Below are 57,671 nucleotides of genomic sequence, written 5' to 3'. Positions count from 1 at the left end.
GGGCGTAGACCGGGGTACCAAGGAAGAGCAGGGGGCTGGAGACCAGGGTATGATGTTTGGTTATGCCACAAAGGAGACGGAGAACTATATGCCCCTGGCACTGGATATCTCCCATAAGATCCTACAGGAACTGGCTTCCCTGAGAAGGGAGGATGATGATATCACCTATTTGCGGCCCGATGCCAAGGCGCAGGTGACCATAGAATATTCCGATGACAATGTGCCCCTGCGCATAGATACCATCGTGATTTCTACCCAGCACGATCCCTTTGACGAGGACGACCTGAAGATGCTGAAAACCATCAAAAGCCATCTTCTGGCCATCCTTATTCCCAGGGTGAAAAAGAGATTACCGGAGAGCATCCAGGCGCTTTTTACGGATGACATCAAGTACTACATCAATCCTACGGGGAAATTTGTGATCGGAGGCCCCCACGGGGATACCGGGCTCACCGGGAGGAAGATCGTCGTGGATACCTATGGTGGGAAAGGAGCCCACGGAGGAGGCGCGTTCAGCGGAAAGGACCCCAGTAAGGTGGACCGAAGCGCGGCCTATGCCGCCCGCCATGCCGCCAAGAACCTGGTCGCGGCAGGGGTTGCCGATGAGATCCTTGTTCAGATCAGCTATGCGATAGGGGTCGTCCAACCCACGTCGGTTTTTGTGGATACCTATGGAACGGCCAAGGTAGAGATGACGGATGGGGAGATTGCAAAGATCGTTTCCAACCTGTTCGATTTCAGGCCCTTTGCCATTGAGGAACGCCTGAAGTTGAGGAATCCTATCTATCTGGAAACCGCGGCTTACGGGCATATGGGGAAAGAACCCCGGATAGTGACCAAGGTCTTCGAATCCCCCTATAACGGGCGGATCAAACGGGAAGTGGAGTTGTTTACCTGGGAGAAACTCGACATGGTCGACCTCGTACAGGAAGCATTTAACATATAAAATTTATAGGATAATTAGGAAATTATTAAAATCCCTTCCTATATTTGACAGTTCAAAGTTCAAACTCTTATTGATTAGTTATCGAGAAAGGTGGAGGGACTAGACCCTTTGAAGCCTTAGCAACCCTTTGTGTCCAATGCAAAGAAGGTGCTACATTCTATCCCGTGTATTCGGGGCAGATAACACAGATCCATTACCTCGGGTAATATCTCTTTCTTTATAACTTTTTTGATTTGTACGCCAGCCGTAAGATGCTGACGTGTGGTTTGGCTTTTTTATTTCATGTTTAACAAATAAAAAAACTAAAATCATGAGCGATCAGAAATTTTCGACCCGCGCTTTGCACGCCGGTCACGACACCAAAGCGCACGGGGGCACCCGGGCTATTCCGATTTACCAGAGCACTGCCTATGTGTTCAACAACTCCGACCATGCGGCCAATCTGTTCTCCCTGGCGGAATTTGGGAACATCTATACCCGCATCAACAACCCTACCAACGATATCCTCGAGCAGCGCCTGGCCTCCCTGGAAGGAGGTATTGCTTCTGTGGTGACCGCTTCGGGGACTGCGGCCATCAACACGGCCCTCCTGGTCCTGCTAAAGGCCGGAGATCACATCGTGGCCTCCAACAGCTTGTACGGGGGAACGTATAACCTCCTTAGTGTGACCCTGCCCAGACTGGGGATCACCACCACCTTTGTCGATCCCTCGGATCCCGGGAATTTCGGAGAGGCGGTGCAACAGAACACACGTGCCATCTTTGTGGAATCCCTCGGGAACCCCAAGCTGGACGTTTTGGACCTGAAGGCTATTGCTTCCCAGGCCAGGAAAGCTCGTATCCCCTTTATAGTGGACAATACGGTAGCGACCCCCGCATTGTTGAACCCCATTGAACATGGAGCGAATATCGTGATCCATTCCCTTACGAAATATATCAATGGGAACGGTACAGCCCTGGGCGGTGCCATCATCGATGCAGGCACGTTCGACTGGGCTAATGGTAAATTCCCGGAATTCACCGAACCCTCTGCGGGATATCACGGCCTGGTCTACCACGAAGCCCTGGGCCCGGCAGCCTTTATCGCCAAGGTGCGTATAGAGGGCCTCAGGGATCATGGGGCGTGCCTGAGCCCTTTTAACGCCTTCCAGATCCTGCAGGGGTTGGAGACCCTGGAGGTCAGGATCAAAAAGCACAGTGAAAATGCCCTGGCCCTGGCCCAGTGGCTGGAATCCCGTAAAGAAGTAACCTGGGTGAATTACCCCGGACTCAAAAGCAGTCCGCATTATCCACTGGCTGAGGCTTATCTGCCTGCAGGTCAGAGCGGAATTCTTACATTTGGGGTGAAGGGAGGCTATGAGTCGGCCAAGAAGATCGCAGATGAGACCAAGGTATTTTCTCTTTTGGCAAATATCGGAGATACCAAGTCCCTGATCATCCACCCGGCGAGTACAACCCACCAGCAACTGGATGACGAGGCACAACTCACTACCGGCGTGACTAAGGACCTCATCAGGTTATCCGTGGGACTGGAGGATCTGAAGGACCTGACGGCCGATCTCGAACAGGCCTTTGCCAAAATAGATAAATCGGTTCTGGCCTAATCAACATACCAATTCTATGACCGGAGAGAAAGAAGAGGATAAGGTGATTCAACCGGGCACAAAACCTAAGTCCGTACCCGGACTTGAGCGGTTGAGTATCCCGGGATTTACCACCCTGAGTGGTATTTCCCAGGATATTCTCTTGTCCTATCAGGTCTTTGGAAAGCCTTTGCATTCGGCCCCGGTGGTCCTGGTCAATCACGCCCTTACGGGTAATTCGAATGTAGTAGGATCCCATGGATGGTGGAAGGATCTGGTAGGAGAAGGGAAGTGTATTGATACCCTCAGGTATACCGTACTTTCGTTCAATATTCCCGGGAACGGTTATGACGGATTCCTCATTGAGAACTACCGGGACTTTGTCGCTTCAGATATGGCCAGGATCTTCCTTCAGGGACTTGACTTACTGGGGGTACAAAAGCTCTTTGCCATCATCGGAGGTTCCCTGGGTGGGGGGATCGCATGGGAAATGGCTGCCCTGAACCCCGAGATCACGACCCACCTAATCCCGGTGGCATCCGACTGGAAATCAACAGACTGGCTCATTGCCAATTGCCAGATCCAGGAGCAGTTCCTGGTCAATTCAAAGAACCCTGTCCACGATGCCCGCATGCATGCCATGCTCTGTTATCGAACCCCTCAATCCTTCAAGGAACGCTTTCAGAGGAGTACGAATGAGGAATTGAAATTGTTCAACGTGGAAAGCTGGCTGATCCACCACGGCCGAAAGCTCCAGGAGAGGTTTCAGCTATCGGCCTACAAGCTCACCAACCAGCTCCTCAGGACCATTGATATCACCAGGAGAGGGGAAGAGGCTTTCAGAAAACTACAGCAAAGTGATACCAACATCCACATCATAGGGGTGGATTCCGACCTTTTCTTTTCAGCAACAGAGAACAAAGATACCTATAAACAGATCGCCCAGGCGAGGAGCAACGTCACTTATGGGGAGATCAAGTCCCTGCACGGGCACGACGCCTTTCTCATCGAATACGAACAAATGGCCCAGCTACTGGAACCGATCTTCGACCGCGACAGTGCCCAGCGGCGGTATAAGGTCCTAAAATTCGGAGGCAAATCCCTGGCCAACGGCGAGGGGATCGAAAGGGTCCTGGAGACGGTTGTCTCAAAGGTCAATGCAGGGGAAAAGATTGCAGTGGTGGTCTCCGCAAGGGAAGCCGCGACGGATCAGTTACTGGCCATCCTGGAACTCGCCGCCGCAAGGAGGGATTACAAAAAGGAGTTTGAGGCCTTTGAGTCTTACCAGAGGCATAGCTTTAAGAACGTAGACCTTTCTGAACAGTTCAGGGAACTGGTTCAACTGCTTGAAGGGGTCTCCCTCCTGGGGGATTACAGCCCGAAGATCCGCGACCAGGTCCTGGCTATCGGGGAACTCATTTCCACCAAACTGATGACGAAATTGCTCATCGGGAAAGGGATTAATGCCGTATGGGTCGACTCTCGGAAAGTATTCGTGACCAATGACCACTTCGGGGATGCCACGGTCCTGGAAGAGGTGTCTAAAGACAAATTACTCGATCTTTTCTCTACCCTTGAGCGGGACGTGACCCCGGTTATCCCGGGATTTATCGGGGCTACCCGGGACGGGGCAACGACCACCCTGGGAAGGAACGGCAGCAACTATACGGCAGCCCTGCTGGCCAACTTCCTGGATGCGGAGGAATTGCAGAATTACACCCATGTGGATGGGATCTACACAGCAGATCCCAGGTGGGTCCCTGAAGCGAAACGCATAGACAGGCTTTCCTACGAAGAGGCCAATGAACTGGCCAATTTCGGAGCCACCATCCTCCACGCAAAGACGATCATTCCCTTGCTGGAGAAAAACATCCCCTTGCGTATCCTCAACACGTTCAACCCGGAAAATGAAGGGACGCTCATCAGTGCTAAGTCGAACGGAGAAGGAATACGTTCCCTTTCTGTACTTGAAAATGAAGCCCTCGTCAACTTGGAAGGCAGGGGACTCTTGGGGAAAGTAGGGGTGGATGCCCGGATTTTCAGGGCCCTGAGCAGGCGCAACGTCAGTGTAAGCATCATCTCTCAGGGATCTTCTGAAAGGGGCATAGGCCTTCTTGTGGGGGCGGAAAAAGCCGAGGTCGCCCGCAGGGCCCTGGAGGAGGAGTTCGAATCCGACTTTGAGTCGAGGGACATCAACACCATCACCATCGTTAAGGACGTTTCCGTGATCTCCATCGTGGGCCAGGACCTGAGCACTTTCCACAAGCCGTTCAATGCCCTGATCAAGAATCAGGTCATTCCCCTCCTCTTCAACAATACGGTCACCGGAAAGAACATCAGCCTCGTGGTCCGGAAGCAGGATCTTCACAAAGCACTCAACGTGATGCATGGTCAGATCTTCGGGATCAAGAAGCACATCAACCTGGCCGTGTTCGGCCATGGTAACGTAGGTGGTACCCTCCTCGACCAGGTGATCGGTGCCCGTGCTTCCATAGCAAAACGGAAGGGAATACAGCTCCGGGTCTTCGCTCTGGGGAATTCAAAGACCCTTTTATTGAGCAAGGAAGGGATCGGCCGCGATTGGAAGAAGGCAATGGAAGAAAAGGGGAAGCCCTATTCGCTTCGGGAGGTCTTTGATTTTGCCAGGGAACACCACCTGGAGAACCTGATCGCCGTAGACAATACGGCAAGCCAGGATTTTGTGGCCCATTATTTTGATTTTGTAGAGAATGGATTCGACCTTGTCTCTTCCAACAAGATCGCCAATACCCTGGGATATGATTACTATCAGCTGCTCAGGGAGGAACTGCACCGGTTCCAGAAGCAGTACTTGTACGAGACCAATGTGGGGGCCGGACTTCCCCTGATCGATACGATCAAGCTCCTCCATCTCAGCGGGGAGAACATCACCCGGATCAAGGGGATCTTTTCGGGTTCCCTGAGCTATATTTTCAATACCTATTCGGAGCGGGATGTCCCCTTCTCGGAGGTCGTGCGGGATGCAGTTGAGCGCGGCTATACCGAGCCTGATCCACGGGAAGATCTTTCCGGGATGGACGTGGGAAGGAAGTTGCTGATCCTCGCCAGGGAACTCGAATTGCAGAATGAGATCACGGATGTACAGGTTGAAAATCTGATTCCGGAGGAGATGAGAAACCTCTCTCTCGAGGCATTTATGGGTCGGCTAGACGAGCTCGACCCTCTGATGGAAGAGCGGAAAAGGTCCCTGGCCCCTGGACAAGCCCTGAGGTATATAGGGGATCTGTTCGGAGATCTCCAAAGAGACAAAGGAAAGCTGGAGGTAAAACTGGTAGCCGTGGAGAGGGAGAGCAGCCTGGGGCAGGTACGCGGTTCAGACTCCATCATAGAGATCTACACGGATTCTTACGGGCAACACCCTATCGTAATTCAGGGTGCCGGTGCCGGTGCCGCGGTGACCGCGCGTGGGGTGTTTGGAGATATCCTCCGGATTGCGGAAAGAATCTGAGCTTTTCCTAAATTGGGAATATGAAAAAAAGGAAGAAGAAATTCGAGACGGATGCCGTAAGGACACAGATAGAAAGGTCCCAGTACCTGGAGCATTCCAGCCCGGTCTACCTGACCTCCAGTTTTGTGTTTGAGGATGCCGAGGATATGAGGGCTTCCTTTGCGGAGGAAAAGGACAGGAACATCTATTCCCGTTATGCCAATCCTAACAGCACTGAATTCATAGAGAAGGTATGCAGGATGGAGGGCGCAGAGGCCGGTTTTGCCTTTGCTTCCGGGATGGCGGCCGTGTTCTCGACCTTCGCCTCCTTGCTCAATAGCGGGGACCACATCCTGGCCGCTCGTAACATTTTTGGATCCACCCACAGCCTCTTTACCCAGTTCTTTCCCAAATGGCAGATCACTCACAGCTATTTCAGGATAGATGATCTGGAAGGGATAGAAGAAATGATCACCCCAAAGACCAGGATCCTTTATGCAGAGTCGCCCACCAATCCAGGGGTAGACCTGGTGGATCTGGAGCAACTGGGCAGGATCGCTAAAAAGCACGACCTCATTTTTATCGTGGACAATTGCTTTGCCACCCCGTATTTGCAGCAGCCGATCCGATTTGGAGCCGATCTGGTCATACATTCCGGCACCAAGCTGATGGACGGGCAGGGGAGGGTGCTGGCAGGGATCACCGTTGGAAGGGCCGATCTGGTGGACAGGATCTACCGTTTCTCTCGAATAACAGGTCCCACATTATCCCCATTCAATGCATGGATACTTTCCAAGAGCCTTGAAACACTGGCCCTCAGGGTAGACCGGCATTGCAGCAACGCATTGGAAGTGGCCCGGTATCTGGAAGGGCATGAGAAGATCAACTGGGTAAAATATCCGTTTCTGCCCTCACATCCCCAATACGACCTGGCCAGGAAACAGATGAAAGCAGGGGGATGTGTGGTAGCCTTTGAAGTGAAAGGCGGACTTGAGGCCGGGCGTGCCTTTTTTGATGGGATAGAACTCCTTTCCCTGTCTGCGAATCTCGGGGATTCCAGGAGTATCGTCACCCACCCGGCATCCACCACTCACAGCAAGCTGACCGATGAAGAAAGGCTGGAAAGCGGGATAACCCCGGGAATGGTCCGGATCTCGGTGGGACTGGAGCACGTGGAGGATATCGTCGCCGATATTGCCCAATCCCTGGAGAGGATTTCCTGAGGGCCCGTATCCTGCTTTTCCCTATCTTAGCTGTATGCTTTCCAGGAAGACCAAGTATGGCTTGAAGGCCCTGACCTATCTCGCCGGACAAAAGACCAAGGAACCGATCGCGATCGCAGAGATCGCACGGCATGAGAATATTTCTCAAAAGTTCCTAGAGAACATCCTGCTCAGTTTGCGGTCCACAGGATTCCTCGGTTCCAAAAAGGGCAAAGGAGGGGGCTATTACCTGATCAAGGATCCCTCTGAAATTCCCATGACCACTGTGATGAGGGTTCTGGAAGGACCAATAGCCATGGTGTCCTGCGTCAGCCTGAATTTTTACGAGAAATGCGATGATTGCCCCGATGAACAATCCTGTTCCGTTCACAAACTCATGCTGAAGGTCAGAGACAGCAACCTGGATGTGTACCGAAATACGTCCCTTGCCGACCTTTTGATCAAGTAAGAATTCACAATAACCCCCAGCATTTTTTAGAGATATTTCCGAATTCCCGTCCGATTTTTATTAATCTATAAAAACTATAGGGTAATTAGAATAAATCTCTGGAAATATCGCTATACTTTGAATAATAATGATATTTTTGAAAAATCTAGTAAAGCGATAGGAATAATAATATAGTAAAATTGAGTGCCCTATGAAATTTACGGACCAACACCTGCAACACCTCAATACTCAGTTCAGGGGTATTCCCACGGAAGAGATCATAGGCTGGGCCCTGGACTATGCTCGCAGGCCGGTTGTGACCACTAATTTTGGTCCATTTTCTTCCTCTATCCTGCACGCGGTCACCTCTATCAAAAAGGATGTTCCGGTGATCTGGTGTGACACGGGGTACAATACACAGGCCACTTACCGACACGCGGAAGAGGTCATCAATGCTCTGGAACTGAACATGAGGATTTACGTGCCCAGACAGACCCGCGCAAGGAGGGATGTACTGATGGGAGGAATCCCAGATATAGATGATCCCGGGCATCGGGAATTTACCTGGCAGGTAAAGCTCGAACCTTTTCAGAGGGCAATGGAAGAACACAGCCCAGACGTTTGGTTCACCAATATCAGGAAAGGTCAGACCGCGTTCAGGGATACGCTGGATATACTCAGCATCAGCAAAGAAGGTATTCTGAAGGTAAGCCCGTTCTATCATTTTAGTGATGCGGAATTGAGCAGGTACCTAAAGCATTATAATCTCACTAACGAACTGGATTATTACGATCCGACGAAAGTGCTGCAGCATCGTGAATGTGGCCTGCACTTATAACCCCATCTCAAGGCATATTTTTTTGGCTTAATAACCTATAAAAAAGATAGGAATAATAGATAATGAAAAGTTTCAGGACGGAAATAGAGGATCCGATAGTTGAGCAGGATATTCTGGACCTGGAAGCCAGGATCAGGGCTTTCAAGGGAGGAGAAATACAGGAGGAAAAATTCAGGAGTCTTCGCCTGGCCAGAGGGGTGTACGGACAGCGACAACAAGGGGTTCAGATGGTGCGGATCAAGATCCCTTACGGTAAGCTCAATGCTGCCCAGCTGACCCGGATCGCCGATGTGGCCGATGAATATTCCACAGGTAGGCTCCACATCACCACTCGCCAGGACATACAAATCCATTATGTGGACCTTGAGAGAACTCCTGAGCTATGGGCCGAACTCGAAAAGGACAAGGTGACCATGCGCGAAGCATGCGGCAATACGGTACGGAATGTCACCGCCAGTGAACTGGCGGGCATAGACCCCGAAGAACCTTTTGATGTTTCCCCCTACGCCCAGGCTCTCTTTGAATATTTTCTCAGAAATCCCGTAGGTCAGGAACTCGGTAGAAAATTTAAGGTCTCGTTCTCATCATCGGAATCAGATACAGGCTTGTCTTACATGCACGACCTCGGTTTTATCGCCAAGGTCTCAGAGGGCGTAAAGGGGTTCAAAGTGATGATAGGGGGTGGACTCGGGTCACAGCCAAGACAGGCCGATGTACTCTATGAATTCCTGGAAACAGACCGTATCATCCCCTTGATGGAAGCCGTATTGAGGGTGTTCGACAGATTCGGGGAGCGGAAGGTAAGAGCAAAGGCAAGAATGAAGTTCCTTTTGAAAGAGCTCGGTCTGGATGAATTCAGAAAGTTACTGGAAATAGAAACCAGGGCCGTTCCTTTCTCCGTATTCTCTATCGAAGGGAATGAGAATACCCATAAGGACAGGAACCTAAAAAATGCACCTGAATCGCCCGTACAGGATCACCTCCTTTACGAGCAATGGCAGAAGACAAATGTGGTAAACCAAAAACAAAAAGGGTCTGTTGCGATCGGTATCAAGGTGTTCCTGGGCGATTTCTATACACACCAGGCCAGGTCCCTCGCAAAGTTGATTCATTCCTATGCCGGAGATGAAATCAGGCTGACCCTGAGGCAGAACATCCTTATCCCTTTCGTCCCCGTTGCCTCCTTGCCTTTCTTTTACAATGCACTGAAGCAGATGGGATTGGCCGACCCCGGATATAATACCTCAGCAGATATCACAGCCTGTCCGGGGACAGATACCTGTAACCTCGGTATTGCCAGCAGTACGGGGATCGCCACCGAACTGGAACGCATCATCAGGGAAGAGTACCCCAACTATGTGAATAATTCGGATATAGTGATTAAGATCAGTGGCTGTATGAATGCATGCGGGCAGCACAGCATGGCACATATTGGTTTTCAAGGCATGTCGATAAGGACTCCCGACAAAAGGGTCGCACCCGCTTTACAGGTATTATTGGGAGGTGGTAACCTGGGAGACGGTCGCGGTGTCTTTGCTGACAAAGTATGTAAAATCCCCAGTAAGAGGGGGCCGGATGCCCTGAGACAGGTTTTGGACGATTACGAAAAGAACGGAAAAGGCCAGCCCTATCACTCGTATTATGCGCAAAAGGGACAAATGTATTTCTATGACTTACTCAAGCCTCTGCTGGACACCCAAAATCTAAGACCCTCAGATTTTGTGGATTGGGGAGCTTCCGAACGATATGAAAAAGCGATAGGCGTAGGGGAGTGTGCAGGGGTGATCATAGACCTCGTATCCACCTTATTTCTGGAAAGCGATGAAAAGTTGGCCCAGGCGCAGGTTGCTTTGGAGGAGGGAAGATGGGCAGTAAGCATCTATTATTCTTATAGTGCACTGATCAATACCGCAAAGGCCCTGCTCACGGCCGAAGATGTGAATACAAATACCCATATGGGGATCATTCAGGAATTTGATGCCCTTTTCATCCGGACGCAAAGAATTGAATGGATGGAATCCTATGAGGATTTTGTGTTGAAAATTAACCAGGAGGCCCCGGGAGCCGGTTTCGCAAACTCCTACTTCCGAGAGGCAGGGGATTTTATCAATCGGGCCAAGGAATACCGCAAACAGGAACTCAACCATGCATAGCCTCAGAAAACTCACCCTTGTCGGGGCCGGACCGGGCGATCCGGATCTTATCACCCTCAAGGGGATTAGAGCTCTGAAAGCTGCGGCTGTCGTACTCTACGATGCCCTGGTACACCCTGACCTTTTGGGATATGCCCCTTTGGCGGAACACATTTTCGTGGGAAAGAGAAAGGGGTGCTATGCCTACCAGCAGGACCAGATCAATGAGCTCATCGTGAACAGGGCGAATTCTCACGGACATGTAGTACGTCTCAAAGGGGGGGATCCGTTTGTTTTTGGTCGGGGTTCGGAGGAAGTGGAATATGCTGTAAGACACGGTCTGGAAGTAACCGTAATTCCTGGGATATCTTCGTGTATCGCGGTTCCTTCGGGCCAGCATATACCTGTGACCAAACGCGGTGTATCCAAGAGTTTCTGGGTGATCACAGGGACGACAAGCAAACACGAATTGTGTAGGGATATCGCACTGGCCGCCAGGTCATCTGCCACCGTGGTGATCCTTATGGGTATGGCCAAACTCAAAGAGATCGTCGGTACATTTTCCCGGGAAGGTAAATCCGACCAGCCCGTGGCAGTCATCCAGAATGGAACCCTCGCCAACGAGAAGGTAGGCACAGGCACGATAGGGACCATCCTTGAAGTGGTCGAACAGGAGCAATTGAGTAATCCGGCGATTATCGTGATAGGAGAAGTGGTAAACCACAGAGATCAGCTACTCAGGCTCCAACAGGAGTATAACTCTGAAATCCTTGTCTGATGGAACGAAATAATCTCTACCCCATTTTTTTAAAGACCAGCCAGCTCCACATACTGATTGTAGGGGGAGGCTACGTGGCGGAGGAAAAGCTGCATTTTCTGTTGAAATCGAGCCCGGATGCCAGGGTGACGATGGTAGCCCCATTTTTTAGGCCTGAGACTTCCAGGATCGCTGACCGGCATCAGGTCCGTAGGATAAAGGAGCCTTATCATCCCGAGCACCTGGATGGGCAACACCTCGTGATCGCCACTACCGATGATCCCCAGGTGAATCTACAGGTATACAATGATTGCAGGCAGCGTCACTTGCTGGTCAATGTGGCAGATAACCCACCTCTCTGCGATTTTTATATGGGCGGAATCGTCACCAAGGGCCACGTGAAGGTCGCTATTTCCACCAATGGGAAATCCCCCACCACCGCCAAGCGCCTGCGTCAGTTCTTCGAGGCCATCCTTCCCGAAGATATCAGTCTGCTCGTCCAGAATCTGCACGCCTACAGGAAGACTTTGGGAGGCAGTTTTGAGGACAAGGTGGTTAAGATGAATGAGATCACGCGTCCTCTGGTTGAGGATCAAACCTGATCGTCCTCGTCCTATTCCTGTAAAAATTGGAATAATTCCTTGTAAATGACCGCGGAGTAGATTTTCTTTGTGGTGTTCATTCATACATTGAAAACGTTATCAAGAAAGGCGGAGGGACTAGACCCTGTGAAACCTTAGCAACCCTTTAACTCCTAAAGAAGGTGCTACATTCTATCGCGCTGCGTGCGGGACAGATAACTCTCGATCGGGAATCCTGATCTCCCTCTCTCTTGATATATCATTTTTTGACTTCCCGAAAGGGGTTAATTTCAGTACTATGGCGAAATTAGAGGATATATTGCAAGAGAGGATACTCGTCCTGGACGGGGCCATGGGAACCATGTTGCAACAGTACCGTTTTGGCGAATCCGATTTCAGAGGGGATAGGTTCACCGACTGGCCCCATCCCCTGCAGGGAAATAACGACCTCCTTTCCCTTACCCAGCCCCAGGCCATCAGGGAGATCCATACCAAGTATTTTGAGGCAGGAGCTGACATTGTCGAGACCAATACCTTTTCCGCTACCTCCGTGGCTATGGCAGACTACCACCTGGAGGCCTATGTGGCTGAGATGAACAGGGAATCGGCCAGGATCGCCAGGGAGGTGGCCGATGAATTCACAGCCCGGGAACCTCACAAACCGCGCTTTGTGGCCGGCAGTATAGGGCCAACGAATAAGACGGCCAGTATGTCTCCGGACGTCAACGATCCGGGATTTCGCGCCATTTCCTTCGAGACCCTCCGGCTAGCGTATTACGAACAGGCATCGGCCCTTTTGGAAGGGGGAGCGGATATCCTGCTGGTTGAGACCATCTTTGATACCCTGAATGCCAAGGCCGCCCTCTTCGCCATAGAAGAACTCAGGGAAGAGAAGGGGATACCCATCCCCGTGATGATAAGCGGGACGATCACCGATGCCTCCGGCAGGACCCTCTCTGGCCAGACAGCGGAATCCTTCCTGATCTCTGTGTCCCATATCCCATTCCTTTCGGTTGGTTTTAACTGTGCCCTTGGCGCGAAACAGTTGGTTCCCCATTTACAGGTCCTCTCGGCCAGGACAGACTATCCGGTATCAGCCCATCCCAATGCTGGGTTGCCCAACGCCTTCGGGGAGTACGACCAGAGTCCGGCTGAAATGGCCTCCCAGATCAGGGAGTATCTGGAGAAAGGTCTCGTGAACATCGTAGGAGGATGCTGTGGGTCGACGCCCGAACACATCCGCGCGATCGCAGACATGGTAAAGGAATACAAACCCAGAAAATGCTCCATACCTGCGTGAAGAATTCACCTTCCCATAAAGTAAATGCCGGCACCCTCAATGAAGGGCCGAACTCTGTGGATTTCAGGCCCATGAAGCTTTCGGGTCTTGAACCCCTGGTCATTACCCCGGAAAGCAATTTTGTCAACGTAGGGGAACGCACTAATGTGGCCGGTTCCCGACAATTCCTCCGCCTGATCAAGGAAGGCCGGTTCGATGAAGCAGTAGAGATCGCCAGACACCAAGTGGAAGGAGGGGCCCAGATCATTGACGTGAATATGGACGATGGGCTCATAGATGGGAAAGAGGCCATGGTGAAGTACCTCAACCTGCTTATGGCCGAACCCGATATCGCACGGGTCCCGGTCATGATCGACAGCTCCAAATGGGAGATCCTGGAAGCCGGCCTTAGGGTGGTGCAGGGAAAATGTGTGGTGAATTCCATCAGCCTTAAAGAAGGGGAGGATGAATTCACCAGGCAGGCAAAGTTGATCAGGCGCTATGGTGCCGCTGTTATCGTGATGGCCTTTGACGAAAAAGGGCAGGCGGATACCTATGACCGACGTATCGAGATCGCGAAAAGGTCCTATGATATCCTCGTGGAAAAGGTGGGGTTTCCCCCTGAAGACATCATTTTTGATCTGAATGTATTTCCGGTGGCCACGGGGATGGAAGAGCACCGGAAAAATGCGGTCGACTTCATCGAAGCGACCCGCTGGGTCCGCCAAAACCTTCCCCACGCCAGCGTGAGCGGGGGCGTGAGTAATATCTCCTTCAGTTTCCGGGGGAATAATACCGTGCGGGAAGCCATGCATTCCGTCTTTTTGTACCATGCCATCAAGGCCGGGATGAATATGGGGATCGTGAACCCGACCCTGCTTGAGGTCTATGACGATATCCCCAAAGACCTGCTGGAATACGTGGAGGACGTGATCCTGGACCGAAGAGATGACGCCACAGAACGATTATTGGATTTTGCCGAAAGGGTGGTGGGGAAGTCCAGGCAAAACCAAAAGGACCTGAGTTGGAGGCAGCTGCCCCTGCAGGACCGCATCACCCGTGCCCTGGTGAAGGGAATAGACGAATACATCGAGGTGGATGTGGAAGAAGCAAGACAGCAGGCCACCAAACCCATTGAGGTGATCGAAGGCTACCTGATGAATGGTATGAATGTAGTTGGTGACCTTTTCGGCAGCGGAAAGATGTTCTTGCCCCAGGTGGTGAAGTCGGCCCGGGTGATGAAAAAGGCCGTAGCCTACCTCACCCCTTTTATAGAAGCGTCAAAGGAAGCCTCCCAAAGGGGCAAGGCGGGAAAGATCCTCATGGCCACCGTAAAGGGCGACGTACACGATATCGGCAAGAACATCGTAAGTGTGGTGCTCGCCTGCAACAACTACGAGATCATAGACCTGGGGGTGATGGTTCCCCCGGAGAAGATCATACAGCAGGCCAGGGAACACCAGGTGGATGTGGTGGGGTTAAGCGGCCTTATCACTCCCTCTCTGGACGAGATGGTCTTTCTGGCCAAAGAAATGGAACGACAGCAATTCAGGGTCCCCCTGCTGATCGGCGGAGCCACCACGAGTAAGGCACATACGGCGGTGAAGATCGATCCCGAATACATGTCGGCCGTAGTCCACGTAAACGACGCTTCACGGGCGGTAACCGTGGTAGGAGACCTCCTCCAAAAGGAAAGATCGGACGCCTATAAAAAGGGAATAAAGACGGAGTATGCCGACTTCAGGGAGAAATTCCTGGAAAGGGGGAGGAAGAAGGAATATATTCCCCTTGGGGAGGCACGGAAAAACAAATTAAAGCTGGCCTGGGATTCTGCTGTGATCGAGGAACCGAAAATGCCGGGCAGGCACGTCTTGACTGAGGTAGACCTCGGCCTGCTCAGGCCATTTATCGACTGGACTCCCTTTTTCAGGAGCTGGGATCTTCACGGGAAATATCCGGACATACTTAAAGACCGGGTTGTGGGGGAGCAAGCCTCCAGTTTGTTTGCGGATGCCCAGAGAATGTTGGATAAACTCATAAGGGCACGGGGATTGCAAGCAAAGGCCGTCTTCGGGCTCTTCCCCGCAAATTCAGTAGATGACGATGATATAGAAGTGTACCTAGATTCGGAGCCTGAACCCGCAGTTTTCCGGACCCTCAGGCAGCAGTCTAAAAAGAAGGTAGGGGTGCCCCATCTGGCGCTTGCGGATTTTATCGCTCCGAAAACCACGGGGATCAGGGATTATATAGGCTGTTTTTGTGTGACCGCGGGATTTGGGACAGACACCTGGGTGAGGAAGTACGAAAAGGACCTGGATGATTACAGTGCCATTATGGTAAAGGCTCTGGCAGACAGGCTCGCTGAGGCCTTTGCTGAGTACCTTCACAGGGAGGTAAGGACCAAATATTGGGGTTATGCGAATGGAGAAACCTTCTCCAACGACGAACTGATCAGGGAGAAATACCGGGGGATCAGGCCCGCACCTGGATATCCTGCCTGCCCGGACCATCTTGAAAAGAAGACCCTGTGGGATATCCTCGAGGTAGAAGATGTGATCGGAGTAAAACTCACCGAAAGCCTGGCCATGTACCCGGCCGCCAGTGTAAGCGGCTATTATTTTGCCCACCCGGAATCCCGATATTTCGGTCTGGGGAAGATCACGGCCGACCAACTGGAGGATTTCGCCCGCCGAAAGGGGATCTCTCTGGAAGAAGCCCGGAAATGGCTGTCACCCAACCTGGCAGAAGAATAAGTATGATAGGATGAAAGTAACAGAACACATAGCCAATGCAAAAGGGGAGACTTTGTTCTCCTTTGAGATCATCCCGCCCATCAAAGGCAGGAGTATACAGGAGTTGTATGACAATATAGACCCCCTGATGGAATTCAAGCCGCCCTTTGTGGACGTGACCACCTCACGGGAGGAATACGTGTACATAGATCGCGACGGGTTACTCGACAAAAAACTCACCCGCATGCGCCCGGGAACGGTGGGCATCTGTGCCTCCATCATGCACAAATACGATTTGGACGCGATTCCACACGTGCTTTGTGGGGGGTTTACCCGGGAGGAGACGGAATACCTGCTGGTGGATTGTCATTACCTGGGCATAGACAACGTCATGGCCCTCAGGGGGGATGCCATGAAGGAGGAAAAATATTTTGAACCTACTCCTGGAGGTCATCAGTATGCCTCGGACCTGGTCAGGCAGATACGCAATCTCAATTCGGGCCAGTACCTGCACGAGGTCATAGAAACGGATAGCTGCTCCGATTTTTGCATAGGGGTCGCAGGGTACCCGGAGAAGCACATGGAAGCTCCTTCCATAAAGACCGATTTGAAATGGCTTAAGAAAAAAGTGGACCTGGGGGCTCATTACATCGTCACCCAAATGTTTTTCGACAACCGCAAATTCTTTGATTTTGTAGCTGCAGCCAGGGAGATCGGCATTGATGTGCCAATCATTCCGGGTATCAAGCCTATAGCCGTCAAAAGGCACCTTCAACTGCTCCCTCAGGTATTCCGGATCGATCTGCCTCAGGACCTGATAGATGCCGTGGAGAAATGCAGGGATAACAAGGCTGTGAGGCAGGTGGGCATAGAATGGGCCATTGCCCAGTCCAATGAATTAAAGAAGGCCGGTGTGCCTGTGCTGCACTACTATTCCATGGGTAAAAGCGACAATATCCGGGAGATCGCCAGGGCCTTATTTTAATGGAAATCAAGAAAGGGCTGAGAGATACACCAGCCGATTAATTCCTATTTTTACGCCCGGATGAAGAACTGGCTCCTTCTTATTGGTCTGCTATGCCTTAGGGGAGGGATCTCCCAGGAAGGCGAGACCCCTGAATTGTGGACTCTGGATGCTACCCCTTTTTACGGCTCCATCCTCCTGCACAATACGGATATCTCACACCTGATCCGGAAACACCCCTCCGGGATCATCCTCGGATTCAGCAAGCAGACCTTCGGGCACAAAGGGTGGGAGGGACGATTCAATTATCCGGATACAGGCGTCTCCCTCGTTTACCAGGACATGAACAACGGAACCCTGGGTGTCAATCTCGGGGTCTATTTGCATTACAATTTCTATCTGCTCAATCGGAATCTCCAGTTTCGTATTGGTCAGGGGGTGGCCTACAATACCAATCCCTATGACAAGGAGGAGAATTTCAGGAACAATGCCTACGGTACCCACCTGATGAGTTCCACCTTCCTCGTTTTTAATTATCTGAGGCCCAACCTTTTCAGAAACCTTGGAGTGAAGGCGGGTATCTCCCTCATTCACTATTCCAATGCCAACGTAAAAGCACCCAACACTTCCACCAACACCTTTGCCTTCAATGCAGGGGTGGTCTACGATCTCAAGGGCGACAGGCAAACTCCCTTTCTCGAAGCAGTGGAAGAGCCTATAGAGGAACCGGTCAGGCTGAACCTGGTATTCAGGACGGGGATTAACGAGAGTGATGTCATCAACTCTGGTCAGTTCCCCTTCTACATCCTCTCGGCCTATGCAGACAAAAGGCTGGGCAGGCTGAGTGCCATACAATTAGGTGCGGAGGTGTTCTATTCCAACTTCCTGAAGGAACTTATCCGTTTTCAGTCGATCTCCTTTCCGGAATTGAATGTAGATGGAGACACGGATTTCAAAAGGGTGGGTCTCTTCCTGGGGCATGAATTGTTCATTGACAAACTCAGTGTGATCACCCAGTTGGGATACTATGTGTATTACCCCTTCGATTTTGAGGGACAGGTATACAACCGGGTGGGGGTGAAGCGCTATTTCGGGGATCGCTGGTTTGCGGCATTAAGCCTCAAATCCCACGCGGCTAAGGCCGAGGCTGTGGAACTGGGCATAGGGATCAGGCTATAACAGATATGGAAAAGGGAAGAATAGTACATCGTTTGCTTTGGATCGCTTTCATGGGGGTGATGCTCTGGGGTTGCAACGGAGAAAATGTGCCCGATTGTTTTCAGAATGCAGGAGATATCGTCAGGGAAGAGGTAGAGCTTCCTTGCTTTCGGAAGATCACTGTTTTCGAGGGGGTACAACTCATTCTGGCCTCAGGGGTTGAGCAGCAGGTCCTGGTGGAAACGGGGGAATACCTGAGGAAGGAAGTGACTGCGACGGTGGAAGGTGACAGGTTGGTTCTTAGAAATGAGAATAATTGCAACCTCTTCAGGGAATACGGAATCACAAAGATCTACGTGACTTCACCTGATATCGACGAGGTCAGGAGCAGCACGGGCTGGACAATCGCCAGTGAAGGAACACTCACCTTTCCCAATCTCGCACTTATCTCGGAAAGCTTCAACAACCCGGAAACGGAGACCACGGATGGTGCTTTCGACCTGGATGTGGATGCCCAGCAGGTCAGCGTGGTCGCCAACGGGATCGCCTATTTCCGGCTCCGGGGTGCAACCCAGCTATTTGCTGTCACTATTGCTGCAGGCGATTCCAGGATCGAAGCCGAAGAGCTCCTGGCCCGGGAAGTGGAGGTCAACCACAGGGGAAGCAATGACATACTCGTGAACCCCCAGGAGATTTTGAGAGGTGTGATCCGGGGTACGGGTGATGTGCGGAGTTATAATCGGCCCGACTCGGTTTCCGTGGAGGAGCTCTTCCGAGGTAAGCTGATCTATATCGACTGAGGTATGCGCTTTATCACTGATTTTTTCAAAACGCTTTTTTCGGCTGCATCCAAGCAGGAAAATGTGAATTCTGCCCTGCTACTGGACTCTTCTTTTCAGGAGCTGGTGGACGAAAGGAAAGTACCGGGGATGGCCCTTACCGTCCTGCATAGTGGGAAGACCCTCTATCAAAAAGGCTTTGGCTATGCCGACCTCGAAAAAAGAATACCGGTCGATCCCCGGAAAACCCTCTTCAGGATCGCCAGTGCGTCCAAACCTCTTGCGGCCATGGCGCTGGCCAGGATGGTTGCCGATAAGGAGATCGACCTGGACGAATCCCTTTACACCTATGTTCCTTATTTTCCGAAGAAAGAATACGACTTCACCCTCAGGCAGCTGGCAGGACACACCGCAGGCATCAGGGGTTACAAAGGGAGGGAATACGCCCGGAACGAGTCCTTGTCCATTCGGGACAGCCTGGCGATCTTCCAGGATGACCCCCTGCAGTTTAAGCCGGGGACGGGATTCCTGTACAATAGTTTTGACTGGGTCCTTATTTCCCTGGCCATGGAAGAGGTGAGTGGGATGCCTTTTTCAGCTTATGTGAAGGAGAAGGTACTCCGACCCCTGAATATGGAGCATACCTTTGAGGAAACACCGGGAAACCTCCCGGATCACGCCGCCGTCTGTTACACAAGATCGAGATCGGGATTTCGCCCGGCTATCCCAGTCGACAACCGTTACAAGCTGGCCGGAGGAGGGTATCTCTCCACTTCCGAAGACCTCGCCAGGCTGGGGAGGGCCTGTTTGGATGATTCTCTCCTGCCTTCGGAGGTGATGCGAGCTTTTCTCACTGCCCAGGAAGTGGAAGGTCAATCCACCTACTACGGCCTGGGATGGCAGGTGAGCAGGGATGCTGCAGGAAGAGAATTTGTTGGCCATGTGGGAAATGGTGTGGGCGGATACAGTAACTTTTTCGTCTATCCGAAAGAGGAGATTGTGGTATCCCTATTGATCAATTGCACGGATCCCAAGGTACAACATATTATTGATCAGGGTCTTGATCACATGTTTTCCGCGCTAAAGGATTTTTATAACTGATTTTTAAATTCATAGCAAAGGGAATCCCTGTAGCTATATTACGAGCGAAATCTGTTAGGGTAGCACCCAAAAAGGACAGGGTATATCATGTCTGTCCATTTTTTGATTAAATTTTAAATCTTTCTCTGACATTGTGTAACAAACGATGTACTTTTAGTACTTATTCCAAAACCCATTAAATTCATAACACTGAAAAAAATGAAAACAATCAAATGCATACTGGCCATTGCGATCATGGCCCTTCCTTTGATGGGCTCTGCCCAGACCGCCGATGAAATCGTGGAAACTTACTTCGAGAATATCGGAGGGAAGGAAAATTTAAGGAATCTTCAGGGGATGAAGATGACCGCCAAGGTAAACCAGCAGGGCATGGAAATCCCTCTGGAGATCATTCAATTAAAGGATGGCAGGCAGATGACGCTCATCAATTTCCAGGGAAAGGAGATCAAGCAGGGAGTTTTTGACGGAGAGACTTTGTGGAGTGATAATTTCATGACCATGAAGGCCGAGAAGAGCGATGCTGAAACTACAGAGAACTTTAAACTCAACACGAATGATTTCCCCGATTCCTTCCTCGACTACAAGGAAAAGGGTTATACCGTGGAACTCATGGGCACCGAAACCATTGAAGGAACGGAAACCTTCAAGATCAAGTTGGTAAAGGAACCGCTGACCATCGATGGAAATAAGGAAGAAGATGTGAGCTACTATTTCTTCGACACCGAGAATTTCGTTCCCATCTCCGTACAGTCAGAGATAAAATCCGGCCCTGCCAAAGGGATGATCTCTGAGATCACCCTGAGCGATTATCAGGAAGTGGATGGTTTGTACTTTCCATTCTCCATGACCCAGGGAGTCAAGGACCAGGGTTCAAGTCCGTTGACCATCCTCAGCATTGAACTCAATCCTGCCGTAGACGATGCTGCCTTCGCTTTTCCGAAAGAAATGGCCACAGACGAGAAAAAGTAATTTATAAACCACGGACCCTTTGCGAAAAGGGTCCTTTTTTTACCAAGGCGTATGAAACAGACCATATTTTCATTCATGCTGGTGGCGTTGCTGTCTCCTGTTGTGACAGAAGCCCAGGCTACCGGTTCTATAGACGGAAAGGAGTTATTCGGTGATATGACGGCCCGTCATATAGGCCCCGCCCTGATGAGCGGACGTGTGAACGACATCGAAATGCATCCTTCGAACAGCAGGATCCTCTACGCAGGTGCAGCTGGTGGGGGTGTTTGGAAATCCAATGATGCCGGGACTACTTTCAATCCCATTTTTGACGAGTACTGCCAATCCATTGGTGCCATTGCCCTCGACCCCTCAGACCCTGACAATACCATTTATGTGGGAACAGGGGAGACCTGGACCCGCAACTCCGTTTCTATCGGAGATGGTCTGTACCGGTCTAAGGACGGGGGCAGCTCCTGGGAAAAGCTCGGATTTGATAAATCTGAGCGCATAGCCAGTATTATTGTGAATCCACAGGACCCCAATGAGATTTTTGTCGGTGTCCTCGGCGCACTTTGGGGAGATAGCGATGAGAGAGGCGTGTATAAGTCGACCGACGGCGGACTTACCTGGAGCAAATTGCTCTATATCGATCCGAAAACCGGGTGCGCAGATCTCGCCATGGATCCTACCAATCCTGATGTGCTCTATGCGTCCATGTGGGAATTTCGAAGGACGGGTTGGTCCTTTACTTCTGGGGGCAGCAACAGTGCCCTGTACAAGTCCACCGATGGAGGGAACACCTGGAAGAAGATACACAATGGTTTTCCCGAAGGAGACCTCGGGCGTCTCGGAATCGCCGTGGCCCCGTCTAACCCACAGGTACTATACACGGTCATAGAAGCTGAAAAGGACGAACGAAAAGGACTTTACCGAAGTGATGACGGCGGGCTGAGCTGGAGTCAGCTCAATAATGACTTCGGCATTACCGTGAGGCCTTTCTACTTCTCGCGAATCGTCGTGGATCCGAGGGACGAGAACGTGGTGGTCAAAGGCGGACTAAGCGGTTCCATTTCCCGGGATGGGGGGAAGACCTTCAAGAATCTGGGGAATATGCACAGTGATATCCATGACATCGCCTTCAGTATCAAGGATTCCGACATTATGTACGTGGGGACCGATGGGGGTATTTACCGGAGCTGGAACGGGGGCACGACCATGGAGATCGTGGAGAACCTCCCTCTCTCCCAGTTCTACCATATAAGCCTGGATGATGCCACTCCCTATAACGTATATGGTGGGCTGCAGGATAATGGCTCCTGGTATGGTCCTTCTTCCTCCCCCGGTGGGGTGGAGGCACGCGACTGGAATTCAGTAGGGGCCGGGGACGGTTTCAGGGTCTTGAAACACCCGACCAAGAATATCATTTATTCGGAAATGCAGGGGGCTGAAAATGTGTGGAGGATAGATGTGGACCGGCAACTGAGCAAGAGCATCCAGCCGCAACCTTCAAGGGGTGTGGAAAAACTGAGATTCAACTGGAACCCGCCCATGGCCGTCAGCACCCATCAGCCCGATCGATTCTATATGGGCAGTCAGTATCTGCACAAGTCTGAGGACATGGGAGACACCTGGGAGATCATTTCCCCGGACCTCTCGACCAATGACCCGGCCAAGCAGGCCCAGGAAGACTCCGGGGGCCTTTCCATGGACAACTCAGGGGCAGAGAACCATACCACCATCTTTACCATTGCCGAATCTCCCCTCGATGAGAAGATCATCTGGGTGGGCACGGACGATGGCAACATACAAGTCACCCGGGATGGGGGCAGGACATGGACCAATACCGTGGGCAACATCAAGGGGCTGCCGAAGAATACCTGGTGCTATCATATAGAAGCAAGTGTGTTCGATAAAGGGACAGCCTATGCCGTATTTGACGGGCATACCATGAACGATATGACTCCCTATGCCTATAAGACTACGGACTTCGGCCAGACCTGGACGAACATTATCACCGATCAGGTAAAAGGATTCGCCAGGAATATTCAGGAAGACTACGAAGATCCGGACCTCCTTTTCTTAGGAACCGAGTTCGGCCTGTACATCACCATGGACGGTGGTAGTAACTGGAGTAAGTTCACCAACAATATGCCGGCAGTCGCAGTTCACTTTATCGATCTGCACAAAGGGACCAACGACCTGGTCATGGGAACCCACGGAAGGGGCGTCATCATCATCGACGATATATCTCCCCTGAGGGAGCTAGACGAAGAAGTCATGGGCAAGACCCTGCATTTCTTTAAGAATGAACCCACTGTGATCAATGAAAAAAGCTCTTTTGCGGGAAATTTTGGCACAGAGACCCAGTTCGTCGGTAGAAATAAATCAAAGGATGTACTGATCAAATACTACCTGAGTAAGCGGCATACCTTCGGAAAAATGACCATGGAAATACAGGACATGGAGGGGAATACGCTCATGGAACTCGGACCCGGAAAATCAAAAGGGATCAATATTGTGAACTGGTCCTATAACCTAAAACAACCGAAGGTGGCTAAAGGCAAGACCTTCAGTTTCGGAGGATTCACCTCCCCACAGGTCCCGGCGGGTACATACAAGGCCGTGATCACCAAAGGGAAGGAAACCTTTGAGCATACGTTCGACCTGGTATATGACCAGGACAGCCCCCTGTCCGGTGAGGATCGAAAACTCAAGCACGAAGTGACCATGAAGTTATACGACATGACCCAGCAACTTGCCTACCTGGTTTATGAGGTCGATGAACTCATTGCTAAACTCGAGGCAGACAAGGAAAAGAAGACGACCGCCAAGCTCAGGGAGCTGAAGGAAACCCTCGTGGTGACCACCGGGGACAACTATGTGGGCCTGGCTGAACCCCAGCTCAGGGAAAAGCTCGCCGACCTCTACAGCAAGGTGGCATCGAGTTATGACAAACCATCCGCTGCCGATATGGAGAATCTGAGCCTTTTGACGGATCGATTTGACAGTGCGGTTAAAACACTAAATACGCTGAAAAAGAAGATAAAAGGTATAGAAGCCGTGGAACTGATGGACTTCGATTCCTTTCTTGAGGCGAAATAAAGGCACATCAAAGCCAAATAAAGACCACCGTTAAAGCGGTGGTTTTTTTTTGTCCTGCCCCCTTTCTTTGATCGAAATAGTTAACTTTATGACGGTCCTGCTTTGGAGTAGGATAATCCCGGTATACATTCCAGAGCCGGGAGGAACAGATCAACACCTGAACAAATTATGAAAAGACGAGATTTCCTCAAGAACACGGCCGTAGCCTCCTCTGTATCCCTTCTTCCTGCTTCCATGTGGTCCTCTTCCCAGGAAATGGTCCTGCGTACTGCTCATATAGGCGTGGGCGGCATGGGGGCAGAGGACCTCAAATCGATCTCTTCCCACGAGAAGGTCAAAGTGGTTGCCTTATGCGATGTGGATTCAAATAACCTGGAAGCAGCCAGGCAATTGCATCCCGATGCCCGGGGTTTTGCAGATTACCGGATGATGTTCTCCCAAATGGCTGATGAGATCGATGCAGTAATTGTTTCCACCCCTGATCACAGCCACGCCCCGGCCAGCATGCTGGCCATGCAGCTCAACAAACCGGTGTATTGCCAGAAACCCCTGGCTCACCATGTTTCGGAGGTACGGGCGATGAAAAAACTGGCAGATGAAAAGAACCTGATCACTCAAATGGGGATACAGGTGCATTCCTTCTATGATTATAAGCTCGCAACCCTATTGATCCAATCGGGTATCATAGGAAAAGTATCCACAGTCCACGCCTGGTCTCCCAAGAACTGGGGGTATGACGGTCCCAAGCCCACCGGATCGGATCCTGTCCCCTCCAATCTCGACTGGAACCTCTGGCTGGGAACGTCAGCTGACAGGCCTTATAAGGCAGAGGTATACCATCCCATGAACTGGCGTAAGCTGGTCGACTTCGGTTGCGGGACCCTGGGAGACATGGGGGTCCATATCTTTGATACTCCCTATAATGCCTTGGAATTGGACGTTCCCTTCACTGTAAAGAACAAGTGCCGCAAGCCCAATGGCTTTGGCTATCCCGAGAAGAACACGGTAACTTACGAATTTCCGGGGACCCCCTATACTGCGGAGACGCTGAAATGGGTGTGGTACGACGGCAAAGGAGCACCTCCTGGACATAAGGACCTCAGGTTGCCGAACAAAGAGAAACTCCCCTTGCAGGGAGCGATGTTCATTGGGGAAAAAGGCCGGCTCCTGTTACCGCATTTTATGGAGTTGCCAAGGCATATCGTGGATGGAAAATACGTGGAGATCGATGTCTCACCCTTTGTTTCCTCGGGTGAATTGGGAGAACCCGTCAGGGACTATGCCCTTGAAGGCAATAAGCACTACCACCAGTTCGTCGATGCCTGTTTGGGTACGGATACCTGTACGGCCCCCTTCTCCTATGCAGCCAGGTTAACCGAGACCATTTTGCTTGGTGTAATTGCAGGCCGCTTCCCAAATAAGAAGCTCCATTGGGACAGTGAAAATGCCAGTTTCAGGGAAACCAAGGCGAATGAGTTTCTCTCTGGGAATTACCGTGACTTCTGATTTGAGGACTTTCCATTTTTTCAGTATCTTTTAGGGAACTGAAGAATAGAAAAACATGCCTTTTAGAACAATTTGGGAAGAACGCGGGATCAAATGGGAGTTTTACGGGCATGTGACCTCGGCGGAGATCGAAAAGGCGAATGAAACTTTCTTCAGCGACCCTCGCTCAGAAAAAGCCAAATACCAGATCGTTCATACCCTGGAAACTGAAGGCGTGGAATGGCGGCCCATGGAGATGGTGGAGATCACCATGAACGACGTACAAGCCAGCAGGTCAGGGATGCAGCTCAAACTGGCCTATATCGCAGACAATGAACGGATCAGAGAAAAGATCGAGAAATACGTGGCCATGTCTAAAAACCTCAATTCAGAGTGGCAGTTCAAAGGTTTTAGAGATGAGGTATCAGCCCGGGAATGGATCTCGGCAGGATGAACTTGTCTTTCCTTGAGAAGAGTAAATGTCTTAAGTGAAACCTATTTACGGTATTATCCATTTGAGGATTATCGATATCAACATTTTTTAAATTCACCTATGGCTAACAACAAAATGCTGGTCGATGAACGCCAGCGGGATCTCGGGAATTTTATGGTGGGAAGGCTTTTACCTTTCAGGGAGAAAAGGCAGGTAGGACCGTTCACCTTTATCGACCATATGGGTCCGGCTGAACTGGGTCCGGGAAATTATTTCGATGTGAACCAGCACCCACACATCGGGCTCTCCACCCTGACCTACCTGTTCGAAGGGGCGATCGAACACAGGGACAGCATTGGCTCTGTACAGGTGGTCAAGCCTGGTGATGTGGGTTTCATGACCGCTGGCAGGGCCGTGACACATACCGAACGCACCCCGGCACACCTCAGGAATGGGAAGGCCTTTTCCATGCACGGGTACCAGATCTGGGTCGCCTTGCCAAAAGAACTGGAAGAAATGGAACCCAGGTTCGACTATTTTCCGGCCTCAGACCTCCCCAGGTGGCAGGAAAACCACTGTGAGCTCATCCTGGTGGCCGGAACGGCCTTTGGGAGAAAGTCACCTCTGCAGGGGTATTCTCCCCTTTTTATGGTCGACATCAGGGCAGATGAGGACGCCCAACTTGATCTGGGCAAACAGATCCAGGGAGAGGTGGCCTTTGTGATCGTCAAAGGGTCTATCCAATTGGATGGGGAAGAAGTAGGTCAAGGGCAGATGCTTATCAGCAAAACACGGGAAATGTGCACTATGGACCTAGGGAAAGACACCAGGATCCTCCTCTTTGGGGGAGAACCCCTGCAAGAGGAGCGGTATCTGCTGTGGAATTTTGTGTCATCGGACCGCGACAGGCTCAAGGAAGCAAGGAAATTGTGGGAAGAAAGAAAATTTCCGCAGGTACCGGGTGATCAGACCTATATCCCTTTCCCTTAAAAAGTAATTTATTAAGCTGGCCCAGGGGGACTACAGGTTGAACCGGTACGTGGCCTTGATTAGGAAGGTGTTGTTCGCCTTTTGGTTCAGCAATTGGTCGTTGATGATGGCCCCGAAAGAATCGTCCACATTTCCGTTCCCGGTAATACCCTGTGACCAGACGAGGAAAATCTCCGAGCCCGGAATGTATTCCCACCTCAGGACCAGGTTCGATCTGAACTGAACAAAGGCAAAATCGGGGTCCCCGAAGCTGTAATCCACGACTCCATTTCGATCTTCGTCTATTTCATAAATTCCATTATTGAATCGGATCTGGTCATCCCCATACCAACGCACGCGCTCTTCCAGATCGAATGCTGTAGAATTGACAACATAGTTGAAGTCAGAGAAATCAGCCTTAAAAATAAATGGCTGGCCGTAGTACTGCAAGCTGAGGTTTGGGTTGAGGTTATAATTGATCCTCAGGGTCGTACTCAAGGTCTCCTGGTCGATGGCCCCCAGGATATACCTGGACTGTCCTCCAAAATTCTGTTCACTGACATATTGGGTGCGGTTGGGACTCTGAGAGTATTCGGTACTCAGGGAGATACTCAGGGCGTTTATGGGTTGGTAATTTAACCGGAATTCATAATTGTAGAAAGAAAAATTGTTCTGGGTGGCTTGTGAATTGACCGTGCCCGCGATCACACTCAATTTTTTTCGTAGGTCAGTTCCCAAAAATGCGTACCAGTAATTCTCTTCGTTATACCTCCATCGGGGCCCCCCTCTGAGGAATGTATTCGTAAAGATCCTCGGTTTGTGGGCTGCCCCGAAATCGATCAGGTAATTATTGGTGAAGTTGATGAACCCGTTCAATTCATATTGTATGCGATTGTAATTTCCCTGAAAGTCGAATGCAGAAGATAATTCCACCTGAAAATTGGCCTGCCTGAACCAGGATGTAGGTTGGTTGAAGACTCGCCTCAAACTGGCGTATTGCCTGATGTCATCGGCCTGGCGCAAAAAACCAATGTCGTTGAGCTCCAGTTCGGGCGACTTCCAGTATCCCCCGAAATTATACCTCCAGTTCCCCCCTCCGCTTTTTCCGATCTCAAACCGCCCGCCTGTTCCGCTCAAGGATGTCCTGGTCGTATCCACGCTCACATGGCTGGCATCCTCCCGTTGGAAGAGATGGGTAATCGATCTCTGCGTCTGGCTGATGGCTTCCTCATCCCCAAAGACTTTACTAAAAGCTACAATACCCTCTACGTAATACGTTCGGTTCTTCCAGTTATGTCTGAAATCCAAGCCGCCGCTATAGGCATCCTTGTGCAGGAAATCCAGATTTTCTTCCAATTTTCTGTTGGTAGCGGTAAAGATTCCTCCCACATATGAATTCCGGTCGTTGAAATCCTTTTGTACCCTCCCAACCAGGTAATTGGTGAGGGGTTCCACGATTTCTCTTCGCTCCGTACCCATCAGAGGAAGACCGTTGAGGATTTCTGGACGATTGTCTAGTCTGATTTCCGCAAATTCCTTGGCCGTGACACTTTCCAGCAATCCTACAGACCAGCCGTTGGCGGTTTTCCCGCTAAATTTTGCCGCTCCGAGTATGGTTGTAAAATTAGGGACATCGGCATACTCTCCCAGGGCAGAGTTTTCAGTCGTAAATCCCTGTGGCGTCCGCCCTATCCTGCGGGAGAAGAACAGGTTGTCGGGGCCGCCTCCAAGTCCGAAGTCGAATACATTCTTATTCTCGACAAAAAATGGCCTTCGTTCCTGAAAGAAGATCTCAAATCCGTCCAGGGCTATGGCTCCCGGATCCGCATCAACCTGTCCGAAGTCGGGATTGATGGTCAGATCAAGGGTAAGATCATTCGTAATTCCGATTTTAGCATCGAGTCCGCCTGCGAACCTCGAATCACTCCCGTCCCGAAAGGGATTTCCTTCCTGAGCCTCATAGGTGTCTAACTGACTGAGCATATAGGGCTGTATCTCTAATTGTTTCTGTGGGATGAGGCCGATCAAACCTTGTAATTCACCGAATTCGCTTACCCACCCCGGAGGGTTGGCATCTACCGGCTGCCAGACAGATCTTTCCTCATTGTTGAAGTAGCGGCGGGTGGCCTGAAGCCCCCAGATCTGATCCTGGGCTTTGCTGAACCTCAACTGGCTCAGTGGAATTCGGATCTCGGCGGTCCATCCGTCCTCGACGATCTTTGTGCCCAGGAACCAAATGGGATTCCAACTGCTGTCAAATTCCTCGTTATTTGATACGAATTCGTCACTTTTTACACTTGAGGATGAAGCGGTAAAGGAAAAGGCTGTACGGTCATCATTGTAACTGTCGATATTGATCTCTACCCAATCCCCCGGAAAAGTATCCCTTCTTCCCAGTCGGCGTTCTATGGTTTTAGGGTCTTCCTGGAAGCATTTGAAGGCGACATAGAGGTTCTTGTCGTCGTAGAGGATCTTCATTAGCGTTTGTTCCGTAGGGGAAGTGCCCGTATCGGGCGTGAATTCAATAAAGTCACCCGTCCATTCCACCAGATCCCAGACGCCCTCCTCCAGGTCTCCATCGATCTTCGGAGGGGCAGACTCACCTATGGATCTGGTTGTGTACTGCCTTTTTTGTATCGTACTGTCGCGCTGCTGACCGAAACTTTTCAGACATAAGGCAGTCAGGATGCAGACAATCAGAAAAGGATGTCGCATTGGCTAGTCGTTCTATGATAAAGACTCCTAAAAATGGATAGTGTTACAAAATATTCTTCAAATTCTTCATAGGGAATGTTGCCTATCCCGGGTCAAAGAGACCTGCAGGAGTACTGTACACCAGGGGCATCGGCAAATATTCAGTACCTTTAATTTAAAATAATGACAGGTGAATGTAAGTACGCCGACATTTTTGCAGAATAAAGGTATGGAATCTGCGGATTCGATTACAAAAACACGGACGATAGGGAAACGTTTCTCTGGGAGAACGGCGATCGTCTTATGCCTTTTGCTCGTTGCGGGTGTTATGCAAGGCCAGAAAAAAGAATTAAAGAAGGCAGTCCATGCCATTCAGAGCGGATGGCTCAGTGAACTCAATTCAACCCGGAAAAATACACCTCCCTATACCGGGATCAGCGGACTCATGTATAAGGATTCTCTTCTCGTAGGACAGGATGCCATTGAGGGAATGTGGAAACGCCTGAACGGGGAAGACAGAATTTTAAAATACGACACCATCACCTTCTTTCAGCTATACGAAAACCAGATGCTGGTCCACGGGGTCTACACCACGGCCGGGGGAACAAAAATACCCGGAGTGATTGCATGGAAATACGACCAGAGATGGTATAAGGCTTTCGAGGCGGTTGCACCCAAATCAGACAGAATGGGGGACCACAAAACGGAGATCGGACTCCTGCGTTCGTCCTGGGAACTATACGCGAATCAACATCGGCCAGACCTGATCGTGAAGAACATTTTTTCCTCCAAAGGCAAATACTTTTACAGGGGAAAGGTCCATAAGGCCATGGAGATCGCTGAGGCGTATGGATATATGAGGGACAAATCCTATAGTATCAACCTAACCCCGCGAAAGATCATCCCCTTTAATGACCGACTGGTCTGCGAGATAGGTATCTATGATGCAGGGGGCAAGGGACTTTACGTTCTCCTGTGGGGCATGGAGGGTGATGACTGGAAATTGCTTCTCGATTTTAACTTCTAGACCCTGACAGGTGATGAAAGGGATAAATCCACTGGGATATTCGGGAACCCCCCTGGCAAAGAAGCTGGGGATCAAAAGGGGACAGAGGGTAAAACTCTTCCATCCGCCCGAAGGGTATTTTGACCTTTTCGAGGATCTGCCCGATGATTTCGAACTGCTCCCGGAAGAGGATACCGGGATCGACTTTATACACTACTTTGCCCTACAGGCCGATCAACTCGACCGGGACCTTGGGACACTCAGAAAACAGCTGAATCAAACGGGAATGATCTGGATCTCCTGGCCAAAAAAGGCCTCTAAAGTACCCACGGACCTCGACGGGAATGTCGTACGGGACCTTGGACTGAGGCATGGCCTGGTGGATATCAAGGTCTGTTCCGTGAACGAGATCTGGTCTGCCCTGAAATTTGTTATTCCCGTCAGGGATAGAACTGCTTGATCTTCCAAAAATGAAAATAAATACATTTTTCCTCCTCCTGGCCCTTTTTGCAGAGATCCTCGGCACCATAGGAGGGTTCGGCTCCTCAGTCTTCTTTGTGCCCCTGGGAAACTTCTATTTCGACTTTTATTCCGTTCTCGGGTTGACCGCCATTTTCCACCTTTCGAGCAACCTGAGCAAGATCTTTTTATTCAAAAAGGGGTTGAACAAATTCCTGATCCTTTACCTTGGAATCCCCTCGGTAGTCTTTGTCGTCCTCGGCGGCTTCCTGTCCAAATACCTGAACACCTATGTGCTCGAATTCTCACTGGGTATTTTCCTGCTTGGCCTGAGTTTGCTTTTCCTGATCAAAAAGGAACTCATTGTACTTCCTTCCAAGAGGAATTCCCTTCTGGGAGGTGCGATTTCCGGGTTTTCGGCCGGACTTCTGGGTACGGGGGGAGCAATCCGCGGGCTTACCATGGCGGCCTTTAATATGGAGAAGAGCGTTTTCATCGCCACCTCGGCCTTCATCGATTTTATGATCGATTTTACAAGGACCTTCGTCTATTACGAGAATGGTTATATACACGATCACGATCTGATCTACGTCCCTTTCCTGTTACTTATAGGGATCGTGGGTACTTACCTCGGCAAGAGGATCCTTCACTATATCCCCCAGGCCAGGTTTAAAAACCTCTCCCTCCTGCTGATCCTGATTATCGGATTGGTGACGGTCGTCAAATTATTTCTTGAAAACAGGGAGTTGGGCTTTTGATTTATAGGGGAATGGTCCGATATTTGGATATCGGAGCACTGATAATCTAATCACCAGAATATGATATACAGAACCTTCAACGCGCTATTACTCCTGTTTTGCATCCAACTCACCCAGGCTCAGGAGATCAGGGAAATAGAGGTGAAAACCACCGTAAAGGATGTGACAGTTTTTATTGAAGGGGCGCAGATCACCCGGAAAAAAGCCGTAGATGTCCCGGCCGGTACCAGTTTGCTCAGGTTCACTGACCTTTCCCCTTTTATAAATGGGAAAAGCATTCAGCTCAAAGCAGATGGCAATGTGATCGTCCTTTCAGTAAACCCCCAGCAGAATTATATGGAAAAACTGGAGAAGTCGGCCGAACTCCTGAACCTCGAGGCCCAGTTGGAGAAGGTGAGGAATGAGATCAGAAAAGTGCGCACCTACCTCGATATCCTCAATGAGGAGGTCGTCTTTTTACAGGCCAACAAGGTCATAGGCGGCAACCAGACCCTTACGGCCACCACCTTCAAATCGGCCGCGGAGTATTACGGCAGTCAGCTCACCACTTTAAAACTCAAAGAGCTGGAAAGGAAGGCAGAACTGGACGAGCTTTCCGTGAAGGAACGCGACCTGCAAAACCAGGTCAACACCCTGACCGGAAAAAAGGAATACGCCAATGGAGAAGTTCTGGTAAAGCTGGAGGCAAAAAGGGCTGGCAGGACCAACCTGGAACTGTCTTATGTGGTAGGTAATGCGGGCTGGTTCCCCTCTTATGACATACGCTCCACCAATATTGATGAACCCGTTTCCCTCGTATACAAGGCCAATGTAAAACAGGATACGAAGATCGACTGGAAGGATGTGAATCTCAGGCTATCCTCGGCCAATCCCAATATTTCCGGTACCGCCCCCGAATTGCAGACCTATTTCCTGGATTACAATACGCTCCCCCCTGTTTATAATCGGACAGTAACTGAGGTGAGCGGGATCGTCCGTGGACAAGACGGGTATCCTCTCCCTGGTGCCAATATCCGCGTTGCGGGATCGACCATAGGGACACAAACCGACTTTGATGGGCGATACTCGATCAGTGTCCCTGCCAATGCCACCAGTCTGCAATACAGCTATATCGGTTTTGTTACTCAGACCCTGCCCGTGAACCGCTCTGTGATCAATGTAACCCTGATCGAAGATTTTCAGGCTCTTGAGGAAGTAGTCATTGTTGGTTCGGGAAGAAAAGAGAAATTGGCTGTAGAAGATGGCCTTGCTGGTGCGGCGCAAGGTGTTGTGATAAGAGGGGTCAGCACGGTTCCCCTCCAGCAGGTTGAGAAGCAGACGACAGTCGACTTCGTCATAGACCTGCCCTATACGGTGAATTCGGACAACCAGACCTATACGGTGAACATGGCAGACTATGCCCTGCCCGCCCATTACCAGTATTACAGCATCCCCAAGATCGAGAAGGAAGCGTTTCTCATCAGCAGTATTGCCGACTGGGAGAAATACAACCTCCTGGAAGGGGAGGCCAACATCTTTTTCGAGAATACCTTCGTAGGGAAGACCGTACTGGACGTCCGTTATGCCTCTGATACCCTCGACATCTCTCTGGGAAGGGACAAGGCGGTTTCCGTGAACCGGGAAAAGATCACGGATTTTAGTTCTAAGAAGTTCGTGGGTACGAGAAAGGAGGAGTCACGCGCGTGGAAACTCACCGTTAAGAACAACAAATCCAAGCTTGTTAATATCCTGCTACTAGACCAGGTGCCCGTCTCTCAAAGGGACGAGATCAGGGTGGAGGCAGAAGAACTCAGCGGGGGCAAACTCGACTCCACTACCGGAGAGGTAAAATGGGAACTCAGGCTTAACCCTAACGAAGAGAAGGTGCTTACCCTCAGGTATGTGGTAAAGTATCCGAGAAACAGGAATTTGGTTATTGAGTGAGACCCTATAGAGGGATCTTATTTGTCCTTATTTCGATCGAAATACTGTTTTAAAGAAGTATTTAGGTGAGTTTTTATGCTTTTTACTTACTTTATGGAACAATTACCTGATTCCTATGTTCCAATATAGACCAAGAATAATATTCCTCGAGCATCTGGTTTTTTATTCAGTCTTGGTCCTGATCGGAATCTTATCTATGACCTCCTGCAGATCTGACGTAAAAAAACAGGATGCTGAAATAACAAAACCTGAAGGAACCATCGCCTTTGTATCCAACAGGGATGGGAACATGGAGATCTACCTTATGGACGGCAATGGAAAGAATGCCAAAAATATATCCCGACATCCCGACCTGGATTACAGCCCTTCCTGGATGCCGGATGGTTCCGGCATCATGGGCTATTCCAACAGGGATGGGAATCCCGAATTGTACCTTTACGACCTGAAGCGGGATACGGCCATTCGATTCACGGATCATCCTGCCCAGGATGTCCTGCCTTCAATTTCTCCTGACGGCAAAGAGATCGTCTTTATGAGCGATAGAAACGGAAAAAGCCGTTCGGTGTTTAAGATGAAGTTCGATGGGAGTGACCTGGTGGCCTTAACTGATAATGATGCTTATGAGGAAAGTCCCGCCTGGTCTCCGGATGGCACGCATATCCTCTTCACTCGCCAGCTGAGGCAGGAGGGCGATACCACATATGCTGCCAACGGGGAGATCTTCAGAATGAGGTCAGACGGCAGTCTGGTTGAAAGGATCACAAACAAACAAGGGTACGATTCCGGGGCAGCATATTCCCCGGACGGGAAGCAGATCGCCTTTTACGGCCCTGAAGGGGATACCTTCGAGATCTTCCTGATGAACGCAGATGGCAGTGATATCAGGAATATTACAAGGGATACGCTCGACTGTTATTCCCCTGCCTGGTCTCCAGATGGGAAGTGGATCGCCTACACGGCAGGAAGAGGTGAGAATTACGACCTTTATATCATTCATCCCGAAAGTGGGGAAAAGAGGCGTCTGACCTTTAGCACGGTCAGGAATCAATCCCCTGCCTGGTCTGCTCTGAATACAGATTGAAAAATGGCCTCCACAATAAAACGCGCCCTTTATGAAACGACTTTTCAGATTTTATTCGACTCTTAACAAACCAGTTCTTCAAAGATCTACCTGGGCGGAAGTGGTTCTTTTTTTTCCAAGGTTTATCTGTGGGATGTTGCTGGCCATCGATTTCGGGGCTTCAAAATTCGGAGTGCCCTGGTCCCCTGCAGATCGCGAACTGGGGCTTTTTGAGGTAGTCTACTGGTTCCCGGAGGACGTCGCACAATTCGGGGGCATCTTTGCCATGTTTCCGGTATTCTTTGCCTGGATGGCCGGGTTTAGTGAGACCATTGGAGGCCTGATGCTGGCTCTTGGATTCAAGACGAGGGTGGCCGCCTTTCTGATCCTCTGCACGATGCTGGTCGCCATTTTTGGTCAGAAATGGGAGGAAGGTTTATGGGGGATGCTGCCGGCCATGGGTTTTCTTTGGGTGAGTTTATATACCCTGGTGATGGGATCCGGGAAATTCGGACTTGATTTTTTGTTTATCAATAAATCACCTCGATTTGAATTGGTTGAAGAATAAAGGGGGAGTCGTCCTTTTGTGTTTCATCCTGAACCTGGGAGTGCGCGCACAGGATGACAATACAGGGACACATGAGCGATGGGAGTACATCCTTGTGGATACGGGGGATGTATTGCAGATCGCTTTGCCCGTTACCGCCGGGTTGACTACCCTGATCAAGAAGGACTACAGGGGAACCCGCGATTTTGCCTTTTCCTTCGCCACCACCATGGTATTGACCTATTCCCTGAAGGCGATCACCAAGAGACAGCGCCCTGAAGGCAGGAATGCCTATGATTCCTTCCCATCCGGCCATACCTCCGCTGCTTTCTCCGGGGCCTCCTTTATTCAAAGGCGATATGGCTGGAAATACGGAAAATATGCCTATATTCTTGCGGCTTTGGTGGGAGTGAGCAGGATGGAAGGCCCGGACGGATTTCACGATATCTATGACGTGCTCGGAGGAGCTGCGATCGCCGTAGGGAGTACGTATCTGTTCACCAAACCCTTGTCTAATGAAAAACTCAGCGTGGCTTTCCACGCACAGCGGGATGTGAAACTCATTTCCCTCAGGTTCCAATTTTAACATCTATCACCAATGACAGACATTCAGATCGCACAAAGCGTCAGGGAAAAACACATCAGGGAAATTGCCGCCATTCTGGAAATTCCCGAAGAAGAGCTCGAATACTACGGCTCCAACAAGGCCAAACTACCCTTGCACCTGATCCGCGAGGATGACGTGGAAAATGGCCACCTGATCCTGGTGACCGCCATTACACCGACTCCGGCAGGGGAAGGGAAGACCACGACCTCCATAGGGCTGGGCGATGCTCTGAACCTGAGTAAAAAAAAGACGGTCGTCGTACTGAGAGAACCCAGCCTGGGCCCGGTCTTCGGGATCAAAGGAGGGGCAGCCGGGGGAGGCTGGAGCCAGGTGATTCCCATGGTGGATATCAACCTGCATTTTACGGGCGATTTCCACGCTATAGAAAAGGCCAACAACCTCCTGGCAGCCCTGATCGACAATAACATACAGAACAAGACGCGCAACCTGGGCATAGACCCTCGTACGGTCATCTGGAAACGCTGTATGGACATGAATGACCGTGGACTCAGGAATATCGTCGCAGCCCTCGGCGGCAAGGCCGGGGGAATTCCCAGGGAGACCGGGTTCAACATCACGGCGGCCTCTGAGATCATGGCCATTCTCTGCCTCAGCAAAAGCCTGGAGGATTTGCAGGAAAAGTGCGGGAATATCTACATAGGGGATACCTGGGACGGGAAACCGGTATATGCCCGGGACCTCAATGCTCAGGGAGCAATGGCCGTGCTTTTGAAGGACGCCATTAAACCCAATCTGGTCCAGACCCTGGAGGGTAACCCAGCCATCATCCACGGGGGTCCTTTTGCAAATATTGCCCAGGGGACCAATTCCATCCTGGCTACCAAAATGGGCCTGAGCCTGGGGGACTATGTGGTCACTGAGGCGGGCTTTGGGGCAGATCTCGGGGCGGAAAAATTCCTCAATATCAAGTGCCGTGAGGCCGGCCTTTCCCCTAAGGCGGTGGTCCTGGTGGCGACCATACGGGCGTTAAAATACCACGGGGGCAAGGCTTTGAATGAATTGACCCAGGAAGATGTGGAGGCTCTTAAAAAAGGCATGCCTAACCTGGAGAGGCATATCAAAAGCCTGCAGAGCTTTGGCATCCCTATCGTCGTTTCCGTGAATGCCTTCAGCAGTGATACGGAGGCTGAAAAAAAGACCCTCCTGGAACATTGCAAAAAACTCGGCGTCCCTGCGGCATTGAGTTATGGCTGGGCCGATGGGGGCAATGGCTGCGTGGATCTTGCTGACCTGGTCGTAGAGGCCGCTGCGGGATGCAAGGGGAAATATACTCCCACTTACGAACTCAGAGATTCCATCCGCACCAAGATAGAAAAGGTCTGTAGTACGATCTACGGGGCGAAGAACGTCATCCTGACCAACAAGGCAAGAGCACAGATGAATCGGTTTGAGCGAATGGGATATGGGCAACTTCCGGTTTGTATCGCCAAAACTCAGAAAAGCCTGAGCGATGATGAAAAATTATTGGGCAGGCCGGAGAATTTTGAGATCAATATAAGGGAATTCGAGATCGCGACCGGAGCGGGATTTATCATCCCCATTGCCGGTAACATTTTAAGGATGCCCGGGTTACCTGCCACGCCTTCGGCGGAACACATTACCATAGATGCGGACGGAACTATAAGTGGACTCTTTTAAGAAAGATCCTATGAAAATCAGAAACCTGCTCCTGGTCTTTTCCCTTTTGGTGACCTCCCTCCTTTGTGCGCAGGAGGAGAGTGAAGTGGAACTCAATACAGAAACCGGCACCCTGAAAGGCAGCCTGGTCATTCCGGAAGCGGAGGCTAAATTCCCGGTCGTCCTTATTATCCCGGGCTCAGGTCCCACAGACCGCAATGGCAACAACCCCATGATGTCCAATAACTCCCTTCAAATGCTGGCAAAAGGCCTCGCTGAACAAGGGATCGCAAGTCTTCGGATCGATAAAAGAGGGATTGCCGCCAGTGGTTCTGCCGTCTCCAAAGAAGAAGACCTCAGGTTCGAAACCTATATAGACGATGTGGTTGGTTGGGCGATGAAACTCAGGAATGACCCAAGGTTTTCAGAGCTCATAATCGCAGGTCATAGCGAAGGTTCCCTGATCGGCATGATCGCCTCAGAACGCGTAAAAGCAGAAAAGTTTATCTCTCTGGCCGGGACCGGAAGACCGGCTGCCGATATTCTCAGGGAACAGTTGAGTTCTCAACCCCCTGGTGTTACTTTGATGACCAATCCTATTTTGGATTCCCTGGAAATGGGCAGGACGGTTGATAATGTAAACCCCATGCTGAATGCCCTTTTCAGGCCTAGCGTACAACCCTACCTGATCTCCTGGTTTAAATACGATCCGGCTGAAGAGATCGCCAAACTCGATTGCCCGGTCCTCATCCTGCAGGGTACCACCGACATACAGGTGCAGGTAGAGGATGCAGAATTCATGGCCGCAGTTAATCCGAATTTCCGAAAGGAGATCCTGGAAGGCATGAATCACGTGTTGAAGGAAGCACCTGCAGATCGAATGGAAAATTTAAAGACCTATAACGACCCCACTCTGCCTTTGAAGGAAGGCTTGTTGAATATCCTGGTAAGTTTTATTCACCAGAACAAATAACTCCACACATGATCCAAAAAATTCTTATCCGCTGTAGATATAAAATGTATTCTAAGGCTTTATTCGGCCTGTTAAGTGTGGTCCTTATTTCCTGTAAATCCTCCCCTTCCGAACAGAGGGTCGTGGAAGGCCTGCAGGAACCTGTAGAGATCATTAGGGACCAGTGGGGTATCAACCACATATATGCGGAAAACGAACACGACCTCTTCTTCGCACAGGGGTATGCTGCGGCAAGAGACAGACTCTTTCAATTCGAGGTCTGGCGCAGACAAGCCACTGGCACCGTGGCCGAGATCCTGGGGGAAAGGGCCCTGAAAAGGGATACGGGTACCCGCCTGTTTAAGTTTAGGGGTGACCTGCAACAGGAGATGGGCCATTACCACGAACGGGGTTCTGAGATCATTACTGCGTACACGGAAGGGGTCAATGCGTACATAGAAGAAGTGCTCAGGGATACGACCCTCCTCCCTATAGAGTTCAGGATGCTCGATATCCTCCCTCAAAAATGGACCCCCGATGTTGTTATTTCCCGCCACCAGGGGTTGCTGGGCAATATCGGAGCTGAACTCGAGATCGGCAGGGCGGTAAACACCATAGGAGAAGAAGCGGTAAGGGACCTGTATTGGTTCCATCCCAAAACCCCTGACCTCGAAATAGACCCTGCTGTAGATGCCTCCCTCCTGCGGGATCATATCCTGGAACTCTATTACGCTTACAGAAGACCGGTCCGATTCCTACCTGAGGACCTACTCCCTCAATACAGAAAGAGGGGTAGCGCCTATCAACCTGACCTTGAACCGACACCTGTAGACAGCCTTTCCATTGGCAGCAACAACTGGGTACTGAGTGGTTCCAAGACCTCTGATGGTCATACCCTTATGGCCAATGATCCCCATCGCACCATCGCTGTCCCTTCCCTTAGGTATATGGCCCACCTGGTGGCTCCCGGATGGAATGTGATAGGAGGGGGAGAACCCGAGATCCCAGGGATCTCCATTGGGCACAATGAATACGGAGCCTGGGGACTGACCGTCTTCAGTACGGACGGGGAGGATCTCTATGTATACGACCTGAACCCTGAAAACCTCGAAGAATACAAATACAAGGACGGATGGGAATCCATGAAGACCATCAGGGAAACCATCCCGGTTAAAGGGATGGAGGCGGCTGAGGTGGAATTGCGATATACGAGACATGGGCCGGTCACCTATGTGGATAGTATAAACCTGAAGGCGTATGCCGTGCGATGTGCCTGGCTGGAACCCGGAGGGTCTCCTTACCTGGCCTCCCTCAGGATGGATCAGGCCCGGAATTGGGAAGAATTCAGGGAGGCCTGTAACTACAGCCATATTCCGGGGGAGAACATGGTCTGGGCAGACAGGGATGGCCATATCGGATGGCAAGCAGTAGGGATAGCCCCGGTTAGGAGGAATTTCAGCGGCCTGGTGCCCGTACCCGGTGACGGAAGATATGAATGGGACGGGTATCTGCCCATTATTGAGAAACCCCATGAAGCAGACCCTGACAGGGGATTCATAGCCACCGCCAACCAGAATGTGACCCCGGACACCTATGAACATTGGGATGCCATAGGTTATGAATGGTCCGATCCGTACAGAGGGGACCGGATCGAAAAAGTCCTCAGCACAGATACCCTCTTTACCCTGGAGGACATGACGGCCCTGCAGGTGGATTACCTTTCGCTTCCCGCGAGGACGCTGGTGCCCATGCTTTCGGGACTCGACCTGGATGGGCTGGCTGCCAGGGCCCGTGACCGTCTCTTGCCATGGGATTTCAGGCTGTTGCCAGAAAGCGTGGAAGCCGGAATCTATGTGGCCTTTGAGAAAGAACTCAGGGAGAAGGCCGCCCGGGAGTTTATCCCGGAACGCGCACAGGGGATCATTGAGGATATTCAATTAAAACGGGTGGTCGACTGGCTCCTGGACCCGTATTCAAGATTTGGCCCACGCCCCGAGGCAGGCAGGGACAGGTTTATAGAGGAAGCCTTCACGGCAGGGGTGGAGTCCCTGCGCATTTCCCTGGGGGACGACCTCGAAAACTGGAGGTATGGACAGAAGCAATACAAACACACCTATATTTATCATCCGCTTGGCAGGTCGGTCAATGAATCATGGTCGGATTCACTCAATCTCGGACCTCTGCCAAGGGGTGGGAACGGTTACACCCCGGGATCGACCGGGAATAACGACAGGCAAAGCAGTGGAGCCTCTTTCCGGATGGTCGTCACAACAGAGGATTGGGACAGGGCTTTAGGGACGAATGGCCCCGGTCAGTCTGGGGACCCGGCGAGTCCCTTTTACGATAACCTCTTCAAACCCTGGGCCGAAGACCGGTATTTCCCCGTGTATTATTCCAGGGATAAAATAGATTCCGTAGCCGTTGAGAAGCTTAGAATCAATCCGCGTTAGAGAAAGACCTCAGGAACCGGTCAATTCTGTAAATAGGCTTTCGAGGTTCTTGTTCTTCCTGCTCAGCTGGAGGGTTTTCAATTGGTTGTCATGGGCGAAATCGAAAACCGCGGGCCTCATGTCCTCAGGGTGACTGAAAGTGATCTCGTACATAAAACCCGACAGGTTCTTCACATGGGTCACATGCGGGATTTTCATCAGGAAGGCTTCTTCCACCCGGTAATCGAATTCGACCTCGATGATCTGTTCTTTTCCTTCCCTGAGCTCCGTCAGTTTCTTGTCTGCTACCAATTCTCCCTTGTTGATGATCAGGACACGGTCACAGACAGATTCCACTTCTTTCATGATGTGGGTGGAAAGCAGGATCGTCCTGTCCTTGCCTAGGTCCCGGATCAGCCTTCTGATATCCAGCAACTGATTGGGGTCGAGCCCAGTCGTTGGCTCATCAAGGATCAGGACCTCCGGATGGTGCAACAAGGCGGCGGCAAGACCCACTCTTTGTCGGTATCCCTTTGAGAGTTGTACGATCTTCTTACGGGCTTCGCTTTCAAGGCCTACTTTCTGAATGCTTTCCATCACATCTTCCATGGTGGCACCGTAAAGTTCTGAGATGAACATAAGGTACTCCTTTACGTACATCTCAAGGTAAAGGGGGTTGTGCTCGGGAAGGTAGCCTATGCTCTTCTGAACACTTCGGGCTTCGGTAGCCACGTCGAACCCATTTACCCAGGCCCTGCCATCATCGGCGCTCAGATAGGTAGTGAGTATTTTCATGAGGGTGGATTTCCCCGCTCCATTGGGCCCCAGAAAGCCGACTACCTCTCCCTTGGCTATCTGGAAAGAGACGTCTTTAAGGGCCGGTTGGCCATTATAGGCCTTGCTGAGGTGTTCAACTACGATAGACATGATTCTGTTTTACGTCATAAAAATAAACAAAGTCCCCCGAACTAGGTTTTTGTCTTTAGTGATTGGGCCTTGAAATTGAGTGGTCCGACTTGGGAAATGTGTGAACAGGAAGACGAGAATTATGGATTTTTCATAAATATCAGCGCTTTGAAACATTTTTAGCAGATTTACTCCGCAAAACAGCGACTTCGAAAAAAAATTCCACCAAAATGTCGAATTCTCGATTTAATAATTACCTTAGCTGGAGTTTTTTAATGAAGACCATGCTTTTGAACATCTGGAACAGCTTCTATTTTTACTTCTTTTTTCAAAAGAGGAAGGGACTGTTGTAGCCAGGTGTTATACCATATAAGCAAAGTCCCGAACCCATCGGGGCTTTTTTTTTGATTATTAGCAGTGAAGAAACGTATCGCAATTCAGGGAATAAGAGGATCTAACCACCACCAGGTGGCAAGAGAGTATTTTGGGGAGGACATAGACCTGCTGGAATGCCTTTCCTTTCACGGCCTGGTGGATGAGCTCCTGGCCGGGAAAGCAGACAAGGGCGTCATGGCCATCGAGAACTCCATCGCAGGTTCCATTATCCCCAATTACGCCCTGGTCTATGAGAACGACCTGCACATCATTGGGGAACACTACCTCAATATCCACCATAACCTCATGGGACTGAAAGGACAGTCCCTTGCGGATATACGGGAAGTCAGGTCCCACCCCATGGCCCTTTTGCAATGCCGGGAATTTTTAAAGACCCAATCGCATATCAAAATGGTGGAAGACGTGGATACGGCTGAGACCGCAAAGGGCATTCAGGAAAACCAGCTGTCAGGGATCGCGGCCATAGCTCCCAAAGCAGCCGCTGAGCTTTACGACCTGGAGATCATCGCCCCGGAGATACAGACCATCAAGAATAATGCAACCCGCTTTATCATTGTAAAAACGACCAATAAGGAATTGCCAAAGGAGACCATTAACAAGGCCTCCCTGCGCTTTTTGACAGACCACAAAAGGGGGAGCCTGGCTACGGTGCTGAATGTAATGAGCGATTGCAACCTGAACCTCACCAAGATCCAAAGTCTTCCGGTCATAGAAACCCCCTGGAAATACGCCTTCTTTGTGGATGTCACCTTTGAGTTGTACGACCACTTCGAGAAGGCCAAATCCCTGCTCACAATCATGTCAGAGGATTTCAGGGTCTTGGGAGAGTATAAAAATGTAAGGTTATGATAGATCCGGCAGACAGGCTCCATACCGTAGAGGAATACTATTTCTCCAGGAAGCTGAAGGAGGTCAGGGGACTGGCAGCATCAGGCCGCCCAATCATCAATATGGGTATTGGCAGTCCGGACCTCGCCCCCTCTGAGGAAGTGCTTCGCACCCTTAAAGAGGCCATAACAGACCGCGGAGCTCACCAGTATCAGAGCTACCAGGGATTGCCTGAGCTAAGGCAGGCTATTGCCGACTTTTACCGGGAGAAGTTCGGCGTTTCCACTGATCCGGAAAAAGAGATACTACCCCTTATGGGCTCCAAGGAAGGCATCATGCATATCAGCATGGCTTTCCTGAACCCAGGGGATGAGGTGTTGATCCCCGACCCCGGATACCCTACTTACCAGGCCGTTACTCGACTTGTAGGGGCAAATCCCAGGCCGTATCCCCTTAATGAAGAGCGGGGGTGGTTCCCGGATCTCGAGCAGCTCGCCCGGGAGGATCTCTCCCATGTAAAACTCATGTGGGTAAGCTATCCGCATATGCCTACCGGTGCCACGGTGACCCTGGATCAGTGGCAGGAACTGGTCGACTTTGGCCGGAAACACCGTATCCTCCTGGTGAACGACAACCCCTACAGCTTTGTCCTGGGTTCAGACCCGAAGAGCATACTGCAGGCAGAAGGAGCCGGGGAGGGGGTTCTAGAACTCAATTCCCTGAGCAAGACCTTTAATATGGCCGGCTGGAGGGTAGGGATGGTCCTGGGTAATGCCGGACTTATCCAGGCCGTCCTGAAAGTAAAAAGCAATATGGATTCAGGCATGTTCTACGGGATCCAGAAGGGTGCGGTGGCCGCCCTGAAAAGTGGACGGGCCTGGTTCGAGAACCTCGACAGGATTTATGGGGAAAGGAGGGAACATATGTTCCGGCTAGCGAGCCTGCTCGGGTGTACCTATGACCCAGAGGCTGTTGGCATGTTCGTATGGGCGCGCCTGCCGGAAGGGGCACCGGGTTCAGAGGAATTCATTGACAAACTGCTGTACGAGAAAGATATATTTGTGGCCCCGGGGACCATTTTTGGCAGCCAGGGGGAAGGGTATATCCGATTCTCCCTTTGCGTGGAATCGGAGAAGATCGAAGAGGCGATTTTGAGATTTAAACAAGACAAATGAAAATTGGAATCATAGGAGTGGGTTTGATTGGGGGTTCCTTTGCCCGGGACCTGAAAAGGGTGCTGCCGGATGCTGAGATCTTCGGGATGGACAACAACCCCGACCACTTGAAAACGGCCCTGGAATTGGGGATCATAGATTCGGCAGGTAAAGGGTCCTCCTTAGCCGAAGCGGAGATCGTTTTCCTGGCCATTCCCGTAGATGCTGCCGTAAGGGAATTACCATCCCTGCTCAACACCGTAGGAGATGAGACCCTGGTGATCGATGCCGGTTCTACCAAATCCCTGATCTGTGCGGTTGTCTCCAACCACCCGAAGCGCAGGAATTTCATGGCCTGCCATCCCATTGCGGGTACCGAGTTCTCAGGTCCGAGGGCAGCCCTGGAGGGATTATATGAAGGAAAGACGAATATTATTTGCGAGGTGGAGAAAACGGCCTTCAAGCTGCAGGAAAAGGCGCTGGACCTGTTCTCCAGGATCGGGATGCGGATCCGATACATGAACCCGGAGGCACATGACAAACACATTGCTTATGTGTCTCACCTCTCCCATATCAGTTCATTCATGCTCGGAAAGACGGTGATCGAAAAAGAGAAGAACGAACGCGATATTTTTGATATGGCGGGAAGTGGATTCGAATCCACCGTCAGGCTGGCAAAAAGCTCTCCTGCCATGTGGACCCCTATCTTTGAGCAGAACAGGGAAAATGTGCTGGAGACCCTTCGGGAATACATCCAAAACCTGGAGGCATTCAGAAAAAAACTGGCGGATGATGACATGGAAGGCATCTACCGCGAAATGGAAGATACGAACAAGATCAGGGAAATCCTGAAAGGAATACCATTGAACAAAAAAGAAGCATAGCATGGAAAATTCAAAAGATTTGAGACGTTGGCTGGATGACATGGCCCTGCCCCACCCATTGGTGATCGCAGGACCCTGTAGTGCCGAGACCGAGAAACAGGTGCTGGAGATCGCCCACGATCTCAAGGATACGGATGTCAACTATTATAGGGCCGGAATATGGAAACCCAGGACCCGGCCGGGGAATTTCGAGGGAGTAGGAGCCATCGGACTCAAATGGCTACAGAAGGTCAAGGAGGAAACCGGATTAAAGACCGCTACCGAAGTGGCCAACAAGGCGCATGTAGACCTCGCCCTAGAACACGATGTGGACCTCCTGTGGATAGGGGCCCGGTCTACGGTAAGCCCGTTTATCGTCCAGGAGATCGCCGATGCCCTGGAGGGAACGGACAAAGTGGTCCTTGTAAAGAACCCAGTAAACCCTGACCTTTCCCTATGGTTGGGCGCCGTGGAACGGCTGCATTCTGCGGGGATCAAAAAATTGGGGGTGATCCATCGCGGCTTTTCCACTTATGAAAAAACAAAATACCGGAACATACCCGAATGGCAGCTGGCCATTGAATTGCAGACACGGTTCCCGGATCTGCCCCTGATCAATGACCCCTCCCACATCACAGGAAAGCGGGACATGATCTTTGATGTTTCACAGACCGCTCTGGACCTCAATTTTGACGGATTGATGATAGAGACGCATTGTGACCCAGACAACGCCTGGAGCGATGCGGCCCAGCAGGTAACCCCCAAACGACTCATACAGATCATGGAAGACCTCAGGATCAGAAAGGAAACGGACGAGGAAGCCGAATACAAGAGTAACCTCAGTAATTTACGGGCCCAGATAGACATTCTTGACAATCAGCTTATCGATCTCCTCGGGAAGAGGATGCAGGTCTCTGACGGGATAGGGTTGTTGAAGAAACAGAAGAACGTGGCCGTGTTGCAGACCAACCGTTGGAATGCCATCCTCGGGAAGATGATCCTGGAAGGGGAGGCTAAAGGACTGAGTGAGGAATTTGTTCTCAAGATGTTCAAAGCCATCCACCAGGAGTCCATCAACCACCAGGAAAAGATCATCAATTCATAAAAAGCTGCCTGAACTGTAACAAGGACGACTTCCAGTAGTCTTTAGAAAAACAAAAACAGGTAAGATGAAAAGAACAGTATTTTTCGCCGCCCTGCTCATGGGTTCAATGGCAGTGGCTCAGCGCATTGTGGACAAGGAGGTCGGGGAATTCAGGGAGATCAAGGTATACGACCTGATCGAAGTAAACCTGATCAAGTCTGATGAAAATCGCATCCTGATCAAAGGTGACCACGCTGAAGACATTCAGTTTGTGAATAAGAACGGCGTCCTGAAGTTGAGGATGCAAATAGACAAGAAGTTCCAGGGGGAAGACACCCTGATCGAGGTCTTTTACACAGGGCTGGAGACCATCGATGGAAATGAAGGGGCCAAAATCGTATGCAATGAGACCGTCAAAACCAATCGAATCACACTGAAGGCCCAGGAAGGGGCTCAGATACTCATCGGCCTGGATGTGGAACAGGTGGATGTCCGTTCAGTGACCGGAGGGATCATTGAGGCTTCCGGCCTTGCAAAGAACCAGGTGATCGTCCTCAATACTGGAGGGATCTTTGAGGGCCGTGATCTCAAAACATCCGTCGCCTCCGTTAAGATCAGTGCAGGGGGAGAGGCCACCCTGAGTGCCACCGAGAAGGTAGATATCAATGTAAGGGCAGGAGGAGATGTATATGTCTACGGGAACCCCGGTGAGGTCAACCGGAACACCTTTGCCGGAGGCAGGATCTATATTAAGGAGTAACTTCCGGAAAAATCAGAACAAAACCCTGAACTGATCGGTTCAGGGTTTTTTCTTTGGTAAAGATCCTTTTTACCGCTTGAAGATATATCGCGTGATAAAGATCCCATTGTCGTCCCCTTTTCCACCATCACTTTCCACGGCACTGGTCACGAAGGCCAGTTCCCATCCCTCAGAAACCATAGTATTGATCATAGAGGTGATCACAGCATCGTTGGCAGCAATATTTTGAAAACGTATTCCTCCGATGTTGTAGAAGTTCAATAGTTTGGTCTCCTCAAAATTCTTGACCCGGATCTCTCCCCGGTCGGCTTTATTCCGGGTGTTGTCGTCTTCGGTCTGAACACTCGTGAATTCCTTGTAATCCTTGTCTTCAAGGGCATTGATGATTCGGGACCGACCAAGTCCGCTTGGGACTATAGATTCCACACTGGTGATGACCTTGAATTCCTGGGCTGACAGGAGAAAGGGGAAAATCAACAAGGGAAGCAGCAATAAATGGCATTTTTTCATAATAGTTGTATTTAAGGGTTGACAGTTTGCTGATTAAAGATACCTCAATGTATAGAAGTAAAGTTGTTTCTTTGCAGGGAGATATGAACAAGGATGAACGGAACTGTTTATAAATCTACCGGCAGCTGGTACACGGTCAAAACTCCTGAAGGAGAGGTGTACGAATGCCGTATCAAAGGCAAGTTCCGGATCAGGGGGATCAAAAGTACCAACCCCATTGCCGTGGGAGACAGGGTGAGATTTGAGCTCGAGCAAACCGGGGACGTGACCTATGGGGTGATCCACGAGATCGAGGACAGGGTCAATTACATCGTCCGCAAATCGGTCAACCTTTCCAAACAAACCCATGTCATCGCGGCCAATGTAGATCAGGTCTTCCTTCTGATCACCCTCAACAACCCGAAGACCTATACCATATTCATCGACCGCTTCCTTACCACAACCGAGGCCTATGACGTTAAGACGGTCTTGTTGTTCAACAAGATAGACACTTATGCGGAAGAGGAACTGGCCGAGATCAAATACCTGTCTGACCTGTATGGCAAGGTGGGGTTTACCTGTCTGGAAATCTCTGCAAAGACTGGTTTTAACGTAGACCGGGTGAAGGAAATGATGATCGGCAAGACCAGCATGTTCTCCGGAAATTCCGGGGTGGGGAAGTCGACCCTGATCAATGCCATTGAACCCTCCCTCCAGCTCAGGACCGCGGAGATCTCAGAACAACACCTGCAAGGACAACATACGACCACATTTGCGGAGATGTTCGATCTGAGTTTTGACGCCCGTATCATAGACACGCCCGGCATCAAGGGATTTGGCCTGGTGGATATGGAAAAGGAAGAGATAGGGGATTATTTCCCGGAATTCTTTGCCCTGAAACAGGATTGTAAATTCAACAATTGCCTCCATATCGATGAGCCGCACTGTGCGGTAAAAAAGGCCCTTGAGGCCGATGAGGTCTCCTGGAGCCGGTATAGAAGTTACCTTCAGATGGTCACAGGAGAAGGGGATACCTACAGGGAGGACGAATTTGAAATAGAATGACTTTTTCTGACGACATAGCAGGCAGGGAATGAGGGCAGTGATTCAAAGGGTTAGCTGGGCCCATGTGACCATAGAGGGCAAAAGGGTCTCTGAGATCCAAAAGGGACTGCTCGTTCTCTTGGGAATCGAAGATGCCGATACCCTGGAGGATATCGAATGGTTGTCCAGGAAGATCGCCAATTTGCGTATCTTCAACGACGATTACGGGGTGATGAACAAATCCCTGATCGATGTGGGAGGCGAAGCCATCGTGGTAAGCCAGTTTACCCTGCATGCAAATACAAAAAAAGGGAACAGACCTTCCTATATCCGGGCCTCAAAACCGGACGTGGCCATCCCTCTTTACGAGGCTTTTGTTAGGCAGTTCGAGAAGGACCTGTCTAAGCAGGTGGGCACCGGCATATTCGGTGCGGATATGAAAGTGGCCCTGCTTAATGATGGGCCTGTGACCATTTTCATCGATACAAAAAACAAGGACCTATGAATATCAGCAATGCACAACAGGCCGTAGATGATTGGATCAGGGCCCATGGGGTCAGGTACTTCAATGAACTTACCAATATGGCTCAGTTGACCGAAGAAGTAGGGGAGGTTGCCCGTATCATCGCCAGGAGATACGGGGAGCAAAGCGAAAAACCTTCAGATAAGGAGAAGGACTTGGGGGAAGAACTCGCGGATGTCCTTTTTGTGGTGCTCTGCCTGGCCAACCAGACCGGGATAGACCTGCAGAAAGCCTTTGACAGGAAACTCGATCTCAAGGCAAAAAGGGACCACAAACGCCATCAGGAGAATAAAAAATTAAAGTAGGACGGAGCACTGGCATCCGCGATTAGACAACACCAAAATTCCCTTAAATTGAATATTTACCTAGAAGGCCCGGTTAGGACCATCCCCGATACTGAGATCCGCATGACGGGTTCCAAGAGCGAGTCGAACAGACTGCTCCTGCTTCAGTCCATCTTCCCTGAATTGCAAATAGAGAATCTCTCCAATGCAGATGATGTAAAAGTGATGCAGGAAGGGCTAAAGGCTCGTTCGGGTACGGTAGACATACACCATGCAGGGACCGCCATGAGGTTCCTGACCGCTTTCTTCGCCACCCGCGAGGGGAGTGATGTAACCCTCACCGGTTCTTCCCGCATGCAGGAGAGGCCCATAGAGGTACTGGTAGAGGCCCTGAGGGAATTGGGAGCAGACATCACTTATCTGGGGGAAAGGGGATATCCACCCCTGCACATCCGGGGTAAAAGCCTGCAGAGATTCCGCGTTAGCCTTCCCGCAGACATCAGTAGCCAGTATATCTCCGCCCTCTTGCTGGTGGCCCCGGGAACGCCTTCCGGCATTGAACTCGAATTACTGGGGAAGATCACATCCGTACCTTATATCCGGATGACCCTCTCTCTCCTGGAGAGCCTGGGGATCTCAACGGAATTCAGCGGGAACAGGATCACTGTAAAGCACGCGCAGCGAATTGAACCGAAAACTCTCAGGGTGGAATCCGACTGGAGTTCCGCATCTTACTTTTACAGCATCGTTGCCCTCAGTCTCCCTGGCACCCGTCTTGCGCTCTCTTCTTATCGTCCGGATAGCCTGCAGGGAGACAGTATTCTGGTGGAGGTCTACAAACAGTTCGGCGTGGAATCCCGTTTTGAAGGATCGAGCCTGCACCTTGAAAAAGTATCCGATGTGCCGAATGTCAAGGGCGCAATACCGCCCAAAACGATATCGTTGCACCTGGCAGATGCCCCTGATATTGCCCAGACCGTGGCGGTCACCTGTTTTGGCCTGGGGATGGGCTGCAAACTCACCGGGCTGCATACGCTAAAAATCAAGGAAACAGACCGGCTGGAAGCACTAAAAAATGAGCTTAGCAAAATGGGGGCGCAAATCCGCGTCTCAGAAAATCACCTCGAGCTGGATCCCGGTGGAAAGATCTTAAGTAATAAATCCATCGCTACCTATAACGACCACAGGATGGCCATGGCCTTTGCCCCACTGGCCCTGAAAACGAGCCTGTTTATTGAAGATGCAGGGGTGGTCTCCAAGTCGTATCCCGATTTCTGGGAAGACCTCAGAAAACTGAATTTCAGGATCCGGAAGGAAGCCCGGTGATTTAATCTCACTTTTACTTGACAACCCCTGTGGGAGCGTCGTATATTTGCACCCTTTGAATCAGCCCCCAATTTTCAGGGTTAGTCCTGAGTGCAGGCTGATGGTTGTCGACCTGAACAGGATTTGATATTCAAGAAATACGCATCTATGAAACTTTCTCATTTTAATTTTGAACTCCCCAAAGAATTACTGGCAGAATACCCTGCTGAGAACCGGGATGAATCCAGATTGATGGTGGTCCACAGGGATACCGGCAAGATCGAACACAAGATGTTCAAGGATCTGATCGATTATTTCGATGAGAACGACGTGATGGTTTTGAACAACACCAAGGTCTTTCCCGCCCGTTTGTTTGGGAACAAGGAGAAGACCGGGGCCAGGATAGAAGTATTCCTGCTTCGGGAACTCAATGAAGAACAGCGGTTGTGGGATGTACTGGTGGATCCTGCCAGGAAGATCCGAATCGGTAACAAGCTCTACTTCGGAGAAGACGAAAGCCTGGTGGCCGAGGTGATCGACAATACCACCTCCAGGGGCCGTACTTTGCGATTCCTCTACGACGGGGCTTATATCGATTTCAGGAGAAAACTGCGGGAGCTGGGCGAAACCCCCCTTCCCAAATACATAAAACGCAAGGTAGAGCCCGAGGATGAGGACAGATACCAGACCATTTACGCCAAGCACGAGGGAGCTGTGGCAGCTCCCACGGCCGGACTTCACTTTTCCAAGCACCTGTTGAAAAGACTGGAGATCAAAGGAGTAAAATTTGCCGAGCTTACCCTGCATGTGGGATTGGGGACCTTCAACCCCGTGGAAGTGGAAGACCTCTCCAAACACAAGATGGACAGCGAAGAACTGATCATAGACGAAAGGGCCACCGAGATCGTGAATTCTGCCAAGAAAAAGAAAAGAAGGATCTGTGCAGTGGGTACTACGGCCATGAGGGGGCTGGAGAGTGCGGTTTCCTCTGAACAAATGCTCAACACCTTTGAGGGATGGACCAATAAATTCATCTTTCCCCCATATGATTTCAGTATCGCCAATGCCATGATCACCAATTTCCACCTGCCGAAATCAACGCTTCTGATGATGGTCTCTGCCTTTATGGGCCATGACCTGATGAAGCGGGCATACAAGGAGGCGATCATCGAGGGATACAGATTCTATTCCTATGGGGACGCCATGCTGATCCTCTGATTCAAAAAACCATCCCTGCCCCGCTATTTCCGGGGCGGGGATCATATGAACGCCCATGGAACCCGTGCAAAAGAAGGATATCAGGGCCCTCTCCAGGGAAGATCTCAGGTCTTTCTTCCTCACAAGGGGGGATCAGGCCTACCGGGGCGACCAGGTCTATGAATGGCTGTGGAAGAAAGGCGCCCATTCCTTTGCCGATATGACCAACCTCTCCAAAGACACCAGGACGGTACTGGAAGAAGAGTATGTGATCAACCATATTGAGGTAGACCGCATGCAGAGAAGTCAGGATGGGACCATCAAAAATGCGGTGCGTCTGCACGACGGACTCGTAGTGGAATCGGTCCTGATCCCAACCTCCAAAAGGACCACTGCCTGTGTCTCGAGTCAGGTGGGTTGCAGTCTCGACTGCAAATTCTGCGCTACAGCGCGACTCAAGCGAATGCGTAACCTCAATCCGGATGAGATCTATGACCAGGTGGTGGCCATCGATCGCCAAAGCAGGCTTTACTACAACCGCCCCCTGAGCAATATCGTCTTTATGGGGATGGGGGAGCCCTTGATGAATTACAACAACCTCCTGAAGGCCATCCACAAGATCACAGGAGACGAAGGCCTCGGAATGTCCCCCAGACGTATCACTGTCTCTACCTCAGGGGTCCCAAAAATGATCCGGAAACTGGCTGACGAAGAGGTGAAGTTCAAGCTGGCCGTTTCTCTCCATTCAGCTGTGCAAGAGACCCGCACCTCCATCATGCCCTTCAATGCCTCCTTAACCCTCTCAGATCTCAGAGAATCCCTCGTGTATTGGTATCAAAAGACCAGGAGTAAGATCACTTATGAATACGTGGTCTGGGAAGGGGTCAATGACAAGCGGGAGGACGTTGACGCCCTGGTGGAATTTTGCAGATTTGCCCCGTCTAAAGTCAACCTCATTGAATACAACCCCATCGATGATGGCGATTTCAAACAAGCCGGGGATCAGGCCATCGCCATGTACGTGGAGACCCTGGAAGCCCATGGGATTACCGTCACGGTCAGACGATCACGGGGCAAGGATATAGATGCGGCCTGCGGGCAATTGGCGAATAAATCTTGAAAGGCGGATTCAATAAAAAAAATACAGGTGATTTCGGGAATATAGGTCGACTTCCGGCTAGGCCACACCTTTTTTGCCTAATTTTAAGGAGTCACATTGTGTGCGAACCAAAGTATCTTCCGTGAAAATCGTATCCCAGATTAAGGAGCCCGTAAGCAGGGAAATGGAACTCTTTGAACAGAAGTTCTTTGAATCCATGTCTTCCAAGGTGGCCCTCCTGAACAGGATTACCTATTACATTGTGAACCGCAAAGGCAAGCAGATGAGGCCTATGTTCGTCTTTCTGACCGCAAAGATGGTCAGTGGGGGGGAGGTGAATGAACGCACCTATCGAGGGGCCTCCGTCATAGAGCTTATCCACACCGCTTCCCTGGTTCACGACGATGTAGTGGATGAGAGTTACAAGCGAAGAGGTTTCTTCTCCATCAATGCCCTGTGGAAGAACAAGATCGCTGTCCTGGTGGGGGATTACCTGCTTTCCAAAGGGATGTTGCTCTCCGTGGATCACGGGGATTTCGATCTGCTCAGGATCATCTCGGTAGCGATCCGGGAGATCAGTGAAGGGGAATTGCTGCAGCTCGAAAAGGCGAGGCGCCTCGATATCAGCGAAGAGGTGTATTACGATATTATCAGGCAGAAAACGGCGACCCTTATTGCGGCGTGTTGCAGCCTGGGGGCCTGTTCCGTAAAACCCGATTCGCCGGATGTGGAGACCTTTCGTAAATTCGGGGAGCTTTGCGGAATGGCCTTTCAGATCAAGGACGACCTCTTTGACTACGGGGAGACCGCCATCGGTAAACCCACGGGTATAGACATCAAGGAACAGAAAATGACCCTGCCGCTCATATACGCTTTAAATACGGCCTCCGAAAAGGACAGGCGCTGGCTTATCAATTCGGTCAAGAACTACAACAAGGACAGGAAGCGGGTAAAAGAGGTCATACAGTTCGTGAAGGATGCGGGCGGACTCGAATACGCAGAATCAAAAATGCACGATTACCAGGACCAGGCGTTAACGCTTCTGGATTCCTATCCTGACTCCACCTACAAGGATTCCCTGAAGCTCATGGTGAATTACGTGGTGGACCGTAAAAAATAGGGTTTTAGAGATATTTTTTCTAAAAAAATTATTTTTTTTCTGATCCAGGCAACGTTTTTGCGATCTATCTCGTCTATGTAAGTGAAGGACACCTAACATGATGATCATTTCCCTGTACGATAATCCGAAGGCTATCTTAAAGAAGGCTGCCAAAGGCAACCGTGCTGCTCAGAAACAGATTTATGAGACGCATGCACCTAAAATGCTTTCGATCTGCAGGCATTACATAAGGGATTTGCAATTTGCAGAGGACGTGATGATTACGGGCTTCGTAAAGGCCTTCCAACACCTTCATGCCTTTCGGAATGAAGGGAGTTTTGAAGGGTGGTTAAGACGGATCATGGTGAGAGAGGCCATAACGTTTCTCAGGAAAAATCAATTCGTAGTATACGATTCTGAAGTTGTGGAGAATACTATGGAAGAACAGATCTATCAGGAATCCCGTTTGGGGGAGGAAGAAGCCCAGGAACTTATTGATGCCCTGCCTGAAGGTTATAAATTGGTTTTTGTGCTCTATGCGTTCGAAGGGTACAAACACAAAGATATCGCAGAGCTCCTGAAGATCTCAGAGAATACCTCGAGGTCTCAGCTTTACAGGGCAAGGCAATTTCTGCAGGATAGGATCCACAATCTGGAGATCAGTAAACGCGCTAAATAGAAATACCAGGATCATGGAAAAGAACCGGCTGGACAAGAAAATAAAGGAAACACTCGAAAACCGAAGGATCTGCCCTTCCCGGGGAGCCTGGAACAGGATAGAGGAACAGTTAGGCAGTGAGCTGCCTTCACCGAATAAGACGTACTGGAGGTTCGGCATAGCGGCCGGTTTCATAGGGATTCTGTTTGTTTCAGTGTTGTTGATGAACCGGAATGAGGAACCCGGCTCTGTTAATATAGAATTGGTGGAAACCGATTCCCAGCCTGCGGAAGAAAAACGGACCGGGGAGGAATGGATCGATCCACCCGAATCGGAAAAATGGGCTGTTCTCTCTGATCCCGGTCTGGGAGCAGAGACGATCCCGGAGAATCGGACCGCAGAGGGTAAACTGACGGAAAAGCAGATCGTCCGTTCGCCCAAGACCTTTGAAGAGAGCCCTGTTAACAGATCAATACCACATGATAAAGTGGATATCATGGTCGCCAGGGTGGTTTCCCAGGTTGCCAGTTTGGAAGACTCGGGCGCAATGGTGGAAGATGAGGTCATTGATTCTCTGCTTCGTTCGGCTCAGGAACAATTGATCCAGGAAAGGGCAGCTTCAGCTTCTCCAAAAGTGGATGCCATGGCCCTGCTCTCTGAAGTGGAGGGAGACCTTAACAGGTCTTTCAGGGATCAGTTGTTTGATAAATTAAAGGAAGGCTATCTCAAAGTCAGAACAGCTGTAGCGTACAGGAACCAATAATCATACTCCATAACCGATTTATTTGCTTCATCCCTCGGGACGAGGCCAGAGTGAGTTTATTCATCAATCATCAATTAAAGACCAATAAAATGACAGCAATTTCAAGGATTACAGCGGTTTTCATCCTGTGCCTGATGGCACATCACCTCGGTGCTCAGGAAAGAACGGAACAAAAAATCGATTCACTGAGACAACAGAGAGTTCTCATTGAGCTACAGGAAAAAGATGCCTTAAAGAATGAGGTAGAGGCCATTGTAGCACGTCAGAAGAATGGGGAGATCAGCCTGGAGGAAGCCCGTGTCCTCAAAGAGGAAGCCGCCCGGAAAAGGGCCTTGAATATAGAGAACAGACTGGCCATCATAGACAACACCATTGCCCTGTTGGAGCGCAATGAAGGGGAAATACCTACCGTTCAGGACAGTACCAGATACCTTACCAAGATAGAGATAGGATGGGGCCACCGGGATGAGAGCAACAGCCGGGTTTTCGGGATCAGATATTCCGACAGGAATAAAGAGAGAAAGATCGTGTATGACAGACGTACCTATTCGGATCTGGTCCTCGCTTTCGGGATCAATAATGCGATCATCAGCGGACAGTCCCTGGGGGATTCTCCCTACGAATTGGGAGGGAGCCGGTTTTTTGAACTGGGAGTTAACTGGAGGACCCGGGTATTCAGGAATACGAATTTCATGCGATTGAATTACGGTCTGTCCCTGCAAATGAACGGCCTCAATCCGAAGGACAATCAGTATTTCGTGGCAAACGGGGACGAGACCACTTTGGAGACCTTTGATGTGGACTTGAGAAAGTCGAAACTCCGGATGGACAACCTGGTCGTTCCCGTGTATTTTGAATTTGGTCCTTCCCGAATGACCAAGACGGAAACCAGGTTGAGGTATTCTATCCGAAATCAGTTTCGTATTGGCTTTGGGGGGTATGGAGGTTTTAATCTTGGCACCAGACAAAAACTTAAATACGACCGCAATGGAGAGCGTGTCAAGGATAAATTGAAAAGGGGGTATAATACCAGTGACTTCGTATATGGCATTGGAGCCTACGCAGGGGTGGATGGCGTCTTGTTGTATACCAAGTACGACCTCAGTCCTATCTTTAAGGAGGCCAGTGTAGATCAGAGGAATATTTCCTTCGGGCTCCGCCTGGACCTTGACTGATACCTTATGGGTTTTCCGGGTGAAATTCTCGCTTGGAAAGATATGTTAGTAAACAGGGATTTGTTTTTTTAACCGTCCCTGTTTATGTATTTTTAACCAGCTGTAAATCGCTCAGTTTGATCTCAAAATCTACAATAGACCAGGTATACGAAATGGCCCGTGTGGAGGAGGTGATCGGGGATTTTGTCAACCTGAAGAAATCCGGTTCCAACTTCAAAGGCCTAAGCCCGTTCACGGACGAACGCACTCCCAGTTTTATGGTCTCTCCTGTAAAACAGATTTGGAAAGATTTCAGCAGTGGCAAAGGGGGCAACGTGGTGGCATTTTTGATGGAGCACGAACACTTCACCTATCCGGAAGCCATCAAATACCTCGCAAAGAAGTATCAGATCGAGGTAGAGGAGACCGAGCAGTCTGATGAACAAAAAGAGCAGGCCAATGAACGGGAAAGTCTCTATCTGGTCTCCGAATATGCAAAGGAGTATTATGAGGGGGTCCTTTGGAATACAGAACCCGGAAAGGCCGTGGGCCTGTCGTATTTCAAAGAACGGGGGTTCACAGAGGAGACCATTCGTCTCTTTGGCCTGGGCTATGGGTTAGACGAATGGGATGCCTTTACCGAACAGGCCCTGGAAAAAGGGTATCAGCTGGATTATCTGGAGAAAACAGGTCTGACGATCGTGAAGGACGATCCCCGAAATCCAGGTCAAAAGCGGAAGTTTGACCGGTTCAAAGGGAGGGTTCTCTTTACCATACATTCCCTGAGCGGCCGGGTACTCGGGTTTGGTGGGCGTATCCTGGGGAATGACAAAAAAGCCGCAAAATACCTGAATTCTCCTGAAAGCGAGATCTACCACAAGAGCAAGGTGCTCTACGGGATCTATTTCGCCAAACAGGCCATTGCCAGGGAAGACAACTGCTACCTCGTTGAAGGGTATACGGACGTAATACAAATGTACCAGAGGGGTATACGGAACGTGGTGGCTTCCAGCGGTACGGCCCTTACCCCGGAGCAGATTCGCATAATCAGTCGACTCACAAAGAACATCACCGTTCTTTTTGACGG

At 50.5% G+C, this 57,671-nt stretch carries 49 protein-coding genes and 2 riboswitches (2 of these 51 only partly in view); of the genes, 46 read left to right on the top strand and 3 right to left on the bottom strand.

The genetic code is table 11. The features are described from left to right. The 20 genes from metK to GWK09_RS02530 form a co-directional block, all read left to right on the top strand. A protein-coding gene (gene metK, locus GWK09_RS02625; protein ID WP_163691454.1) for a methionine adenosyltransferase crosses the window boundary here: on the top strand, positions 1 to 946 show its 3' portion. 311 nt of this gene lie to the left of the window's left edge; the window shows 946 of its 1,257 coding nt (coding positions 312-1,257); its start codon lies off the left edge, out of view; the stop codon is at positions 944 to 946. Positions 947 to 1,021: 75 nt separating this feature from the next. After that, positions 1,022 to 1,132, top strand: a riboswitch (SAM riboswitch). Positions 1,133 to 1,256: 124 nt separating this feature from the next. Next, positions 1,257 to 2,549: an O-acetylhomoserine aminocarboxypropyltransferase/cysteine synthase family protein gene (locus GWK09_RS02620; protein WP_163691453.1), complete on the top strand. Its 1,293-nt coding sequence runs from the start codon at positions 1,257 to 1,259 to the stop codon at positions 2,547 to 2,549. A gap of 16 nt (positions 2,550 to 2,565) precedes the next feature. Beyond that, the gene (gene thrA, locus GWK09_RS02615) at positions 2,566 to 6,015 is read left to right on the top strand and encodes a bifunctional aspartate kinase/homoserine dehydrogenase I (RefSeq protein WP_163691452.1); all 3,450 of its coding nucleotides are present in this window, start codon (positions 2,566 to 2,568) and stop codon (positions 6,013 to 6,015) included. A gap of 20 nt (positions 6,016 to 6,035) precedes the next feature. Then, positions 6,036 to 7,217: a trans-sulfuration enzyme family protein gene (locus GWK09_RS02610; RefSeq protein ID WP_163691451.1), complete on the top strand. Its 1,182-nt coding sequence runs from the start codon at positions 6,036 to 6,038 to the stop codon at positions 7,215 to 7,217. A gap of 34 nt (positions 7,218 to 7,251) precedes the next feature. Next, the gene (locus GWK09_RS02605; protein ID WP_163691450.1) at positions 7,252 to 7,665 is read left to right on the top strand and encodes an RrF2 family transcriptional regulator; all 414 of its coding nucleotides are present in this window, start codon (positions 7,252 to 7,254) and stop codon (positions 7,663 to 7,665) included. 190 nt (positions 7,666 to 7,855) lie between these two features. Continuing rightward, complete coding sequence (locus tag GWK09_RS02600) at positions 7,856 to 8,482, top strand: phosphoadenosine phosphosulfate reductase domain-containing protein (RefSeq protein WP_163691449.1); 627 nt, start codon at positions 7,856 to 7,858, stop codon at positions 8,480 to 8,482. A gap of 62 nt (positions 8,483 to 8,544) precedes the next feature. Next, positions 8,545 to 10,635 (top strand): HEPN domain-containing protein, encoded by a 2,091-nt coding sequence (locus GWK09_RS02595; protein WP_163691448.1) that lies wholly within the window; start codon positions 8,545 to 8,547, stop codon positions 10,633 to 10,635. After that, on the top strand, positions 10,628 to 11,392 hold the full coding sequence (cobA, locus tag GWK09_RS02590; protein WP_163691447.1) for a uroporphyrinogen-III C-methyltransferase: 765 nt from the start codon (positions 10,628 to 10,630) through the stop codon (positions 11,390 to 11,392). The genes GWK09_RS02595 and cobA overlap by 8 nt, the downstream gene beginning before the upstream one ends. Next, entirely contained in the window at positions 11,392 to 11,973 is a 582-nt protein-coding gene (locus tag GWK09_RS02585) for a precorrin-2 dehydrogenase/sirohydrochlorin ferrochelatase family protein (protein ID WP_163691446.1), read from the top strand. Before cobA ends, GWK09_RS02585 begins: the two co-directional genes overlap by 1 nt. A 93-nt stretch (positions 11,974 to 12,066) precedes the next feature. Continuing rightward, a riboswitch (SAM riboswitch) is annotated at positions 12,067 to 12,174 on the top strand. A gap of 76 nt (positions 12,175 to 12,250) precedes the next feature. Then, positions 12,251 to 13,252, top strand: a complete 1,002-nt coding sequence (locus GWK09_RS02580; RefSeq protein ID WP_163691445.1) for a homocysteine S-methyltransferase family protein — start codon at positions 12,251 to 12,253, stop codon at positions 13,250 to 13,252. Between the two features lie 71 nt (positions 13,253 to 13,323). Then, positions 13,324 to 15,984, top strand: a complete 2,661-nt coding sequence (gene metH, locus GWK09_RS02575) for a methionine synthase (protein ID WP_163692486.1) — start codon at positions 13,324 to 13,326, stop codon at positions 15,982 to 15,984. Positions 15,985 to 15,994: 10 nt separating this feature from the next. Continuing rightward, complete coding sequence (gene metF / locus GWK09_RS02570) at positions 15,995 to 16,948, top strand: methylenetetrahydrofolate reductase [NAD(P)H] (protein WP_163691444.1); 954 nt, start codon at positions 15,995 to 15,997, stop codon at positions 16,946 to 16,948. A 60-nt stretch (positions 16,949 to 17,008) separates the two neighbouring features. Beyond that, a complete protein-coding gene (locus GWK09_RS02565; RefSeq protein ID WP_163691443.1) occupies positions 17,009 to 18,106 on the top strand; it encodes an acyloxyacyl hydrolase in 1,098 nt (365 codons plus the stop codon). Between the two features lie 5 nt (positions 18,107 to 18,111). After that, positions 18,112 to 18,885 carry a head GIN domain-containing protein gene (locus tag GWK09_RS02560; RefSeq protein WP_163691442.1) on the top strand — a complete coding sequence of 258 codons (774 nt, stop codon included), beginning with the start codon at positions 18,112 to 18,114 and terminating at the stop codon, positions 18,883 to 18,885. A 3-nt stretch (positions 18,886 to 18,888) separates the two neighbouring features. Continuing rightward, positions 18,889 to 19,965: a serine hydrolase domain-containing protein gene (locus GWK09_RS02555; RefSeq protein WP_163691441.1), complete on the top strand. Its 1,077-nt coding sequence runs from the start codon at positions 18,889 to 18,891 to the stop codon at positions 19,963 to 19,965. A 198-nt stretch (positions 19,966 to 20,163) separates the two neighbouring features. Further along, positions 20,164 to 20,934, top strand: coding sequence for an outer membrane lipoprotein-sorting protein (locus GWK09_RS02550; protein WP_163691440.1), 771 nt, complete (start codon positions 20,164 to 20,166; stop codon positions 20,932 to 20,934). A gap of 51 nt (positions 20,935 to 20,985) precedes the next feature. Then, positions 20,986 to 24,018 carry a WD40/YVTN/BNR-like repeat-containing protein gene (locus GWK09_RS02545; protein ID WP_163691439.1) on the top strand — a complete coding sequence of 1,011 codons (3,033 nt, stop codon included), beginning with the start codon at positions 20,986 to 20,988 and terminating at the stop codon, positions 24,016 to 24,018. A 168-nt stretch (positions 24,019 to 24,186) separates the two neighbouring features. Continuing rightward, the gene (locus tag GWK09_RS02540) at positions 24,187 to 25,524 is read left to right on the top strand and encodes a Gfo/Idh/MocA family protein (RefSeq protein ID WP_163691438.1); all 1,338 of its coding nucleotides are present in this window, start codon (positions 24,187 to 24,189) and stop codon (positions 25,522 to 25,524) included. A gap of 55 nt (positions 25,525 to 25,579) precedes the next feature. Then, positions 25,580 to 25,957 carry a hypothetical protein gene (locus GWK09_RS02535; RefSeq protein WP_163691437.1) on the top strand — a complete coding sequence of 126 codons (378 nt, stop codon included), beginning with the start codon at positions 25,580 to 25,582 and terminating at the stop codon, positions 25,955 to 25,957. A gap of 99 nt (positions 25,958 to 26,056) precedes the next feature. Continuing rightward, the gene (locus GWK09_RS02530) at positions 26,057 to 26,926 is read left to right on the top strand and encodes a pirin family protein (protein WP_163691436.1); all 870 of its coding nucleotides are present in this window, start codon (positions 26,057 to 26,059) and stop codon (positions 26,924 to 26,926) included. A gap of 30 nt (positions 26,927 to 26,956) precedes the next feature. Here the strand turns inward: GWK09_RS02530 and GWK09_RS02525 are convergent, their stop codons facing one another. Continuing rightward, on the bottom strand, positions 26,957 to 29,620 hold the full coding sequence (locus GWK09_RS02525) for a DUF5916 domain-containing protein (protein ID WP_163691435.1): 2,664 nt from the start codon (positions 29,618 to 29,620) through the stop codon (positions 26,957 to 26,959). Positions 29,621 to 29,927: 307 nt separating this feature from the next. Here GWK09_RS02525 and GWK09_RS02520 point away from each other — a divergent pair, with 307 nt between their 5' ends. The 10 genes from GWK09_RS02520 to GWK09_RS02475 all read left to right on the top strand — a co-directional run bounded on the left by GWK09_RS02520 (position 29,928) and on the right by GWK09_RS02475 (position 40,999). Then, positions 29,928 to 30,626 carry a hypothetical protein gene (locus GWK09_RS02520; RefSeq protein ID WP_163691434.1) on the top strand — a complete coding sequence of 233 codons (699 nt, stop codon included), beginning with the start codon at positions 29,928 to 29,930 and terminating at the stop codon, positions 30,624 to 30,626. Between the two features lie 13 nt (positions 30,627 to 30,639). Next, on the top strand, positions 30,640 to 31,065 hold the full coding sequence (locus tag GWK09_RS02515) for a DUF3052 domain-containing protein (protein ID WP_163691433.1): 426 nt from the start codon (positions 30,640 to 30,642) through the stop codon (positions 31,063 to 31,065). Positions 31,066 to 31,075: 10 nt separating this feature from the next. After that, positions 31,076 to 31,822, top strand: a complete 747-nt coding sequence (locus tag GWK09_RS02510) for a sulfite exporter TauE/SafE family protein (protein WP_163691432.1) — start codon at positions 31,076 to 31,078, stop codon at positions 31,820 to 31,822. Between the two features lie 60 nt (positions 31,823 to 31,882). After that, positions 31,883 to 33,745 carry a DUF4139 domain-containing protein gene (locus GWK09_RS02505; protein ID WP_163691431.1) on the top strand — a complete coding sequence of 621 codons (1,863 nt, stop codon included), beginning with the start codon at positions 31,883 to 31,885 and terminating at the stop codon, positions 33,743 to 33,745. Between the two features lie 196 nt (positions 33,746 to 33,941). After that, entirely contained in the window at positions 33,942 to 34,826 is an 885-nt protein-coding gene (locus GWK09_RS02500; protein WP_239530551.1) for a translocation protein TolB, read from the top strand. 31 nt (positions 34,827 to 34,857) lie between these two features. Then, positions 34,858 to 35,373 (top strand): DoxX family protein, encoded by a 516-nt coding sequence (locus GWK09_RS02495; protein WP_163691429.1) that lies wholly within the window; start codon positions 34,858 to 34,860, stop codon positions 35,371 to 35,373. Then, positions 35,354 to 35,938 (top strand): phosphatase PAP2 family protein, encoded by a 585-nt coding sequence (locus GWK09_RS02490; protein WP_163691428.1) that lies wholly within the window; start codon positions 35,354 to 35,356, stop codon positions 35,936 to 35,938. The genes GWK09_RS02495 and GWK09_RS02490 overlap by 20 nt, the downstream gene beginning before the upstream one ends. 12 nt (positions 35,939 to 35,950) lie before the next feature. Further along, positions 35,951 to 37,618, top strand: a complete 1,668-nt coding sequence (locus GWK09_RS02485; RefSeq protein ID WP_163691427.1) for a formate--tetrahydrofolate ligase — start codon at positions 35,951 to 35,953, stop codon at positions 37,616 to 37,618. 10 nt (positions 37,619 to 37,628) lie between these two features. After that, positions 37,629 to 38,570: an alpha/beta hydrolase gene (locus GWK09_RS02480; protein ID WP_163691426.1), complete on the top strand. Its 942-nt coding sequence runs from the start codon at positions 37,629 to 37,631 to the stop codon at positions 38,568 to 38,570. 44 nt (positions 38,571 to 38,614) lie between these two features. Continuing rightward, positions 38,615 to 40,999 (top strand): penicillin acylase family protein, encoded by a 2,385-nt coding sequence (locus GWK09_RS02475; RefSeq protein ID WP_163691425.1) that lies wholly within the window; start codon positions 38,615 to 38,617, stop codon positions 40,997 to 40,999. 9 nt (positions 41,000 to 41,008) lie between these two features. Here GWK09_RS02475 and gldA read toward each other — a convergent pair whose 3' ends face one another. Next, positions 41,009 to 41,905, bottom strand: a complete 897-nt coding sequence (gene gldA / locus GWK09_RS02470; RefSeq protein ID WP_163691424.1) for a gliding motility-associated ABC transporter ATP-binding subunit GldA — start codon at positions 41,903 to 41,905, stop codon at positions 41,009 to 41,011. A 396-nt stretch (positions 41,906 to 42,301) separates the two neighbouring features. Between gldA and GWK09_RS02465 the strand changes: the two genes are divergently transcribed. The 5 genes from GWK09_RS02465 (at position 42,302) to GWK09_RS02445 (ending at position 46,969) form a co-directional block, all read left to right on the top strand. Then, the gene (locus GWK09_RS02465; RefSeq protein WP_163691423.1) at positions 42,302 to 43,129 is read left to right on the top strand and encodes a prephenate dehydratase; all 828 of its coding nucleotides are present in this window, start codon (positions 42,302 to 42,304) and stop codon (positions 43,127 to 43,129) included. Further along, a complete protein-coding gene (locus GWK09_RS02460) occupies positions 43,126 to 44,283 on the top strand; it encodes a pyridoxal phosphate-dependent aminotransferase (protein ID WP_163691422.1) in 1,158 nt (385 codons plus the stop codon). The genes GWK09_RS02465 and GWK09_RS02460 overlap by 4 nt, the downstream gene beginning before the upstream one ends. After that, a complete protein-coding gene (locus GWK09_RS02455) occupies positions 44,280 to 45,146 on the top strand; it encodes a prephenate dehydrogenase (RefSeq protein WP_163691421.1) in 867 nt (288 codons plus the stop codon). Before GWK09_RS02460 ends, GWK09_RS02455 begins: the two co-directional genes overlap by 4 nt. 1 nt (position 45,147) lies before the next feature. Next, entirely contained in the window at positions 45,148 to 46,230 is a 1,083-nt protein-coding gene (locus GWK09_RS02450; RefSeq protein WP_163691420.1) for a bifunctional 3-deoxy-7-phosphoheptulonate synthase/chorismate mutase type II, read from the top strand. Between the two features lie 64 nt (positions 46,231 to 46,294). Beyond that, entirely contained in the window at positions 46,295 to 46,969 is a 675-nt protein-coding gene (locus GWK09_RS02445) for a head GIN domain-containing protein (RefSeq protein ID WP_163691419.1), read from the top strand. Between the two features lie 69 nt (positions 46,970 to 47,038). On the opposite strand, the gene GWK09_RS02440 is transcribed toward GWK09_RS02445, so the two are convergent. Next, positions 47,039 to 47,479 (bottom strand): hypothetical protein, encoded by a 441-nt coding sequence (locus GWK09_RS02440; protein WP_163691418.1) that lies wholly within the window; start codon positions 47,477 to 47,479, stop codon positions 47,039 to 47,041. A 93-nt stretch (positions 47,480 to 47,572) separates the two neighbouring features. Between GWK09_RS02440 and rsgA the strand changes: the two genes are divergently transcribed. The 11 genes from rsgA to dnaG form a co-directional block, all read left to right on the top strand. Next, the gene (gene rsgA / locus GWK09_RS02435; RefSeq protein WP_163691417.1) at positions 47,573 to 48,523 is read left to right on the top strand and encodes a ribosome small subunit-dependent GTPase A; all 951 of its coding nucleotides are present in this window, start codon (positions 47,573 to 47,575) and stop codon (positions 48,521 to 48,523) included. A gap of 28 nt (positions 48,524 to 48,551) precedes the next feature. Beyond that, positions 48,552 to 49,007: a D-aminoacyl-tRNA deacylase gene (gene dtd, locus GWK09_RS02430; protein WP_163691416.1), complete on the top strand. Its 456-nt coding sequence runs from the start codon at positions 48,552 to 48,554 to the stop codon at positions 49,005 to 49,007. Beyond that, entirely contained in the window at positions 49,004 to 49,330 is a 327-nt protein-coding gene (locus GWK09_RS02425) for a nucleotide pyrophosphohydrolase (RefSeq protein ID WP_163691415.1), read from the top strand. Before dtd ends, GWK09_RS02425 begins: the two co-directional genes overlap by 4 nt. Positions 49,331 to 49,378: 48 nt before the next feature. Further along, complete coding sequence (locus GWK09_RS02420; protein WP_394367566.1) at positions 49,379 to 50,635, top strand: 3-phosphoshikimate 1-carboxyvinyltransferase; 1,257 nt, start codon at positions 49,379 to 49,381, stop codon at positions 50,633 to 50,635. A 147-nt stretch (positions 50,636 to 50,782) separates the two neighbouring features. Continuing rightward, positions 50,783 to 51,832, top strand: a complete 1,050-nt coding sequence (queA, locus tag GWK09_RS02415; protein WP_163691414.1) for a tRNA preQ1(34) S-adenosylmethionine ribosyltransferase-isomerase QueA — start codon at positions 50,783 to 50,785, stop codon at positions 51,830 to 51,832. Positions 51,833 to 51,887: 55 nt separating this feature from the next. Then, positions 51,888 to 52,931 carry a 23S rRNA (adenine(2503)-C(2))-methyltransferase RlmN gene (rlmN, locus tag GWK09_RS02410; RefSeq protein ID WP_163691413.1) on the top strand — a complete coding sequence of 348 codons (1,044 nt, stop codon included), beginning with the start codon at positions 51,888 to 51,890 and terminating at the stop codon, positions 52,929 to 52,931. A 121-nt stretch (positions 52,932 to 53,052) separates the two neighbouring features. Then, positions 53,053 to 54,030: a polyprenyl synthetase family protein gene (locus tag GWK09_RS02405; RefSeq protein WP_163691412.1), complete on the top strand. Its 978-nt coding sequence runs from the start codon at positions 53,053 to 53,055 to the stop codon at positions 54,028 to 54,030. A gap of 97 nt (positions 54,031 to 54,127) precedes the next feature. Then, positions 54,128 to 54,688 (top strand): RNA polymerase sigma factor, encoded by a 561-nt coding sequence (locus tag GWK09_RS02400; protein ID WP_163691411.1) that lies wholly within the window; start codon positions 54,128 to 54,130, stop codon positions 54,686 to 54,688. A 13-nt stretch (positions 54,689 to 54,701) separates the two neighbouring features. Continuing rightward, positions 54,702 to 55,430 carry a hypothetical protein gene (locus GWK09_RS02395; protein WP_163691410.1) on the top strand — a complete coding sequence of 243 codons (729 nt, stop codon included), beginning with the start codon at positions 54,702 to 54,704 and terminating at the stop codon, positions 55,428 to 55,430. Between the two features lie 89 nt (positions 55,431 to 55,519). Beyond that, complete coding sequence (locus tag GWK09_RS02390) at positions 55,520 to 56,605, top strand: porin family protein (protein ID WP_204260347.1); 1,086 nt, start codon at positions 55,520 to 55,522, stop codon at positions 56,603 to 56,605. 116 nt (positions 56,606 to 56,721) lie between these two features. Then, on the top strand, positions 56,722 to 57,671 hold the 5' end (the start) of the coding sequence (gene dnaG / locus GWK09_RS02385) for a DNA primase (protein ID WP_163691409.1). It continues 1,030 nt past the right edge of the window; only the first 950 of its 1,980 coding nucleotides appear in the window; the start codon lies at positions 56,722 to 56,724; its stop codon lies beyond the right edge, outside the window.

The organism is Muriicola jejuensis (assembly GCF_010671595.1).
Lineage (GTDB): Bacteria > Bacteroidota > Bacteroidia > Flavobacteriales > Flavobacteriaceae > Muriicola > Muriicola jejuensis.
This window is presented reverse-complemented; position numbering and strand designations above follow the sequence as displayed.

What these genes read in the sequence shown, in the direction of transcription:
- GWK09_RS02480 (WP_163691426.1), top strand. Translation starts at nt 37,629, where the DNA reads ATGAAAATCAGAAACCTGCTCCTGGTCTTTTCCCTTTTGGTGACCTCC.
- rsgA (WP_163691417.1), top strand. Translation starts at nt 47,573, where the DNA reads ATGAACGGAACTGTTTATAAATCTACCGGCAGCTGGTACACGGTCAAA.
- GWK09_RS02445 (WP_163691419.1), top strand. Translation starts at nt 46,295, where the DNA reads ATGAAAAGAACAGTATTTTTCGCCGCCCTGCTCATGGGTTCAATGGCA.
- rlmN (WP_163691413.1), top strand. Translation starts at nt 51,888, where the DNA reads ATGGAACCCGTGCAAAAGAAGGATATCAGGGCCCTCTCCAGGGAAGAT.
- metH (WP_163692486.1), top strand. Translation starts at nt 13,324, where the DNA reads ATGAAGCTTTCGGGTCTTGAACCCCTGGTCATTACCCCGGAAAGCAAT.
- GWK09_RS02580 (WP_163691445.1), top strand. Translation starts at nt 12,251, where the DNA reads ATGGCGAAATTAGAGGATATATTGCAAGAGAGGATACTCGTCCTGGAC.
- dtd (WP_163691416.1), top strand. Translation starts at nt 48,552, where the DNA reads ATGAGGGCAGTGATTCAAAGGGTTAGCTGGGCCCATGTGACCATAGAG.
- GWK09_RS02610 (WP_163691451.1), top strand. Translation starts at nt 6,036, where the DNA reads ATGAAAAAAAGGAAGAAGAAATTCGAGACGGATGCCGTAAGGACACAG.
- GWK09_RS02520 (WP_163691434.1), top strand. Translation starts at nt 29,928, where the DNA reads ATGCAAGGCCAGAAAAAAGAATTAAAGAAGGCAGTCCATGCCATTCAG.
- GWK09_RS02550 (WP_163691440.1), top strand. Translation starts at nt 20,164, where the DNA reads ATGAAAACAATCAAATGCATACTGGCCATTGCGATCATGGCCCTTCCT.
- GWK09_RS02565 (WP_163691443.1), top strand. Translation starts at nt 17,009, where the DNA reads ATGAAGAACTGGCTCCTTCTTATTGGTCTGCTATGCCTTAGGGGAGGG.
- queA (WP_163691414.1), top strand. Translation starts at nt 50,783, where the DNA reads ATGAAACTTTCTCATTTTAATTTTGAACTCCCCAAAGAATTACTGGCA.
- metF (WP_163691444.1), top strand. Translation starts at nt 15,995, where the DNA reads ATGAAAGTAACAGAACACATAGCCAATGCAAAAGGGGAGACTTTGTTC.
- GWK09_RS02555 (WP_163691441.1), top strand. Translation starts at nt 18,889, where the DNA reads ATGCGCTTTATCACTGATTTTTTCAAAACGCTTTTTTCGGCTGCATCC.
- thrA (WP_163691452.1), top strand. Translation starts at nt 2,566, where the DNA reads ATGACCGGAGAGAAAGAAGAGGATAAGGTGATTCAACCGGGCACAAAA.
- GWK09_RS02540 (WP_163691438.1), top strand. Translation starts at nt 24,187, where the DNA reads ATGAAAAGACGAGATTTCCTCAAGAACACGGCCGTAGCCTCCTCTGTA.
- GWK09_RS02510 (WP_163691432.1), top strand. Translation starts at nt 31,076, where the DNA reads ATGAAAATAAATACATTTTTCCTCCTCCTGGCCCTTTTTGCAGAGATC.
- gldA (WP_163691424.1), bottom strand. Translation starts at nt 41,905, where the DNA reads ATGTCTATCGTAGTTGAACACCTCAGCAAGGCCTATAATGGCCAACCG.
- GWK09_RS02455 (WP_163691421.1), top strand. Translation starts at nt 44,280, where the DNA reads ATGAAAATTGGAATCATAGGAGTGGGTTTGATTGGGGGTTCCTTTGCC.
- GWK09_RS02535 (WP_163691437.1), top strand. Translation starts at nt 25,580, where the DNA reads ATGCCTTTTAGAACAATTTGGGAAGAACGCGGGATCAAATGGGAGTTT.
- GWK09_RS02505 (WP_163691431.1), top strand. Translation starts at nt 31,883, where the DNA reads ATGATATACAGAACCTTCAACGCGCTATTACTCCTGTTTTGCATCCAA.
- GWK09_RS02500 (WP_239530551.1), top strand. Translation starts at nt 33,942, where the DNA reads ATGACCTCCTGCAGATCTGACGTAAAAAAACAGGATGCTGAAATAACA.
- GWK09_RS02605 (WP_163691450.1), top strand. Translation starts at nt 7,252, where the DNA reads ATGCTTTCCAGGAAGACCAAGTATGGCTTGAAGGCCCTGACCTATCTC.
- GWK09_RS02400 (WP_163691411.1), top strand. Translation starts at nt 54,128, where the DNA reads ATGATGATCATTTCCCTGTACGATAATCCGAAGGCTATCTTAAAGAAG.
- GWK09_RS02460 (WP_163691422.1), top strand. Translation starts at nt 43,126, where the DNA reads ATGATAGATCCGGCAGACAGGCTCCATACCGTAGAGGAATACTATTTC.
- GWK09_RS02620 (WP_163691453.1), top strand. Translation starts at nt 1,257, where the DNA reads ATGAGCGATCAGAAATTTTCGACCCGCGCTTTGCACGCCGGTCACGAC.
- GWK09_RS02440 (WP_163691418.1), bottom strand. Translation starts at nt 47,479, where the DNA reads ATGAAAAAATGCCATTTATTGCTGCTTCCCTTGTTGATTTTCCCCTTT.
- GWK09_RS02530 (WP_163691436.1), top strand. Translation starts at nt 26,057, where the DNA reads ATGGCTAACAACAAAATGCTGGTCGATGAACGCCAGCGGGATCTCGGG.
- GWK09_RS02450 (WP_163691420.1), top strand. Translation starts at nt 45,148, where the DNA reads ATGGAAAATTCAAAAGATTTGAGACGTTGGCTGGATGACATGGCCCTG.
- GWK09_RS02585 (WP_163691446.1), top strand. Translation starts at nt 11,392, where the DNA reads ATGGAACGAAATAATCTCTACCCCATTTTTTTAAAGACCAGCCAGCTC.
- GWK09_RS02425 (WP_163691415.1), top strand. Translation starts at nt 49,004, where the DNA reads ATGAATATCAGCAATGCACAACAGGCCGTAGATGATTGGATCAGGGCC.
- GWK09_RS02525 (WP_163691435.1), bottom strand. Translation starts at nt 29,620, where the DNA reads ATGCGACATCCTTTTCTGATTGTCTGCATCCTGACTGCCTTATGTCTG.
- GWK09_RS02390 (WP_204260347.1), top strand. Translation starts at nt 55,520, where the DNA reads ATGACAGCAATTTCAAGGATTACAGCGGTTTTCATCCTGTGCCTGATG.
- GWK09_RS02485 (WP_163691427.1), top strand. Translation starts at nt 35,951, where the DNA reads ATGACAGACATTCAGATCGCACAAAGCGTCAGGGAAAAACACATCAGG.
- GWK09_RS02595 (WP_163691448.1), top strand. Translation starts at nt 8,545, where the DNA reads ATGAAAAGTTTCAGGACGGAAATAGAGGATCCGATAGTTGAGCAGGAT.
- GWK09_RS02600 (WP_163691449.1), top strand. Translation starts at nt 7,856, where the DNA reads ATGAAATTTACGGACCAACACCTGCAACACCTCAATACTCAGTTCAGG.
- GWK09_RS02545 (WP_163691439.1), top strand. Translation starts at nt 20,986, where the DNA reads ATGAAACAGACCATATTTTCATTCATGCTGGTGGCGTTGCTGTCTCCT.
- GWK09_RS02515 (WP_163691433.1), top strand. Translation starts at nt 30,640, where the DNA reads ATGAAAGGGATAAATCCACTGGGATATTCGGGAACCCCCCTGGCAAAG.
- GWK09_RS02560 (WP_163691442.1), top strand. Translation starts at nt 18,112, where the DNA reads ATGGAAAAGGGAAGAATAGTACATCGTTTGCTTTGGATCGCTTTCATG.
- GWK09_RS02475 (WP_163691425.1), top strand. Translation starts at nt 38,615, where the DNA reads ATGTATTCTAAGGCTTTATTCGGCCTGTTAAGTGTGGTCCTTATTTCC.
- cobA (WP_163691447.1), top strand. Translation starts at nt 10,628, where the DNA reads ATGCATAGCCTCAGAAAACTCACCCTTGTCGGGGCCGGACCGGGCGAT.
- GWK09_RS02495 (WP_163691429.1), top strand. Translation starts at nt 34,858, where the DNA reads ATGAAACGACTTTTCAGATTTTATTCGACTCTTAACAAACCAGTTCTT.
- GWK09_RS02395 (WP_163691410.1), top strand. Translation starts at nt 54,702, where the DNA reads ATGGAAAAGAACCGGCTGGACAAGAAAATAAAGGAAACACTCGAAAAC.